This is a genomic window from Mycobacteroides abscessus ATCC 19977, from assembly GCF_000069185.1.
Classification (GTDB): Bacteria; Actinomycetota; Actinomycetes; order Mycobacteriales; family Mycobacteriaceae; genus Mycobacterium; species Mycobacterium abscessus.
On sequence record NC_010397.1, the window covers coordinates 1 to 56,102 of the forward strand.

Here is a 56,102-nt window from a genome sequence, read left to right on the forward strand (position 1 = left end):
TTGACTGACGAACTGAATTCCCAGTTCACGGCGGTATGGAATACCGTCGTCGCAGAGCTCAACGGTGACGACAATCAATATCTGTCGAGCTTCCCGCCGCTGACCCCGCAACAGCGCGCCTGGCTTACCCTCGTCAAACCACTCACCATGGCCGAGGGTTTTGCGCTGCTTTCGGTCCCCTCGAGCTTCGTGCAGAACGAGATCGAACGGCATCTGCGGGGTCCTATCGTCGAGGCACTTTCCCGCAGGCTCGGCGAGAATGTCGAGTTGGGTGTACGCATCGCGGCGCCGGCCCCTGGCGAAGATTCGGAAGTCGCCGGAGCGGCCCCAGAAGTCGAGCTCGACGAGGTCGATGAGACCACCGAGGCGCTTGCTAGCGCACATGAATCCTGGCCGTCCTACTTCATCAATCGCCCGGGCGGCGCCGACAAGGCCGAGACACCCGATACGAGCCTCAACGCGCGCTACACCTTCGAATCCTTTGTTATCGGAGCATCCAACCGGTTCTCCCACGCCGCCGCCGTGGCCGTGTCCGAGGCCCCCGCTCGGGCCTACAACCCGCTGTTCATTTGGGGCGAATCCGGGCTCGGCAAGACACACCTGCTACACGCCGCCGGGAACTATGCGCAGCGTCTCTTTCCGGGCATGCGGGTCAAGTACGTCTCTACCGAAGAATTCACCAACGACTTCATCAACTCTTTGCGCGATGACCGCCGGGTCGCGTTCAAACGCAGCTACCGCGACATCGACGTTCTCCTCGTCGACGACATCCAGTTCATCGAAGGCAAGGAAGGTATCCAGGAAGAGTTCTTCCACACCTTCAACACCTTGCACAACGCGAACAAGCAGATCGTGATCTCCTCCGACCGGCCACCGAAGGGTCTGGCCACCCTCGAGGACCGGTTGCGTACCCGCTTCGAATGGGGCCTGATCACCGACGTGCAGCCCCCCGAGCTGGAAACCCGCATCGCGATCCTGCGCAAGAAGGCGCAGATGGATCGCCTCGATGTGCCCGATGACGTGCTGGAGCTCATCGCGAGCCGCATCGAACGTAATATCCGCGAGCTTGAGGGCGCCTTGATCCGGGTGACCGCCTTCGCGTCACTGAACAAGTCTCCTATCGAGCTGTCGCTGGCCGAGATCGTGCTGCGCGACCTCATCCCGGATGCCAACGCCATTCAGATCAGCGCTGCCACGATCATGGCGGTCACCGCGGAGTACTTCGACACCACCGTCGAGGAACTTCGTGGGCCCGGTAAGACCCGCGCGCTGGCTCAGGCACGTCAGATCGCGATGTACCTGTGCCGCGAACTGACCGATCTCTCGCTGCCCAAGATCGGCCAGACATTTGGGCGCGACCACACCACGGTCATGTACGCGGACAAGAAGGTTCGTGGCGAAATGGCGCAGCGGCGTGAGGTTTTCGATCACGTCAAGGAACTCACCGCACGGATCCGACAGCGTTCCCGGCACTGACCCAAACCGTCCTCACCCGGCCCCCGCGGCCGGGTTTTTTTATCGCGCCGCGCCGCCGCGCCGTCTCAATACACGGCTATTTCAAGAGTTTTCGAGATTTTTCTCGACGAATTTTTGTCACCTCGTGTGGCTCACACGTCACATCCACCACAGCTGCCGGTTGTGCACAGGACTGTGGACTGCTGTTGACCAAACCCACGATCGCTTGGGGGTTGCTGAACGAATCGCGTCCCTTCCACATCCACCGAATGTCAGTCACATCCGAATCCACAAATTCCTGACAGCCTCGCCGGGCCCCTGGGGTGCGATAACACTTGTCTGTCCACAGATTCCACAGCACCTACTAATACTGCTCAAATCTCTATCTAGTCTTTCTCTTTAAAAGCAGCTGTGTGGATGGACGCGTCAACATGGCCCATCCAACCGGTAACCCGGCGATGGACGACAGGGGTCTTGCAAGAAACCGATCCGCTTTCCCGACGCGCCGAAAGCATCTACGGTTGTGCTTCGGAAGTCGCATGGCCTGACGACTTCCCACTCCGAGCGACAGGACCTGTGCACGGTGCCCCGGTGAACACCGGACGGCTGCCCGATGCGCTGTCAGTCTTGTCACCCGGACGTGCCACGATGGCCATCACGGATTTTTGTGTGAACACCGTCCGACCTGGACAACGAGGAAGCGAAGGGTATTCATGGATCTCGCGAGCCCCACTGCCGCAGACACCAGCCTGAAGTTCAGGGTCGCGCGGGACGATTTCGCCGATTCGGTGGCCTGGGTCGCACGCAGCTTGCCCTCCCGGCCGACGGTTCCGGTGTTGGCCGGCGTGCTGCTGACCGCGCACGACACGGGTTTGACACTGTCGGGTTTCGACTACGAGGTGTCCGCGCAGGTAAAGGTCCCGGCGGAGGTAGCCGCGGCAGGCAATGCGCTGGTATCCGGCCGGTTGCTTTCCGATATCACCCGGTCGCTGCCCAACAAGCCCGTCGATGTGGCGCTGGAGGGCACTCGACTGCTCATCAGTTGTGGGAGCGCCAAGTTCTCGCTGCCGAGCATGCCGGTTGAGGATTACCCGGCTCTGCCCTCGCTGCCGGAAGAAACGGGTGCGCTGGGTGCCGATGTGTTTTCTGAGGCCATCGGGCAGGTCGCCGTGGCTGCCGGCAAAGACGACACACTGCCGATGTTGACCGGTATTCGTGTCGAAATAAACGGTGACACAGTGGTTTTGGCTGCGACTGACCGCTTCCGCTTGGCGGTCCGTGAGCTGAATTGGACATCGGGGTCCGGTGAAACGAGCGCTGCGGTGCTGGTACCGGCGAAGACGTTGTCGGAAGCCGCAAAGTCGGCATCCAGTGGGTCGGACGTGCAACTGGCGCTGGGCGCCGGGTCGGCGATCGGATCTGAGGGCCTGCTCGGTATCGTCAGCGATGGCAAGCGCAGCACTACCCGCCTGCTTGACGCTGAGTTCCCCAAGTTCCGTCAGTTGTTGCCGACCGAGCACACGGCCTTGGCGACGATTGCCATCTCGGAGCTGGTTGAGGCCATCAAGCGTGTGGCGTTGGTCGCCGATCGTGGCGCACAGATCCGGTTGGAGTTTGAGCCGGGGTTGCTGCGGCTGTCGGCGGGTGCGGACGATGTGGGCCGTGCGGAGGAAGAACTCGAGGTTGAGTTCGTCGGAGAGCCGCTCACGATCGCCTTCAATCCGACGTATCTGACCGACGGGCTGGGGTCGCTGCACTCGAACCGGGTGACCTTCGGGTTCACCACACCCAGTCGCCCGGCGGTGTTACGTCCCGCTGATGACGATCAAAGCTCGCCGGAAGGCTCCGGGCCGTTTACGGCGGCGCAAACTGACTATGTCTATCTATTGATGCCGGTGCGTCTGCCCGGCTAGGGCTTGCGCTCCTAACAGCATCACGGACTGGTCATCGGAGGTTATGGGTCATGCAGCTGGGTTTGGTCGGGCTAGGCAAGATGGGTTTCAACATGCGCGACCGGTTGCGTGCCGGCGGCCATGAGGTGATCGGATACGACCCTCGGCCCGAGGTCACCGACGTGCCGTCACTGAAAGGGCTGGCCGAGGCGCTCGACGCGCCGCGCGTCGTTTGGGTGATGGTGCCATCGGGCCCGATCACCCAGCAGACAATCGCCGAGCTATCGGAGGAATTGTCCGAGGGCGACCTCGTCATAGACGGCGGTAACTCACGGTTCACCGAGGACAAGCCGAACGCAGATCTACTGGCGGCCAAGGGTATTGGTTATATCGACGCCGGAGTCTCCGGTGGGGTGTGGGGCAAAGAAAACGGCTACGGGCTCATGGTCGGCGGCAGTGACGAGGATGTGGCGCGGGCGATGCCGATCTTCGACACACTGCGTCCCGAGGGTGAGCGCGCCGACGGCTTTGTCCACGCGGGCCCTGTGGGAGCCGGCCACTACGCAAAGATGATCCATAACGGCATCGAGTACGGGCTCATGCACGCCTATGCGGAGGGTTATGAGTTGCTGGCCGCCGAGCCACTCATCACCGACGTGCAGGCGGTGCTGCAGGCGTGGACCAAGGGCACCGTGGTGCGGTCTTGGCTGCTAGACCTGCTGGCCAAGGCCTTGAAGGAAGACCCCGGCTTCGATGCTATTTCGGGGTACACGGAAGATTCCGGTGAGGGCCGCTGGACCGTGGAAGAAGCAATTAATCATCGGGTTCCGGCGCCGGTCATCGCGGCCTCGCTATTCGCGAGATTCGCGTCACGGCAAGAGGACTCACCGGCAATGAAGGCTGTCTCGGCATTGCGCAACCAGTTTGGTGGCCACGCGGTCAAGCGCGTGGGCCTTTCCGGCTGAGGGAGGCGCGCGGACCGAGGTGTATGTACGACAGCTGGGATTACGGGACTTCCGGTCATGGGAGCGTGTCAACCTGGAACTCGAGCCCGGCCGCACGGTGTTCGTCGGACCGAACGGCTACGGCAAGACGAATCTTGTTGAGGCACTCTGGTATTCATCGACGTTGGGTTCGCACCGGGTAGCCACGGACGCGCCCTTGATTCGTACTGGAGCCGAGCGCGCCGTGGTATCGACCATTGTGGTCAATGATGGTCGTGAGTTGGCGATCGATCTGGAGATTGCCGCGGGGCGTGCCAATAAGGCCAGGGTCAACCGATCTCCGGTGCGCAGTCCCCGCGAGGTTTTGGGGATTTTGCACGCGGTGCTCTTCGCGCCCGAAGATTTGTCCTTGGTGCGTGGAGATCCCGCGGATCGTCGCCGATTCCTGGACGATCTGCTGATTCAACGGCGTCCGCGGATGGCCGGGGTGCGTGCCGACTACGACAAGGTGCTGCGGCAGCGGACCGCGCTGCTGAAGACCGCCATGGCGGCATTGCGGCAACGTCATGATCAAAGTGTGCTGGACACGTTGGACGTGTGGGATGGGCATCTGGTGGCACACGGCGCCGAATTGCTTTCGGCGCGTATCGAATTGGTGGGCGAGCTGCACCCGCTGGTGGAAAAGTCGTATCAGCTCCTGGCTCCGGCGTCACGCCCCGCGGATATCGCGTACCGCAGCAGTGTCGAGGGCGTCGAGGCAGGGCTGTCTGTGGAGCATCTGGCGGATGCGTTGCAGGCCGGATTGGTGGCGAAACGCTCGGCGGAAATAGAACGTGGCGTCTGTCTGGTCGGTCCGCACCGCGACGACCTGGAATTGCGGCTGGGAGACGGGCCTGCGAAGGGATTCGCCAGTCACGGTGAATCGTGGTCCTTTGCGTTGGCACTGCGGCTGGCGGCATTCGACCTGCTGCGTGCCGACGGCACGGATCCGGTGTTAATGCTTGATGACGTTTTCGCCGAGCTCGACGGTGCCCGGCGAAGGTCCTTGGCCACGGTGGCCGCAGATGCCGAGCAAGTTTTGGTGACGGCGGCGGTCCCGGACGACGTTCCTGAGGAATTGTCGGCACGCACGGTTACCGTTGAGGTGCAGGAAGGCCCCGCGGGACGAAAGTCGGTGGCACATGAGTGAGGAAGAGGCCTGGCCGCCGGAGCACCTGGCCGGGGTGAAGGGCATGGATTTGGTGCGCCGGGTCTTGGAGGAGGCCCGGGGCGCGGCCAAGCAGCAAGGGAAAGACATCGGGCGTGGTGGACGTTCGCCGGAGCAGCGCCGGCGGGTCGCCGGTGGTCGTCGCACGTGGTCGGGACCGGGCCCGGACGCCCGCGATCCACAGTTGTTGGGAAGGGCCGCAGGTGATTTAGCGAAGCGCCGCGGGTGGTCTTCGCGCGTCTCGGAGGGCGCGGTGTTTGGGCGGTGGGAGGCCGTCGTGGGCGAGCAGATCGCCGCACATGCGACACCGACCGCGTTGAACGAGGGGGTGCTTACGGTGGCCGCGGAGTCCACGGCGTGGGCGACACAGCTCCGATTGGTGCAGGCACAGCTGCTGGCGAAGATCGCCGCGGCCATCGGTGACGGCGTGGTGACGAGTTTAAAGATTTCCGGGCCGACGGCGCCGTCATGGCGGAAGGGGCCACGGCATATCGCCGGACGGGGTCCCCGGGACACGTACGGTTGAGCGCTCATCGCCGCGTCGCGACATGGAACAGGTGTCTAGACCGTCATGACACAGGGCGATCCGAGATACGCGACGGACGGCGTAAATAGAGGGGACGAAACATGCCCTGAAACTAGGTGCCGTGGGTGCAGACCAGTAGGATGGTCATAAGACGGATCGCTGGGCCCCTGTTATGAAGCGGGCCCACCGGAGTCGTTACTTCCAGACAGGAGACAAAGTCGATCGTGGCTGCCCAGAAGAAGAGTGCCAAGAGCGAATACAGTGCTGACTCGATCACCATTCTAGAGGGGCTCGAAGCTGTCCGGAAGCGCCCCGGTATGTATATCGGGTCCACCGGAGAGCGCGGCCTGCACCATCTGATCTGGGAAGTTGTCGACAACTCCGTTGATGAGGCGATGGCTGGTTACGCCACCACCGTCGAGGTGACGATGCTGGCCGACGGCGGAATCCAGGTCAAGGACGATGGCCGCGGTATCCCCGTAGCCATGCACGCCTCGGGTATCCCGACCGTCGATGTCGTCATGACGCAGCTACATGCCGGAGGTAAGTTCGACTCGGATTCGTACGCGGTTTCCGGTGGTCTGCACGGTGTGGGCATCTCGGTGGTGAACGCGCTTTCCACCAAGCTCGAGGTGGAGATCTTGCGCGACGGATTCGAGTGGCAACAGGTCTACACGCGTTCCGAGCCAGGCACCCTGCAGAAGGGCGCAGCGACCAAGAAGACGGGTACCACCGTACGTTTCTGGGCGGACCCGGAGATCTTCGAGACCACCACCTACGACTTCGAGACGGTGGCGCGACGCCTGCAGGAGCAGGCCTTCCTCAACAAGGGCCTCACCATCAAGCTCACCGATGAGCGCGTGAGCGATTCCGAGGTGACCGACGAGGTGGTCAGCGACACCGCCGAGGCGCCCAAGAATGCCGAGGAGCAGGCTGCGGAATCGTCTGCGCCGCACAAGGTTAAGAACCGGGTGTTCCACTACCCGGACGGTCTGGTGGACTTCGTCAAGCACATCAACCGCACCAAGTCAGCCATCCACACCACGATCGTCGATTTCTCCGGCAAGGGCGAAGGCCATGAGGTAGAGATCGCGATGCAGTGGAATGCCGGCTATTCCGAATCGGTGCACACCTTTGCCAACACCATCAACACCCATGAGGGCGGCACTCACGAAGAAGGTTTCCGTGCGGCGCTGACCTCGGTGGTCAACAAATACGCCAAGGAGAAGAAGCTCCTCAAGGAGAAGGATTCGAACCTCACCGGCGATGACATTCGCGAAGGGTTGGCGGCGGTCATCTCGGTGAAGGTCGGTGAGCCACAGTTCGAAGGCCAGACCAAGACCAAGCTCGGCAACACCGAGGTCAAGTCCTTTGTGCAGAAGGTATGCAACGAGCAGTTGCAGCACTGGTTCGACTCGAACCCGGCAGATGCTAAAACGGTTGTGAATAAGGCGGTTTCGTCGGCGCAGGCACGCATCGCCGCGCGTAAGGCACGCGAACTGGTGCGCCGCAAGAGTGCCACCGATATCGGCGGGCTGCCGGGCAAGCTGGCCGACTGCCGTTCGACAGACCCGTCGAAATCGGAACTGTATGTGGTGGAGGGTGACTCGGCCGGCGGCTCGGCCAAGAGTGGTCGCGACTCGATGTTCCAGGCGATCCTGCCGCTGCGCGGCAAGATCATCAACGTCGAAAAGGCCCGCATCGACCGGGTTTTGAAGAACACCGAAGTCCAGGCGATTATCACGGCCCTGGGCACGGGCATCCACGACGAGTTCGACATCGCCAAGCTGCGGTACCACAAGATCGTGTTGATGGCCGACGCCGACGTTGACGGCCAACATATTTCGACGCTGCTGCTTACGCTGTTGTTCCGATTCATGCGTCCGCTGGTTGAACACGGCCACATCTTCTTGGCGCAGCCACCGTTGTACAAGCTCAAGTGGCAGCGCACCCAGCCGGAATTCGCGTATTCGGACCGCGAGCGCGACGGGCTGATGGAAGCCGGGCTCAAGGCCGGCAAGAAGATCAACAAGGACGACGGCATCCAGCGTTACAAGGGTCTGGGCGAGATGGATGCCAAGGAGCTGTGGGAGACCACCATGGATCCGTCCGTGCGCGTACTGCGGCAGGTGACACTCGACGACGCCGCCGCGGCCGACGAGCTGTTCTCGATTCTGATGGGTGAGGACGTCGAGGCACGCCGCAGCTTCATCACCCGAAACGCCAAGGACGTGCGCTTCCTCGACGTATAACCGCGGCGGGGTAACCCGCCCAGGTAGTTCAAGATTCAATTTGGTCTTGAATCTTTTCGTTCCAGCGGAACCGATTCCGGCGTTGTGCCGTCGTACTTACGAGTACATCAACGGCCGGAGGGAAATGCCTAGATGGGTGAGAAGTTCAGTGTTGATATCGAGAAGCTCGCGGGTTTCGGTGGCGGGGTCCAAGACCTAGCGGCCTATGTGGGCAAGGTTCAGGGTTTGGTCGATTCAGACGCCGGCCCGAAGAATGGCTGGGAGGGACTAATGTCCCAGCTCAAAGGCCCATTCGAGCAGACCAAGACGGACACGTCTCAGCGATATGACAAGCGTCAAATTGCCGTGTACATGACGGGCAATGAGTTGATCTCGTTGGCGAACGTCTACAAGGAACAAGAGAATAAGACCGGGGCCAAGATCAGATCCGCTGCGGCCCCGTTGCCCGGACATGACTCTCCGCAGGCTGGCGATGCGACCACGACGGCTGCGCATCTTGCGACCGGCGATCTTCCGGACCTGGCGGCTCCCAAAGAAGAGGAAGCCGATGTACGGGAACTTATCAAGGGCACCATCGGTTGGATTGCCGATGCAGATGAAGGCGTACAGAAGGCCGTTGGGTGGAGCCCGATCAATGACACGTTCGAAAAGGTCATTGGCAACTGGGCCGAACTGACCCGCATCGGCAATGTCTACGAAAAAGCCGGCAAGGGTATGGAGGGCGCCGGCAAATCTTTGGCGACCATGACCACGCAGTCAGGTTCACATTGGGATGGCAAGGCGGCCCAGGCTTTTGATGACTACTCGGCGGATTTGAGCAAGGCCTTGGAGGCAGAGGCTCCGCTGACGAAAGTGATCAAGGACTGCCTAGATGTCCTGGTTGACCAGATCAAGAAACTGGTCAAATCGATTGCCGAGCTGGTCGTCAAGAAATTCGAAGAGTCATACACGATCAAGGATTGGAAGGGAAAGCTCAAGTTCCTTGCGAAGAAGATTCCGTTCGCCGGGACGCTCGCTGAGATTGGCACGTTAGCAAATATTCTCAGGCAAGTCTGGAATGAGGCAACGAAGTTAGTTGACCAGGTCCAAAAGGCCGTGGACCTGGTGAAGTCCGTTATCGAGTTCTTCAAGGATCCGGCGGGATACCTGAAGCAGAAGGGATCCGATGCGCTGAACAAGGCGGTGGACGGTGCCCTGGATAAGGCGGGTATCGAAAGCGACTCAGGCAAGCAGCTGGCCAAGGACCTACCGGCCGCGATTGTGGCAGCCGGTGACTACGCGGGGGCACCTGACGGAGGGCTTCCTGTAGCTGCGGGTAGCACACCCTGGGATGACGGCAACTGATGATTGATATCCCCGATGATCCAGATCTGCGGGCGCTGGTGCTCAAAGTGATGGATGGTGTAGCCGAGATGGAAACCGTTCGGCTCGAGGTTGAACAGTTCGCAGACACCCCGATTGACCCAACCTTGGGCATGGAAGAGGAGAAGCCTCCGCCGTTACTGACACCCAGCGATCTCGAAGAAGACGATTTCTATCAGTTCAACAATCCGTTCGGTCCGAGGAAGTGATATGAACAAGCAAGCAGGGGCACTAGCGCTGGCAGTGCTGGGCCTGGCGATGGGATGCCAGTCGCAAAAGACAGAGCCCTCCGGAGCATCGTCGAGCTCCCCGGAGCCCACAGCCACCACGTCTTCATCCTCATCGGAGGCGAAAACTTCTGGCTTCCAACCATTTACCCCCACGACCGATGCCTGCAGCCTTGTTGCTCCGGAGCAACTGAATTCACAAGGCACCGCGCCGATCACCTCGCGCGCCAGGGAGTCGTCGAACAGGATTGTTCAGTGCTCATATAAGGAAGCTGGCGGCCATGAGGTGTTGAACATCAAGCTGTTCAAGAATTCGGATGGGGCGGCCAACTTCCGGTCGATTCACGTCCGGATTCTCGAATCCGAGGGCGCACAAATTTACGTTATGAAGGATGAGCCGAACGAATGTGAGGCGGGGTTGGTGAACTCCGAGGACAACATCGTGCAGTTCGAATTCGAGCCTGGAGACGCAGCGGTCTCTTCGGCGGCGCTACCTGCTGGCCAAACGTGGTGTGATTTCTCTGCGCCGGTGCTCGCGGAAGCGAACAAGAAGCTGGGCTGGACCAAGTAGAAGTAAAGCCTTTGGGTGACTGCGCTAGTTACCCAAAGGCTTTACTTCTCACTCGAATTCGACGTCCCAGCCGAGTTTCTTGTACCGCCGCTTCTCGCGTTCCTGGGCCTGCTTGTCGGCCTTCTCTTGCTCGCTCCAGTCACCGATGACGGCCGGAGACGCCTTGGGCAGGTCACCCATGAACTCATAGGTGTTATCGAGATTGATCAGGATGGCCGGCGTCTCATGCTCGTCATCATCTTCGCCGTGACCGCCCTTGCCGTGCGCGCCCGCGCCGCCCATCATGCCCATAGGTCCCATGGCGCCCCCGCGCACGCCGGCCGCGCCGATGGCAGCGGGGTTGGCACCTGCGCCGCTGGTGGCCCCGCCCGGAAGTCCTCCGCCGGCGCGCAACGCGCTTGCACCGCCGGCCGTGCCCGAGGCGAGGCCGGTGCCGCCAGCCGATCCGGATGGACCGTAGCCTGCCGCAGTGGTCGACCCCAGCGGGAGGCCGGAACCGCCTGTGCCCGTTCCGGATCCGGAGCCAAACGGTGAACTACCGCCTGCACCCGAACCCGAGCCGGCGCCTTGGCCGCCGCCAGCACCGCTGCCGGATCCGGAGCCAGCCCCTTGCCCTTGCCCGCCTTGTCCGTCTCCATTGGCGAGTTGTGGCTTGGTGTTCTTGTCTGCCAGGCCGTCGGTGCCGCCGCCTGGGGATTGCGGCTTGCTGTCGGAGCCACCGCCAGCGGAGTTTCCGCCACCCCCGCCACCGCTGCCGCCGCCTCCACCCGGCTGCTGGATAGCGCCGGAGCCGGAGTTATCCGAAGCAGCGTCGTCAATCTTGGGACGGGTGACGTCGAGCGGCTCGGTGTACAGACGTTCGGCCTCAGCCCGAACAGCCTCCAGGAGTTTCTGTTTGGCATCCTTGTCGGTGTTGTCGGGAGGCACCGGGTACATCTGCGGCACGCGGCCCGCATTCGTCAGGCAGGCACCGTCCTGTGTGAGAGCGTTCTGCAGCTTCCCGGCCTTGGCCGCGATGCCGTCATCGGCCTGAAGTTCCTGGTACTTGGCTTTAAGTGATTGACGGGCGGCATCCGGTCCGTCGCCGGTCCAGATTCGCTCCATGGTGCTTGCGGCGCGAGTGTACTGTTCGGCGGAGTCTGACACTTTGGAATAGATGTCGCTCCATGACTGGGCCAAATTAAAGGCGTTGTCGGGCTTCAGCTGACTAAGCTTGCCCACGATCTCGGCATGTGACATGCCATCCCAGCCATCACCGGACATGGTTGTTACCTCTCATGTTATTTCGGAAGCTTCGGGACAGTGTCGGTGGCGATCTCGATGGCTTTTGTGCAGGCATCTCCGATCGCTTTCTGCGCGCTTGGTCTGTCAAGGCTGACGAGGGTGGCGACGACGGCGCGTTGGGACGGAATCTGCGCTGAGCAGAAAGCAGTTCCGGATTGTCCCAAGCGATGTGTCGAGCCTTGCAGTCCGGCGATAGCCACGGGCTTGGCGTCGGGATAGTTATTGGTATCCAAGTACTCTGAAATGGAGCGATTGATCACGAGTTGCTGGACGTACCAGCCGTCCCCCTGCCAGCTGCAACCCCGCTGGAGTGTCGTGGTGGCGCCGATGTCCTTAACTGTGGCGGGATCGAGTCCCCATTTGCTCAATTCCGCCGCACTGTAGGCCAAACAGGGATCGAAGGTAGTGCCGTCACTATTTTGGTTAGGGGGCGGGTGCGGTCCGGGGAGCGTGTTAGTGACAGTAGGTGAGGAACTTGTGGCAGTATCGTGTCCGGCGCGCGCAGTATTTGTGGCAGTAATCGCGTCCCCAGACACGGTATTGCCGCCACAGCCAACGACGGTGAGTGCCACCGCCGACATGAGCGCGATGTGATGGAAGATCTTCACTTGTATTCGACCGACAGCTTGTGATCGAAGACGCGGCCCGCGTTGTAGGCGTCCATGTTGTTGTACAGAACTTCCATAGCCAGCACGTGGTCGATCTTGGCCTGGCAATCCTCCTGCAGGGCAGTTAGGTGAGCGACCATGTCAGGAGCCTGTTCGCGGTAGTGAGCCATGGCTTTCTCCCCGGTGTTTAGCTCGCCAAAGCCTTGGACGTTGCCAGCTTGCTGCGCGATATGCAGAGCCTCGGTGATGAGATCCAGCGCCGGGAGCAGTTCCTGGGCCACCGTCTGCCCGGCCTTCTCTTCCATATGCAGCACCTTGCCCGCCGCCTCGGCAGCGCTTCGCTGCGCGTCGGGGTTCATGCCGCCTAGATCAAAGCTGTACGTCTTGTCCGCCATGGTCGCCTCCAGAAACCTGCTCTCATAGGGGTACGACGCCCCTATCCCGCCGTTGGTTCCATATTTCCGGAACTTTTTTGAGCCGGTTGGAGGGTGGCGCACGCCTACGTTCAGACGCATCCGAACAGCGCAGACGTGGGCATAGCCGCTCCGATAGCTTCTAGCCCTTGGCCGAAGGGTCGCCGCCCAGCTTCGACGCGGTTCCGGTTCTGGAGAGCGCGTTACTGGTCATTCGCAGCTTGTCGCGGTAGTCGTCGCAGCGCACACCACCGTGGGCCCGGAGAGACCCACCACGAGTCGAGCAGCTGATCGATGTCCGGCGAGCTCGACGCGATGGTTTCGGTCGTGTGCGGAGGCTACTGCTCGGCCAGCCGCTCCAACAGCAAAGTGGAATCATCCGCGCCCAGCTCGATGCCGAATATTTCTCGGAGCGTGGCCAGCACCTCAGCGGGCGTCAGCTGCCGGGTCTTTCGCCCCACCCCGGGCTGGATTTCGTGGAGTTCCCGGTGGTCCAAGATGTATGCATGGTCCGGGCTGATCTGCTGTACGAAAGCTCTTGTGCTGAAAGGTGAATGAGGGCTTGAGGCAACGAAATAGCTCGCGGCTCGGTAGTCGATCGGGTATTGCGGCTCCAGTACAAAGGTATGCCGGCTGAGCCACCCGGGTTCGGACCCGTCTCCTGCGGCTTCGGAGAGTGTCCATCCGTCGGCACCTGGGGTTACCTCACCGCGCCGCAGTCGGTAGGTCCAGGACTCATCGGCGACGACGGCTTCGTCGACGAGGCGGATCGGCGCCAGGGGGCTGGTGCCAAATCCGACGTCGCACAGCCATTGCTCTGCGGCAAGCCGAACGACGAGCATGCCGTGGGTGGCAGGGCGAATTGTTGTGGCGCCCATCTGCACCCGGCCCTGAATGCCGTAGAAGTCGAAGCCGAGGCGCTGCAGGACGGCTCCAAAGAGGGCGACGTGCTCGTAGCAGTAGCCGCCGCGCGGGCTCCGCAACAGCTTGGCCTGAACGGCCGGGATATCCAGTGCGACATGCTTATGCAGCACCGCATCAAGGTTCTCCCACTTGATGTTCAAGACGTGGCCGCGTTGCAGGCGGCGCAGGGTCTCCAGCGTCGGCGACCGATCGCCGTCGAAGCCGATAAAGGCCAGGTATTCATCGAGCTGAAGCTCATCGCCGTTCCACATGGTGTGGACAACGTACTTGTTACTCGCGGAATGCCCGTAGCGGCGCCAAGCAAATCTGGCAGAAAGACGGAACCAATCGGGAGTTCGTCACGTCGGAGCACAATGAGAGGTGAATTCTGACCAGGATCAGGAGGTGAGAGCTGATGAGTGATGAACAGGAGCTACAACGTGAGCTCGACCTGATTCGTAGTGTCGCAGATCGTAGTGTGATGGATATTGAGGCGGCCGGACGCGAAGCCATCGCCGAGATTGATCGGCGTGCGACGGCGCCGCCGCAGCAAGATGCCCAGGCCCAGGTGAGGCCGCCTGTGCCGCCACCAACGGATCTTGATGAGGACGACTTTTACCAATTCCAGAGGTTCCGCTGACGGAGAGGGGCAACCAATGGGATTGAACATAGATCTTGATCGTGCTCGGCAGGTGGTCCAGGGTCTGAAGGGTCTGGGTGACCATTTAGTCCCCGCCGGCGCACCTGCTGCGGAGAGTGCGGGCCCGGAAAAGTCCGTTGCGGCTGTGTCCGCCGTATCGGCATCCGGTGACCATGTCGCTAAGGAATACGGTGCGCTTCTTCAGGATGCCGCAGCGTTCTTAGGCCGCGCGGTTCAAGCTTTCGAGAGCATGGATCAGAACAACGCGGCCAACATCCATTCCTCCGGCCCACAGAATATGTAGGCCACGCCAATGCCGACGAAATCAGAAATTCTTAACTGGCGGACCGACCACCTTGGGGCTGCGGCCAAGACGTGGGGGGACCAAGCTACGCAGCTCGACACCGCAGTCAACGGTGCGCAGGGGCTGCTGGACGGGCTGCGGGGGTCCGGCCAGTTTGTCGAGGCGTTTCGGACGCGGCTGAAAAGCTATATCGACAAAACTCGGCCAAAGGTAGACAAATTGAAGTCTGCCAAGCAGGTTGCGGAATCTTCCGAACAACAGTTGAAGGGCGCGAAGGACAAGGCCGTCTATGCGGTCCACGATCCCGAGGACGAAGACTTCAACGTGAACGAGGACCTATCAGTCACGGAGCGACGGTCACATTCGGGCTTGGACCGTCTGAAGAGGGCAATACGTCGGAGGTGGCTGCAGGGGATTTTGCACACCCGGGCGCAGGAGCTAGTGGCGACGGATAACGCGATCGCTCGGAAGCTACACGAAATCGCGCAAGATTTAAGCAATTTCCATCTTGAAGGGCCGGATGGCAATACGGACTTCAGTGGAGACCCGAACCACCCGAAGATCATGGGGCCAGCGAAACCACTGGGACCGATCGAGCAGGAAGACTATGACCTCGGCTACACGTTCCTGGATGAAAACGGGAACCCCCTTCCGATGCTGGATGAGAACGGGAACGTGGTGATTGACCCGAAAACCGGTAGGCCGGTTCCGGATTCCGTGTGGGGGGACCCGGCGGACAACAATGCGGATGGGTCTCCACGAGTGCCGCACCCACCCCGAGACCACCACTTTGCGGATATGGACGCCAACGACCCATATCGAACGCTTCCGACCGGGACGACGGTAGGTCCGAATGGCGAGAGGATAGCTCTTGTAAGTAGGCCTCCGGATGATCCTGCGTGGGCAGAAAATCAAACCAAAAACGGAAAGAGCGTGTATGTCACTCAAACTGAGGCATACGACGTTACGAGGCAGCCGCCCCAAAGTCTGGGCAAGTTGCAGGGTGTGGATGGCAGCAAGGTCTACCAGGGAAGCATCGTTTACGACAAGGCATCGGGAAGAATGTATGTCGTTGGAAACCATGGTGATGGGAGCGGCGACACGGCCCGGGGTATGTGGCGGTCGGATCCGGTCGATCCCAATCATCCGAACGATTGGGTGAAAACACTGCGGTATCAAGGCGACGTTCCGAGTCTGCCGGGATCGCGTGAGAGCAGTCTGGTCGCGTTGCCGCATGGCGGCGTTGCGCTGTTTGGAGCCGACGACTATGCCCCAGCGGAAGGCCGCAATATGGCAGTCGGTGCAATTAGCGCGGCAACTCCCGAGGGTCTGCTGCAGGCCAGGCCAGTTACCGACCTACTGCCTGCTGGGAAGACTCCGTGGCCCGGAGGCGCGCCTTACGCAGCTCTTCCGACCGGGGTTCACTGGGATCCAGCGCTGCGCGCCGATGTCGTAGACACCCGTGTCAGTATTTGGCGAGATGTCCCGGGTGTCCGGGGTGCATACCCTCCTGTTACGTATCAAACGTCGGTGCCGATATTTCAACCGAATTCCTAGGAGAAGTCATGATGACGATCGGGCGACTGACGGCGGGCATCGTCATTGCAGCGGCTGCAATCGCATGCCAAGCGATTCCGGCGCCGGAAGCCGCGGGCCAACCGCCGCAGGGGTTTCCGGATCTCAGTGGATTCAGGGCTGTCGACCCGGCGCCCTTTCGGCATCAGTCCCGAGGCGGTCTGTATTCAAGCTTTGTTACGGCCGACGGATTGATCAGCTGCACTATGGCCAGTGGTTCTAGTTCGGGGTGCAGAGGGGACCTTCCAGGTGCTCCAAGATCGGAGGGCGGAAATGGGGCGGGATGCACCGTGGTGAGCGGCTGGGATCAGTACAGTTTTTCAAGTACAACTGTCCAGTGCCCGCCGTACGCTGACGAAAAGCTGAATAGGAACGAAAAGCTGATAGACGGTGACATGGTTTGCGCTGTCGGCGGTGATCGCCTCGTTGCGTGTATCAACACTCGGGGAAACCACGGCTTCGTCCTCCGCCCAGAAGGCAGTTGGACCTTCTAAGCAGTGTCACCGCACACCCATAGAGTGACCACATGGCCGCCGATCGCCCCACCATCTACTTTGCCTCCCAACGGGACTGGGAAGCATGGCTGGAACAGAACCACGAGGACTCCCCCGGCGTCTGGATCAAGATGGCCAAGAAGGCCAGCGGCATTGCCAGCCTCAACCACAAGGAAGCCTTGGAAGAAGCGTTGTGCTTCGGGTGGATCGATGGCCAGGCCAGGTCACTCGACGAGCAGTACACCTTGCGCATGTTCACTCCGCGGCGTCCCCGCAGCACCTGGTCGAAGATCAACGTCGGCCACATCGAGCGACTCGCCACAGAGGGCCGCATCAGACCCGCAGGTCAACGCGAAGTCGACGCCGCCAAGGCCGATGGTCGTTGGGACGCCGCCTATAGTTCACAAGCCACCATCGAGGTGCCCGGGGACTTCGCGCGCGCCCTCGAATCCGAGCCCGGAGCCTTGGCGTTCTTCGACTCCCTGAACAAGACGGCGCGGTGGCCGTTCCTGTTTCGGCTCACCACCATCAAGAAGCCGGAGACCCGCGCCCGGCGTATCGCGCAGTATGTCGAGTTACTGGCCGAGGGAAAGACGTTGCACTGAGGCGATCTACGCCTTGTGTGCCACCGCCACGATGTAGTCCGAGTGCAACGAGAACAACCGCATACCCACCGAGTTGAACTGGGCCCGCAGCAACGGATTGACGTGTTTCATATCCGGTTGCCGCAGCCGCTTACCGAGGAACTTGGACAGCGGCGGATAGACATCATTGGCAATCGACCATGTCTCGGAGCGCGCAAAGCCCATGTCCAGCAACAAGTCACGGTATCCTTGTACGTCGACCGCCCATGGCACCGCGTTCGCCGGGGCTCCCTGCCAACCGCGCCGCGCCACCTGGCTGCGCGCGAACGCGGTGAGTGCGGTGCGGCGCGGAACGATGTCCGCCGTCACCATACGCCCGCCGGGTTTGAGCACCCGCAACGCCTCACGGAAAAAGTCGATGCGCGACGGGAAATGGAACGCTGATTCCAGCGCCACCACCTTGGTGCAGGACTCGTTCTCAAACGGCAGGTCGGTCGCCGAGGCCTTGACATAGGAGATGGTGTCGGACAGGCCCGCCTCGGCCACGCGCTCGGTGGAGATCGCGATCTGCTCCTCGGCGATGTTGACCCCGGTGATCTTCTTCACCTTGAACTCGTTGGCCCACAGAATGTCCTGATCGCCGTAGCCACACCCGCAGTCGACCACGACATCCGAAGCGGTGAACCCGGCGCTGGAGGCAACCAGGCGGGCGAGATCGCGGCTGGCCTCATCCAGGGTCGTCGGATGGTCGCGCCAGTACCCAAAGTTGATAAAGAGCGATTCCTCGCCGAACAGGTTCTGGGGCCCGACGATGTCGTACACCATCCCGGTCTTGGGACCGTCGGCGCTGGATACCGCGACGGCCGCCATGCGCCGCCACTCGTCGGCCCAGCGCCGCAGGCGCTCGCCAGTTGACTCATCGGTGAAATCGGACGTCAGAGTGGTCATGATCGGCAGCTCCCATTCGGTTCTGGCCGCCCCGTTGCGGCGCACACATCCGTAACAAACAGTACCGGATACTTCGGATATGGGCATCTAAAGCCGCTGAGAACGACGCACGGGGCCGCATCCGGGAAAGCCGCCGGCCAAGTGACTAGGCTGGTGAGGTTGCCCGGCTTTCTCCGGGCGGAGCATGAACGAGGAGCACATGACTGACACAACGCTGCCCCCCGGCGGTGATGACGCCGTCGACCGCATCGAACCGGTAGACATCCAGCAGGAGATGCAGCGCAGCTACATCGATTACGCCATGAGTGTGATCGTGGGCCGCGCCCTCCCCGAGGTCCGCGATGGCCTCAAGCCAGTGCACCGCCGCGTCCTGTACGCGATGTATGACTCCGGCTTCCGCCCCGACCGCAGCCATGCCAAGTCGGCGCGCTCGGTTGCCGAGACCATGGGTAACTATCACCCCCACGGTGACGCGTCCATCTACGACACCCTCGTGCGTATGGCCCAGCCTTGGTCGCTGCGCTACCCGCTGGTGGACGGACAGGGCAACTTCGGCTCACCGGGTAACGACCCGGCGGCCGCCATGCGTTACACCGAGGCTCGGCTCACGCCGCTGGCCATGGAGATGTTGCGTGAAATCGATGAGGAAACAGTCGATTTCATTCCGAACTACGACGGCCGCGTCATGGAGCCGACGGTGTTGCCGAGCCGGTTTCCGAACCTGCTGGCCAACGGTTCGGGCGGTATCGCCGTCGGTATGGCCACCAACATGCCGCCGCACAACCTGCGTGAGTTGGCCGAAGCCGTCTACTGGGCGTTGGACAACCACGAGGCGGACGAGGAGACCACTCTCAAGGCGGTCTGCGAAAAGATCACCGGTCCCGACTTCCCGACGTCGGGATTGATCGTTGGGACGCAGGGTATTCACGACGCCTACACCACGGGCCGTGGCTCCATCCGGATGCGGGGTGTGGCCGAGATCGAGGAAGACTCCAAGGGCAGAACGTCTTTGGTGATCACCGAGCTGCCGTACCAGGTCAACCACGACAACTTCATCACCTCCATCGCCGAGCAGGTGCGCGACGGCAAGATTGCGGGCATCTCCAACATCGAGGACCAGAGCTCCGATCGTGTCGGCCTGCGAATCGTGGTGGTACTCAAGCGCGATGCCGTGGCCAAGGTGGTGCTGAACAACCTCTACAAGCACACCCAGCTGCAGACCAGCTTTGGTGCGAACATGCTGTCGATCGTCGACGGCGTGCCGCGCACGCTGCGTCTGGACCAGTTGATCCGGCTCTACGTCAATCACCAGTTGGACGTCATCATTCGGCGCACCCGGTACCGGTTGCGCAAGGCGAACGAGCGCGCGCACATCTTGCGCGGTTTGGTCAAAGCCCTTGACGCCCTTGATGAAGTGATCGCGTTGATTCGGGCGTCGCAGACGGTGGACATCGCCCGCACGGGCCTGATCGAGTTGCTGGACGTCGATGAGATCCAGGCCCAGGCCATCCTCGACATGCAGCTGCGTCGCCTGGCGGCCCTGGAGCGGCAGAAGATCATCGACGACCTCGCCAAGATCGAGGCCGAGATCGCCGACCTCGAGGACATCCTGGCCAAGCCGGAACGTCAGCGCGCCATCGTCAAGGACGAACTCGCCGAGATCACCGAGAAGTACGGCGACGACCGCCGGACCCGCATCATCTCGGCGGACGGGGACGTCGCCGACGAGGACCTCATCGCGCGTGAGGACGTCGTCGTCACCATCACCGAAACCGGGTACGCCAAGCGCACCAAGACCGACCTGTACCGCAGCCAGAAGCGCGGTGGCAAGGGCGTGCAGGGTGCCGGCCTGAAGCAGGATGACATCGTCAAGCACTTCTTTGTGTGCTCGACGCATGACTGGATCCTGTTCTTCACCACCAAGGGCCGCGTCTATCGCGCCAAGGCGTATGACTTGCCCGAGGCTGCCCGCACCGCGCGCGGCCAGCACGTCGCCAATCTGCTGGCCTTCCAGCCGGAAGAGCGCATCGCGCAGGTCATCCAGATCAAGAGCTACGAGGACGCGCCATACCTGGTGCTCGCCACCAAGAACGGCTTGGTCAAGAAGTCCAAACTCACCGAGTTCGACTCCAACCGCAGCGGTGGCCTGGTGGCCGTCAACCTGCGTGACGGCGACGAGTTGGTGGGTGCGGTGCTGTGCTCGGCCGAGGACGATCTGCTGCTGGTCTCGGCCCATGGGCAGTCCATCCGATTCAGTGCCACCGACGAGGCGTTGCGGCCGATGGGCCGCGCCACTTCCGGTGTGCAGGGCATGCGCTTCAACGGCGAGGACGACTTGTTGTCGCTCAACGTCGTCCGTGAGGGCACCTACCTGCTGGTGGCCACTTCGGGCGGTTACTCCAAGCGCACCGCCATCGAGGAGTACCCAGTACAGGGACGTGGCGGTAAGGGTGTGCTGACGGTTCAGTACGACCCGCGCCGTGGCTCCCTGGTGGGTGCGCTCGTCGTGGACGAGGAATCCGAGCTGTACGCCATCACCTCCGGCGGAGGCGTCATCCGCACCATCGCGAAGCAGGTCCGCAAGGCCGGCCGCCAAACCAAGGGCGTGCGGCTGATGAACCTCGGCGAGGGCGACACCCTTTTGGCGATCGCGCATAATGCCGATGAGGGAGATGCTGACCCCGATGAGGATGCAGCCGGCACGACCGCAGGCGAGTAAGGAGCTGTAGGTGAGTTCACCGAACGATCCGGGGGAGTCTGGCGCAAACGAACGCCCCGTGGACCAGGCGGACTTGCCTCCCTGGCAGCGGGCGGAGCGGCGGCGTGGTTCACACGCCGCCGCTACCGGCCCGCAGCGGATTCCCGACCGCGAGCCGCGCCCCGGTGGCGCACCGACCGAGATCATCCCGATTGTGGACGACGCTTCGGCCCCTCCTACGGCGCCGACATCGGCCCCGCGCCCCAGTGGCCGTCCGTCCGCAGGACTGGATGCCCGGCTCAGCAGATTCATCTCCGGAACGGCCGCACCGGCCGGATTCACCACCCCGCCTGCGCGGGCTGAGGCGGATCCGGAGCCCGAACCGTACGACGAGGTGCCGGAGCGCCCCGAAAGATCCGAGAGGGCCGATCGGCCCGAGCCGCCCCGCGCGGGCACTCCGTGGGGCGAGTCCGGCGCGCAAGAGCCGGTGCGCGCCTCCAAGAGCGCTCTCAAGAACGAAGACCTGCCGGATCTGTCCGGGCCGGTCCCCCGTCCGCCCCGCAGAAGTGATGCGGCACAAGGCGGTTCGGCAGTTACCGTGGGCCCGTCGCGGCGGGGTCCGCTGCGTGCGGCCATGCAGATCCGGCGCATCGATCCGTGGGCGACGCTCAAGGTGTCGCTGGTGCTGTCGGTGGTGTTCTTCTTCGTCTGGATGATCGCCGTCGCCATGCTGTATCTGGTGCTCGGCGCGATGGGTGTGTGGTCGAAGCTCAACGAGAACGTGGGTGAGCTCATCACCAACAGCGGCGGCGGTGAGCTGGTGTCCAGCGGCACCATCTTCGGTACCGCGCTGCTGATCGGTTTGGTGAATATCGTCCTGATGACCGCGGCCGCGACCATTGGTGCGTTCATCTACAACTTGACCACCGATCTTGTCGGAGGCATCGAGATCACATTGGCCGATCGTGACTAACGGTTTGGGATGCAACCCATCCGTGGGGTAATCTCTGCGTTCGGCTCAGGGGCTATAGCTCAGGCGGTTAGAGCGCTTCGCTGATAACGAAGAGGTCGGAGGTTCGAGTCCTCCTAGCCCCACCACACTTGTTGGGAGGTCCACCACGTGAGAGTGCTGCTGCTGGTACTCGCTTTGTTGGGCGTGGCCTACGCGGCAGCACTCGCCGTGGCCCGCAACAACATGGAAGTGTGGCATACAGCAGCAGGTGAGGGGCCTTAGCTCAGTTGGTAGAGCGCTACCTTTGCAAGGTAGATGTCAGGAGTTCGATTCTCCTAGGCTCCACAAATTCTTGTCCTGCGAGCAGACGCTCAGTGCTCCTATTGCTTGGCTTGATTCGCGTGGCCGTAGTGCCGCAGTCAGGAGTTGGAGGAGCGCGAACCCCGCTCCGACAGTGCAAACCCCCGTCCATCCCCATCTACTGCCAGCGACCGAGACCGCAGCGGAGCCGAGCGCCCCGCCTGCGAAGTATGCGGTCATGTACGCCGAGGTGATGCGTGAACGCGCGTCGCCGGGGAGTGCGTATATCTGACTCTGGTTCGTGACGTGCATCGCCTGGACACCGAAGTCGAGTAGGAGGATCCCCAGCACAAGTGCGATGAGGTCGTCTCCTCCGAAGAGGAGTGCGGGCCACGAGACGAGCATCGTGATCGCGGCGCCCAGTGTGGTCGTCGCTGACCGCCCGCTGTCCGCGAGCTTCCCGGCGAATCGTGCACCCAGTGCGCCGGCTGCGCCGATGACGCCGAACAACCCGATCACGCCTTCGGAATAGCCGTAAGGCTCCCCAGAGAGCAGGCTTGTGAGTGCCGTCCACAAGACGCTGAATTGTGCGAAGGCGATCGCGCCGAAGAGCATGCGCGTCCGCAGTACTTTCTGTTGGTAGACGAGGTCCAGCACGGAGCCCAGCAGACGAATGTAGTTCCTGGTGGTACCGGCGGATTCCTCCGATGGCAGTCGTCGGGCAAGCGCGGCGGCAACGGCTAGCATGCTCGTCGCGGCCGTGACATAGACGGCGCGCCAGCCCGCAAGGTCGGCAATGAGTCCGGCTGCTGTTCGTGCGAGCAGGATTCCGATGAGGAGACCACTCATCACGGTTCCGACGACCCTGCCTCGTTGCTCGGCGGGCGCGAGTGTGGCAGTAAGTGCGACAAGTAGCTGGGCGACCACGGCCATCGCGCCGACAAGCGGCGAAAGCCACAGAACCCAGGTGCCGGTTGGCGCGAGTGCGGTGAGTCCGAGCACAAGAGCGGAGAGGACGCTCAGACCGACGATGAGCCGCCGACGATTGAGCATGTCGCCGAGCGGGAGAATGAGGAACAGGCTCGCCGCGAACCCGAGTTGCGTGAGTGTCACAATCAGCGGAGCGACTGTGGCTGGGATACCGAGATCGGTCCCGATCGCATCGAGCAAGGGCTGGCTGTAATAGGCGACGGCGACGGAAGTCGCGGTTGCGATGGCGAGCAGAGCGACGACGGACCGAGGCAGCGTACGTGCCGAACCGCTCGCGGGCCCCTGTGCTGAATTCTTCACGGCTTCAACTCTGCGCGTCCGCAGGCCACGGGTCGAAGACCCATCCGGAGCGAACTCGATACCTTGAAGGTATGGAGATCGAGTTGCGTTGGCTGCGTTACGTGGTGGCAGTAGCAGATCACGGTGGCATGCAGCGGGCTGCGGACGCGCTCCACATGACTCAGCCTCCGCTTAGTCGACAGATCCGTGAACTCGAGCGGCGACTAGGGACATCGCTGTTCACCCGCCGCCCGGTCTCCCTCACCGCGGCGGGTGCCGTATTCGTCGAACACGCGCGGGAGGTTCTCTCGTCTGTCGACAACCTTGTCACGGCGACGCGCAGTACCGCGACGGGAGAGGCGGGCGAACTCGCGGTCGGGTACATCCTGTCCGGGGCCTACGATACGATTCCGCGCCTGCGCGAAGCATCAACAGCCGCATACCCCGGGCTGCGGCTCGACTCCAGGGAACTCTGGCCCGCCCAGCTCGACGCAGGATTACTCGACGGTGAGCTGGACCTCGTGATCGCGCACACCATGCCTGTCCGACCGGAATTTCGTCGTGAACGACTACGCACTGACCCCTTGGTTGCCGTCACCCGACCCAAGAATCCCGCGGCGTCGGGAGCTGGCCCAGTGCGACTCGGCGAAGCCTTCGACGGGCAGACATTCGTGTTCTACGACCCAAAGTACGCACCCGAGCACTACGCCGTCCTCACCAAGGCGCTCGATGCGGGCGGCGGATCCCATGCTGTCCGCCTCGACATGACACCAGGCTTACGTAACATCGTCCTCCCCGACGACTACAGCTTTACGCTGATCCCCGAGTCCATGAAACCCTTTCTGCCCCGCACTGTCCGCGAGGTTCCGCTAGACACCAGCGCGCTTCCCGCTCTAGAGGTCGAACTCGTGTGGCATCGAGAACGCGAATCACCGGGCCTGCTGCGATTCCTTGCTATTGCTCGAGAGGTGAGTGCCGGGCGCGACTGGTTGACCGCTTCATATACCTGACCCGGTGCGGGAGTGTCGCCTTACGGTTGCGGTTGCGGATCCACGCTCGGTGCCAGCGGTGACGGCTCGGGTTGCCCAGAGCGCCGCAGCACGCTGAACGCCACAGCGCCAGCGCCCAGCAGCCCTACGACGGCAAGGCCGGTCAGTGCGCGGGGCAGCTTGCGCTTGCGGGCGCCGCTGACCACCTCAGGGAGGGTGTCGACAACGTCGGCGACGGCGTCCTGCACCTCTGATGAGACGGCCTTGCCCCGACGGAGCAGCCGGCCCGCGGCGCTGGTCGCCGATTTGGCCAGGCCGAAGCTGAGCCCGGCGGTACCGCGTGACACGTCGATCGGTGCCAGGGCCGCTTCCTTGAGCCCCCGGGCCAGACGCTGACCGGAGGTCAGCTTGACGGCGGGTTCTTCGGACTTGGTCAGCAGGCTCATCGTCAGCGGGTCCCTTCGTTGGGGTTGTTCAAGACTGGTACTTCAGATTGCCATCTTTGCGCACCGACAGCCATGCCTCGCGGGAAAAGAACCGCGTGCCGGATGGCTGTTGCGAAACATCCGCATGAATGTCTTTTCCGCGCGGATAAGGTGGTCGTCGTGACTTCACCTACTTCACCGATCCAGACAGCCACCGCAACCCTGCACACCAACCGCGGCGACGTCGTCATCGCGCTCTTCGGTAACCACGCCCCGAAGACCGTCGCCAACTTCGTCGGCCTGGCCGACGGCAGCAAGGAGTACTCCACCAAGAACGCCAAGGGCGAGGCCGCTGGCCCGTTCTACGACGGCGCCATCTTCCACCGGGTCATCGACGGATTCATGATCCAGGGCGGTGACCCCACCGGCACCGGACGCGGCGGCCCGGGATATCAGTTCGCCGACGAGTTCCACCCCGAGCTGCAGTTCGACAAGCCCTACCTGCTGGCCATGGCCAACGCCGGACCGGGCACCAACGGCTCGCAGTTCTTCATCACCGTGGGCAAGACCCCGCACCTGAACCGCCGCCACACCATCTTCGGCGAAGTGGTGGACCCCGCCTCACAGCAGGTCGTCGACTCCATCGCCTCCACCGCCGTCGATCGCGGCGACCGTCCCACCGAGGATGTCGTGATCAACTCGATCACCATCAGCTAGGTCTCGATGGCTCATCCCGGTCAGGTCCCGGTCTACGGGTGCGCTTGGCACCCGGACCGGGCCACCGCGGTGCGCTGCGTGCGGTGCGGGCGCCCCGTGTGTCCGGCCTGCATGCGGTCGGCGCCCGTGGGGCAGCAGTGTGTCGAATGCGTCCAGCAGGGCGCCAAGTCGGTGCGCCAGGTCAAGCCGCTGCAGCAGGTGCGAGCCTGGATCACCTGGGCGCTGATTGCCGTCAACGTCCTGGTGTACACGGCGACGGTGTCCGATGGCGTGGGCGGCGATGTCACGGGCAGCCAGCTATTCCGGGAGCTGGTGTTGTACCTGCCCTGGGTGGCCCAGGGTGAACTGTGGCGGACCGTCACGACGGGCTTCTTGCATCTGGGTCTGATGCATATCGCCGTCAACATGCTGTCGCTGGCCATGATCGGACCGGGCCTTGAGCGGGCGTTCGGCGGCCAGCGGTATGCGGCGATCTATGGCACCGCATTGCTCGGCAGTAGCGCCGCGGCCATGTGGCTCAGCCCAAACGCCGTGGTAGCAGGAGCATCGGGCGCCATCTATGGCCTGCTGGGTGCGGCGCTCGTGTTGTCTCTGCGCGAGCGGCTGAACCCGCAGACCATCATCATCGTGCTGCTGCTCAACATCGGCCTGAGCATCTCGCTGCCGGGCATCTCGCTGGCCGGGCACATGGGTGGGCTGCTGTTCGGCGTGCTCAGCGCGGGCGCGCTGCTGTACTACCGCGAGGTGTGCCGGGGCATAGGCATGCCCGACCTCGCGCGCAAGGCGTCGACACCGTGGGTGCTGGCGGCCGTGGTGGCCGCGCTCTCGGTCGCCCTGATCATGGCGAAGGTGCTGGCCTACGCGGGTTGAGTCACGGCAGAACAAGCCGCACCGTGCAGGCTCATAACGGGTGAGCTCGAGGCCTGTTATCGGGTAGCGGTGATGAAGTAGGCGTCGGACCACAGCGAGGTGACGTCGCTGTGCTCACTGGGGGCAGGCCTGCCATAGGCGGCGGCCTGCTCAAGCCGGTTGGCGGTGTCGACCTGCCAGCCATGCTCGCGCAGCCACTCGATGGGGTCCTGGCGCTCATCGTCGTAGATGAGGGAGCCGATGCTGATGTCCTTGATGAATTCCGGCTTGAGTTTGTTCACGGCGTCCTGCCATTGACCAGCGGTCGCTTGCCGCCTGCGCCATTCGGTGGCAAGGAAGCTGCCGGGTGCGGAGTGCGCGGTGATGTTCTCGAACAGCGCGTCCTGGGCGGCCCCGGGCAGATATGCCAGCAGACCCTCGGCGAGCCAGGCAGTGGGTTTAGTGGCGTCGAAGCCCGCCGTCCGCAGGGCCGCGATCCAGTCATCCCGAAGGTCCACGGCGACCTCGCGCCGCTCGGCCAGCGGTACCGCGTGCTCTTCGCGCAGCACGTGATCCTTGAATTCGAGGACTTTCGGCTGATCGAGCTCGTACACGACGGTGCCGTCGGGCCAGGGCAGCCGGTAGACCCGGGAATCCAGGCCGGCGGCCAGGATCACTACCTGTTGGATGCCGGAACCTGTTGCAGCCGCGAAGAATTCGTCGAAATACTTGGTACGCACGGCGAGATGGTTGACCAGGTAGACGGTGGCGGTGTCCCACTCGGACTCGGGCGTGCCCGCGGCCAGCGCCTCGGTGAGACGAGGTTCGCCGGAGGCCTCAACGAAGGCACGGGCGTACTCGTCGCGGATCAGCGGTTCGGTCCGGGTGGTCTCAAGCGCCCGGAACGAGGACACCATCAGGGCCGTGAAACCGACGCTGCTGACAATGTCCCATTGATCGCCGTCGGTCCGTGTCATGTGCCCGCCTCTTACCTAGGAGTAATTACCTAAGGCAACGATACGCGCGTTGTTGAGATCACGCCGGATAGCGCGCTGCGCGCAGTGCTTCGTGCACGTCGCGAGGATCGGTACCCAGATCCCACCGGTTCAGCACGATCAGCCTGTCCCCCGATTCGATCTCCAACAGCCGGGTGCGCCGTCCCAGACGGCGGAACTCGGTGACTTTTACCGAATCGACGGCAGTGCGCGGCAGCAACGTGTGGCGGGTCAAGCCCTGCATCTGCAGGCCGTCGTCGGCGAGACGCAGTTTCGGGCGGCAGCGCCAGGACACCGCCGCGAAGATCAGCAGACCAAGAGCCGCCAGCGCGGCCAGCAGACGTCCCGGTGCATCGGTCACAAACAACGCCGAGGCAACACCGAGGGCGATGCCGAGGAGCGCCACGGCGAGGATGCCGGCAGGTTTCGGGCCCCATTCAACGGGAGGCGGCGTCGAGTTATCCACAGGCGTTATCCACAGTGGGGATAAATCACATCGTTGTGATTGGGTGTCTGATGGGTGGACTCGATGGAAACGCGTGCCAACCAGATCGATGAGCCGCTTGCGCGAAGAGCGTTCCACAGCGCCGACGACAGCATGGGAGCAACCACGCCGCTTGTCAGCGCCACCGCATGGTCAGCAGCAGCCCGGTGATCATGAAGGCAAACGCGATGGCGTAGTTCCACGGCCCCAGGTCGAGCATCCACGTGATGTGCTGTGCCGCGAGCTGGAACACCATGAGCCAGGCCAGACCGATGAGCATGAGGGTGAGGAAGAACGCGACGAACCAGACGCTCGACGGACCGGCCTTCACCTTGACGGGGGTACGGCTAACGGTGGTCGCGTTGAACGCTGACTTCTTACGGACCTTGGACTTGGGCATCGACTACCTCGGAAGCATCTCGGATATGGCGGCACGGCGAGTGATCGTCGCGGCCGAGTAGTAATGGGTTCTTACGCAGGTTACAGCGCGGTGCTGCGACAATGCTCTGGTGACCGCCGATGAGCCGCTTGCGCGAAGAGGTTCAGGGCCCGATGAGCCGCTTGCGCGAAGAGGTTCAGGGCCCGATGAGCCGCTTGCGCGAAGAGGTTCAGGGCCCGATGAGCCGCTTGCGCGAAGAGGTTCAGGGCCCGATGAGCCGCTTGCGCGAAGAGGTTCAGGGCCCGATGAGCCGCTTGCGCGAAGAGGTGCAAGCCTGATCTGGCGGTTCGGCGTGCCTTTGGTGTGTGCCCTCGCCGGCTTTCTCCTGGCCGCGACGCACACGGTCTCGGGCGGCAGCGAGATCCGCCGCGGTGACTCCCCGTCGCCTCGTCTGGTGGACCTGGTCCGCGAGACGCAAAAGTCGGTCGACAAGCTCAGCGGTACACGCGACGGCCTGGCCAATGAGATGGCCGCCGCGCGTGAGCAGTCTGCGGGAGGCGACAGCCAGGTGGCGGCTGCGCTCGCCGAGACCGCCGAGGTGGCCGATGCTGCCGGCGTGCGGCCCGTTACCGGGCCTGGCCTTGTCGTGACGCTCACCGACGCCAAACGGGACGCATACGGCCGGTTCCCGCGGGATGCGTCGCCCGACGACCTGGTGGTGCATCAGCAGGATGTCGAGGGCGTACTGAACGCCTTGTGGAGCGCCGGCGCGGAGGCCATTCAGATGCAGGACGATCAGCGCCTGGTGGCGAGTTCGGTGCCCAGGTGCGTGGGCAACACACTGCTGCTGCACGGCCGCACCTACAGCCCGCCCTATGTGATCACGGCGATCGGCGATGCGGATGCCATGCAGGCGGCTCTTGACGCGGCCCCGCTGGTGACCTTGTATCGGCAGTACGTCGCCAGATTCGGCTTGGGCTACACGGTGACTCGCGGCCATCATCTCGAGGTCGCCGGCTACCGCGATGCGGTGGGCCCCGGGCGTGCCGTCCCGTTACAGGGCCACTGAAGCTCCCGCTGGTCAACCGGCTGGGAAACGGCTGGCGCGGGTCCGTACCCTTGACCTGTGCGCATCCTGGTCGTCGATAACTACGACAGCTTCGTGTTCAACCTGGTCCAGTATCTGGGCCAGCTCGGCGTGGACGCGACGGTGTGGCGCAACGACGACCCGCGGCTGGCAGACACCGACGCGGTGGCCGCCGATTTCGACGGTGTGCTGATCAGCCCAGGACCGGGTACACCCGAGAGCGCGGGCGCGTCGATCGCGATGGTGCATTCCTGCGCGAAGACGGGTACCCCGCTGCTGGGGGTCTGCCTAGGTCATCAGGCGATCGGGGTGGCGTTCGGCGGCACCGTCGACCGTGCACCGGAGCTGTTGCATGGCAAGACCAGCACCGTCGAGCACGAGGACGCCGGGGTGCTGCGCGGCCTGCCAAACCCGTTCACCGCCACCAGGTATCACTCACTGACCATCCTCCCGGACACGGTGCCCGAGGGTCTGCGGGTGATCGCGCGCACCGCCAGCGGAGTGATCATGGGCGTCATGCACACCGAGCATCCGATTCACGGGGTGCAGTTCCATCCCGAGTCGATCCTCACCGAAGGCGGGCACCGGATGCTCGCCAACTGGCTCACCTATTGCGGGGCACCCCTTGATGAGCCGCTGGTGCGCTCGCTGGAAGCCGAGGTGGCTGCCGCGCTGAACGGAGTGACCGGACGCGTCGCCGCGCTGGGCGGCTAGAACCGTCTAGCCCGCGCCGAAGCGCAGCTTGATCGGGCCGTTGTACCCAACCCCGGCGCCGGCGGGTGGATCCTGGAACACCACGCGGGCCCGATTGTTGCCGTCGGACGGCACATCCTCGGTGCTCAAGCCGCCGCCCTGCCACCCGGCCTGGTACAGCATGGGCTCAGCATCGGTCCAGAACTTGCCCATGATGTTCGGCATGCGGAACTGCCCGCCATTGGACACCCGGATCTCGATGACCCCGTCTTCCGGGAACATGGTGTTCGCGGGCGGATTCGTGCTCAGGATCTGCCCCTTCGATTCGGGGCTGGGCACCGGGATCACCGTGGGGGGCGCGGTAAACCCGTAGGTCGGCAGGTTCTTGATAGCGACGTCGATGTTCTGGCCGCCCAGATCGGGTACGGGCTTCTCCCCCGGGCCCTTGCCCACCACGATGGTGATGTTGTTGGTGACGGCCGAGTATTGACCGGCCGGCGGATTGGTCGCCATGACGCGGCCCTTGTCCTCAGGCAGGGACTTGGTCTCGCTCTGCGTGAAGGTGCCCTTGAAGCCGGCGGCCTGCAGTTTCTTCACGGCGTCGCCGAAGCTCAGGCCGTGGCAATCGGGCACCTGCTGATTCTCCGGCCCGATAGACACATTCACCGTCACCTCGGCCCCGGCGGACACTGTCGAGCCCTTGGCCGGGTCGGTGTCGATGACCTTCTCGGGTGCCACCTTCGAGCTGGTGTTCTTTTGGACCTTGGTCTTGAATCCCAGGTTTTGCAGCGCGGCGACGGCATCGGACTGCGACTTGCCGGTGACATCGGGAACCTGGACATCGCGTGATGGCCCGTTGCCCAAGATGATGGCGAAGGTGACGATGATGGTGAGTACCACCAGCGCCGCCAGGCCGACCAGCCAGCGGCTCAGCGGATTGCGGCGCGGCTCCTCGTACTGGCTTGGCAGCGGGCCGGTCTGTGGTCCCGAGGCGGGAAAGGCCCGCGTGTTCGCAGGTGTGCTGAGCATCGTGCTGCGTTCGGCGTCGGTCAGCACCTTGGGCGCTTCCGGCTGCTCGCCCTGGTACACCCGCATCAGGTCTGCGCGCATCTCGGCGGCGTTCTGGTAGCGGTTGTCGGGATTCTTGGAAAGCGCTTTGAGCACAACGGAATCCAGGCCAGGTGGAATCTCGGGGTTGTGCTTGGACGGGGCCACGGGATCTTCCCGCACATGCTGGTAGGCCACCGCGACGGGTGAATCGCCCACGAAAGGTGGCTCGCCGGTAACCAATTCGTAAAGGACGCAGCCCAGCGAGTAAACATCGGAGCGGGCGTCGACTGTCTCGCCGCGCGCCTGTTCCGGCGAAAGGTACTGTGCGGTACCGATAACCGCTGCGGTCTGCGTGACGCTGTTGCCGGCGTCGGAGACCGCCCGCGCGATGCCGAAGTCCATCACCTTCACCGCGCCGGTCTTGCTGATCATGATGTTGGCGGGCTTGACGTCGCGATGGATGATGCCGTGCTGGTGGCTGAAGTTGAGTGCCTGGCACGAGTCCGCGATGACTTCGATCGCCCGGCGGATCGGCATGGGGCCGTCGTCCTTGACGATGTCACGCAGGGTGATGCCGTCGACGTACTCCATCACGATGTAGGGCAACGGCCCGGTCGCGGTCTCGGCCTCGCCGGTGTCGTAGACGGCGACGATCGCGGGGTGATTCAGGGCGGCGGCGTTCTGGGCCTCCCTACGGAAACGGAGATAGAAGCTGGGGTCCCGGGCCAGATCGGCGCGCAGCACCTTGATCGCGACGTCGCGGTTCAGCCGCAGGTCGCGTGCCAGGTGGACCTCGGACATGCCGCCATAGCCGAGGATCTCCCCCAGTTCATAGCGGTCCGAGAGGTGCTGCGGAGTGGTCATTACGGTGATTTCGTCCCAGGGATCGGGTCCGGCTCGGCGTCCGGAAGCAGAGCCACGATATTAGCTGGCGCGAGCGCTCCTGGCGAAGCTGAACCTGGGCTTGAGGGTGTCTCACTACCGGAAACCGTTGCCGGGATGCTCGGTGTCTGGTTCTTCTTCTCACTCGCCTGCAACAGGATGAGCGCCGCGATGATGATGGCGAAGATGCCCAGCACGGCGGCCGCCCACATGAGGGCCTTCTGGCCCGGTGAGAAGGTGCCGCGTCGGGGCGGTGGTGGCCGGTGCGAGCCCGTCGGCTGACGGGTACGTGAGGTGGGCGGGGCCACCCGGCTCGGTGCGCCCACGGCGGGCCGTACCTGAGTGGCGGGGGGGATGGCAGCCGGCGTCGCCCGGCTGATGGTGGGCGCCTGGTTGGGTCGCGGAGGACGGCGTCCGGCACGCACCGCAGCCACGGCGTCGGCGAATGGGCCGCCGCTGGTGTACCGGTTCTGCGGGTTCTTCACGAGGGTGATCTCGATGAGCTCGCGCACGTTCGGCGGGAGATCGGCGGGCAGCGGCGACGGCGTTTCCTTGATGTGTTTCATCGCGACGGTCAGTGCACCGTCACCGGAGAACGGCCGCTTACCCGAAACCGCTTCGTAGCCAACCACTCCCAGTGAGTAGACGTCGCTGGCGGGGGTCGCGTCATGGCCCAGCGCCTGTTCGGGGGCAATGTACTGCGCGGTACCCATCACCATGCCGGTTTGCGTGACCGGGGCGGCATCGACAGCCTTGGCGATGCCGAAGTCGGTGAGTTTCACTTGGCCGGTGGGCGTGATGAGGATGTTGCCCGGTTTGACGTCGCGGTGCACCAGACCCGCCGCGTGTGCGACCTGAAGCGCACGGCCGGTCTGCTCCAGCATGTCCAGGGAGTGGCGCAGCGAGAGGCGGCCGGTGCGTTTGAGTACCGAGTTCAGCGGTTCTCCGTGAATCAGCTCCATGACCAGATAGGCCGTGCGGCCCTCGCTGTCGATATCGGTCTCGCCGTAGTCGTAGACGCTGGCGATCCCGGGATGGTTCAGCATCGCGACGGTGCGGGCCTCGGCGCGGAACCGCTCGATGAATTCGGGGTCCGAGGAGAACTCGGCCTTGAGCACCTTCACGGCCACCTTGCGGCCCAGCCGGCTGTCGGTACCCTCCCAGACCTGGCCCATACCGCCGGTCGCGATGAGTCGTTGCAACCGGTAACGGCCTGAGAGCGTTTCTCCCACACGAACGGTCATGAGGCCCCCTGTAGTGCTGCGGCAATGACCTGCCGCCCAATGGGTGCGGCGACGGAGCCGCCGGTGGCCGCCAGGGCACGGTCTCCGCCATCTTCGACGAGGACGGCGATGGCCACCTTGGGAGTGACCGCCGTGGCCTGAGGATCGGTTGTCGTGCCCTGAGCCGGCGCGAAGGCGATGTACCACGCGTGCGGCGGGGTGTTGCGCGGATCGGTGCCGTGCTCGGCGGTGCCGGTCTTGGAAGCGATCTGTACGCCGGGGAGGGCACCGGTCTGTGCGGTGCGCTGTTCTGAGGCAATCATCAGTTCGGTCAATGTGTTCGCGATAGCGGGTGTCACGGCTTGGCCGATGTCATCCGGGGTGGTGGTGGACAGATTCGAAAGGTCTGGGCCCTTAAGGCTATCGACCAGGTGCGGCTGCATCAGCACGCCCTTGTTGGCGACGGCCGCGGCAACCATCGCGTTCTGCAGCGGGGTCATGGCGACATCCTTTTGCCCGATGCTCGACATGGCGACGGCGGCGTCGTCGGACATCGGTCCGACGGTGGAGGTAGCCACTTGGAGCGGAATGGAGTCGAGCTCGCGGTCGAGACCGAACGCCTGTGCGGCTTTGACCAGCTTGTCGCGCTTGAGTTGTTCAGCGCCCAACTTGGCGAAGGCGGTGTTGCAGGAACGTGCGAACGCCTCCTTCAAGGAGGTGGTATCACCGCCGCCGCAGGAGGCCCGGTTGTAGTTCTCCAAGGTTGCGTTGCTGCCCGGCAGGAAGATCGTCGGCGACGCGGTCACCTCGGTGTTGACCGTCTTGCCGTCGGCTAGCGCGGCGGCGGTGGTGATCACCTTGAAGGTGGACCCGGGTGGGTAGGTCTGCGCGATGGCGCGGTTCAGCATCGGCTGCGCCGGGTCTTCCGTCAGCCGCTTCCAGGCAGCGTTCTCCTTCTCGGGATCCTGACTGGCGAGCAGGTTCGGGTCGTAGGAGGGAGTGGAGACCATCGCGAGAATCTTTCCGGTGGAGGGCTCCAGTGCCACCACAGCCCCGCGGCAGCCGTCCTTGCAGCCGCGGTGCATGGCGTCATAGGCGGCTTGCTGCACATCGGGCCGGATGGTGGTCACCACGCTGCCGCCACGTGGGTCCCGGCCGGTGAAGAAGTCCGCGAGCCGGCGCCCGAAGAGGCGCGGATCGGACCCGTTGAGCATGGTGTCCTCGGCGCGTTCCAGTCCGGTGCTCGAGTAATTGAGTGAATAGAACCCGGTGACCGGCGCGTACACCTCGGGGTCGGCGTACTGCCGGAGAAAGCGGAAACGGCTGTCGGTGGCCACCGAGGATGCCAGCAGCTGCCCACTCGCCGAAATCTGCCCCCGCTGGCGCGAATACTCGTCGAGCAGGATCCGCTGGTTGCGGGGATCGGCGCGTAGGCCCGGCGCCGTAAACACCTGGGTGATGGTGGCATTGGCCAGCAGCAGTACGACCAGTCCCATGACAGCCAGCGATACCCGGCGGATCGACGTGTTCATACGCGGTCGATCAGTTCCGTGCGGGCCTCCGCGAGCGGGGCGGCGGGCGATGAGGAAGCGTGTGGACTCAGTGGCCGGCGTGCGATATGTGAAATGCGCAGCAGGATGGCGAGCAGCACGTAGTTGGCGATGAGCGAGGAACCGCCGTACGACATCCACGGGGTGGTCAGACCGGTCTGTGGGATCAGCTTGGTGACGCCGCCGACCACGATGAACAGCTGCATGGCCAGCGCGGCGGACAGTCCCACCGCCAGTAGCTTGCCGAAGCTGTCGCGCACCGCGAGCGCGGTACGGAACCCGCGGATGATCACGATCGTGTACAGCATGAGCACCCCGGCCAGGCCCACCAAACCGAGTTCCTCACCCACCGCGGCGATGATGAAATCGGTTGAGGCCGCAGGCACCGTGCCCGGTTGGCCGTTGCCCAGCCCGGTGCCGAAAATGCCGCCGGTGGCGAAGCTGAACAGCGATTGGACCATCTGATAGCCGGCGCCGTCGGGATCGGTGAACGGATCCCACCAGTTCTGCACGCGCACCTGAACGTGACCGAACAAGAAGTAGGCGATCACACTGCCGGCGGCGAAGAGCGCCAAACCGATGAGCACCCAACTGATTCGGGCGGTGGCGACGTAGAGGACGATGAGAAACGACGAGTAGAAGAGCAGTGAGGCTCCGAGGTCTTTCTCGAAGACCATGACGCCCACCGAGATTCCCCAGATGGCGAGCAACGGGCCCAGGTCGCGTGGCCGCGGCAGCTCGATGCCCAGATAGTTGCGGCCGGCGGTGCGGAACAACGTGCGTTTGGTCATCAGGAATGCGGCGAAGAAGATCAGCAGGAGGATCTTGGCGGCCTCCGCGGGCTGAATCGACAAGAATGGCAACTCAATCCAGATCTTGGCACCGTATTGCTCGGACATGGATGTGGGCAGCAGGGCGGGGATGGCCAGCAGCACGCAGCCGACGATCCCGAATGTATAGCCGTAACGGGCCAGCACCCGGTGGTCCTTCAAGGTGGCCAGCACGGCAGCGAGTGCGATCAGGCCGACCGTGGTCCACAGCATCTGCTGCGTAGCGTTGTTGTCACCGACCTGATCGGCATCGCCGTCGTTGTACGAGTGCACGAGATCCAGCCGATGGATCATCACCAGGCCGAGTCCGTTGAGCAGCGCGACGCACGGCAGCAGCAGCGGATCGGCATACGGAGCCCAGCGACGGACCGCCATGTGCGCCAAGACGAAAAGCACGAGGTAGGCGAAGCCGTATCCCAGCAGATCCCAGGACAACCCACGCTCAAGGTTGGCCTCGACGAGAACTAGGGCCACCGTGGTGATGGCGGCGGCGAAGCCGAGGAGCCCCAGCTCCGCGCTACGTCGTGTTGATTGAGTGGGCGGCGCCGAAACGGCTCCGCTGCCCCTTCCACTGGGTCCTACCGCGGTTTGGGGCGCCGTCGTCATGACACGGTCCGGCAGGTAACACCCGGCTCTTGTGGCGGCGCGGGCAGCGGGGCCGGCGCGGGAGTGGATGTTGTGGTTGGCGTGGTGCTGGCGCCGGGGCCGGCCGAAGTCGTGGGAGACGGCTTCGACGGTGTGGTCGTCGGGGTGCCCGATGTCGTGGTCGGGGTCCGGCCGGCGGCGGTTGGCGCGGGCGGCGGCGGGGTCTTGGGAGCCGGCGGCGGGCATGGCGGCAGCGCGTTCTTGCTCAGCTGGCGCAGCTGCCCGATCGCTTCATCGAGAGTGCCACCAGGTAGCCCGGTTTCAACCTGCTGGCGTTCGGACGGTCGCAGGTCCGACACCTTCAGGTACTTGCAAGAAAGGTTGGACGCCGCTTCGCCGTAACTCACCAGGGACATGTCGCCGCGGCTGTCGAGGCACCCGACCAGGTCGGGCCGCTGCAGCCGGTAACCCAGCAGCGAGCCCTGCACGCCCTGCATGATCGAGACATTGCCCTCGTGTGCGCTCACGTAATAGTTGTTGAGCACCACCCGGCGTGCGATGGCCAGTCCGGCCAGCGCGATGAGCACCACGAGAACGGCGGCGATCAGCCAGCGCAGCCGCCGCTTCTTTGGCTTCGAATTCTCTGAGTCGGTTGTCTCGCTGTCGGATTCGTCCTCGGCAGGCTCCGGCTCTTTCAACGCGCGCTGAATCGCGGCGGCGCGGCCGGCAGCAGTGTTCGGCGGCGGGGTGTCGGTGTCGGCATCGGTGGACACCGCGCCCGCGACGATCGGCCGGGTCTGTCCGTAATCCAGCTCCACCACATCGGCGACGACGACGGTGACGTTGTCGGGTCCGCCGCTGCGTAGCGCCAGTTCGATGAGCCGATCGGCTGCGGCGGAGACGTCCGGAATCTCCAGCGCTTCGGCGATGGTCTCGTGGCTTACCGGATCGGACAATCCGTCCGAACAGAGCAGGTATCTATCCCCGGCGTGTGCCTCACGCATGATGAGGGTGGGTTCGACGGGTGCACCGGTCAGCGCACGCATGATGAGTGAGCGCTGCGGATGGTTGTGCGCCTGTTCCGGGGTGATGCGGCCCTCGTCGACGAGCGTCTGGACGAAGGTGTCGTCCTTGGAGATCTGCGTCAGCTCCCCGTCGCGCATCAGATAGGCGCGTGAATCACCGATGTGCACCATGCCCAGCCGTTTTCCTGCGAACAGGAAGGCTGTCAGGGTGGTGCCCATACCGTCCAGCTCGGGTTCGGCGCGCACGTGATCGGCGATCGCACCGTTTCCGGCATGCACGGCGTCGGCCAGGGCATCGAGCAGATCGCCGCCGGGCTCGTCGTCGTCGAGTGGTGCCAGCGCGGCGATGACCAGCTGAGAGGCCACCTCACCGGCGGCATGACCGCCCATTCCGTCGGCCAATGCTAAAAGACGGGCCCCGGCATAGACGGAGTCCTCGTTGTTCGACCGCACTAGTCCGCGGTCGCTACGCGCGGCGTAGCGAAGCACCAGTGTCACGAGCGCAGCTCGATCACTGTCTTACCGATCCGTACCGGCGTCCCCTGGGGAACCCGCAGCGCCGTCGTCACCTTCTCCCTATCCAGATATGTGCCGTTGGTCGATCCTAGATCCTCGACGTACCAATCCGACCCCCGCGGCGATAGCCGCGCGTGCCGCGTCGATGAGTAATCGTCGGTGAGGACCAGTGTGGAGTCGTCCGCCCGCCCGATCAAAATGGGCTGCGTACCGAGCGTGATGCGGGTGCCCGCCAGGGCACCCTCGGTTACCAGCAAGTACTGCATCTGCCGCCGGTTCGTCTTCGCGGGCCGGATGGATCGCAGGTTCAGACCGCGGTTGGCCATCAGCTGACCGGTCGGAGCGTAGATATCCGTACGCAGAATACGCAGCACCGACCAGATGAACACCCACAGCAGCAACAGGAACCCACCGCGGGTGAGCTGGAGCACCAGTCCCTGCATCCGGTTGTCGTTCCTCTCGCTGGTCCATCGCGCCTCGGCGAGGGTGTCCGGCTGACCGGACATATTCGGCAGGGCAACGATACTTGTCAGATTCACCGGTCGGGGGCCGATACATGCGGCCGGTGTCGAACGCGGTGTCGCTGATGCGGTCGCTGTTCCTCGGTTTCCCTACTGGACCCGAACGATGATCTCGGAGTGTCCCAGCCGGATGATGTCGCCATCGGCCAACTGCCACTCGGTGACCGGCGCGTTGTTGACAGTGGTGCCGTTGGTCGAATTCAGATCCGACAGCAGCGCGGCGTGTCCGTCAAAGCGCACCTCGAGGTGACGGCGGGAAACACCGGTGTCCGGCAGGCGGAACTGTGCATCCTGGCCACGGCCGATCACATTGGTGCCCTCACGCAGCTGATAGGTGCGGCCACTGCCGTCGTCCAGCTGCAACGTGACGGTGGTGCGGCCGCCGCCGGGACCACCGGCGGGGGCGCCGTAATCGGGGCTGCTCTGGTAGCCGCCCTGCTCGTAGTCGCCGTACTCCGGTGAGCCATAGCCACCCTGCTGCGGCGGGGCGCCGTAACCGCCCTGCTGCGGGTAGGCCGGGGGACGCCCGTAGTCCTGGCCGGGAGGGGGGCCCTGCTGGCCGCCGTACTGGCCGCCGCCATAGCCGCCACCCTGCTCGTACTCGCCGTAGTTGGGGCGCGGAGGCTCGCCGTAGCCGCCCTGCTGCGGCGGGGCGCCGTATCCGCCACCCTGCTGCGGCGGGGCGGGCGGACGTCCGTAGTCGCCACCGCCCTGCGGTGCTTGCGGCGGAGCACCGTAGCCGCCCTGGTCGTAGCCGCCTTGCTGGGGGGGACGCTGCTGGTAGCCGCCTTGGTCGTAGCCAGCTGGGGGGCGTCCATAGTCCTGGCCGTACGGCTGGCCCTGTCCGTAGCCGCCGCCCTCATAGCCACCCTGGCGCGGGGGGTATCCCTGGCCGCCCTGCGGCTGCTGACCGCGCGGATCCTGATCGGGACGCCCATAACGGTCGTCCTCTCGGCCGTACTCTTCGCCGGGGCGGCCCTGCTGGGGACCTGGATTGTCAGTCATGGGTGCTCCTGGTTGTGGATCCGGGGTCGGAGGGGCAGTCGTCACGGCGCCGTGCGGACGGTCCCGCTTGCTATCGGGATTGACCACACCGCGCGTACGAAACTGGCCGGTGTGCAAGTTCGGTGATTGTTCGAATCGGACAACAACCTCACCATACGTTTGCCACCCCTGATCGCGAATATATTCGCGCAGGAGTTCGGCGAACGTGTCTGGGTTGAGATCGCGGTCGTCGGCCGCTTTCTCGTGATCTGCGGTGCTGAGCAGAACAAAGAACTCGTTGGGAGCCAGTAGCCGCCCCTGGCCCGCTGACCGGACTCCGTCGGCGGCTTCCCGGCGCAGCGACGCCTGCACTTCCTGCGGGACGATGCTGCCGCCGAATACGCGGGCGAAGGCATCGCCGACCACGTCTTCAAGCTTGCGCTCAAAGCGCTGGACAATTCCCATGCCTTCCTCCTTTCGGCGATCGCGCGGAGGGTGCTGCGCGCATGACACAGCGCACCGCCGCGAGCGGATCTCGAATAGATGGTATCGGTTTGATGATCGGCAGCATCCACTCCTCTATTACGAGACAACATCGTCTTGGCACCAAGTGGCCTTCTATGCATGCTGTTTATGGTGATCCGCAGGTATTCGGGTGGCTGTGCCGACCGATCGCGGTTCGGAGGTGGGGTTCTGATCGTGATAAGCTGCCGCGGTCGTTGGGGCGAGTGGCGGAATGGCAGACGCGCTGGCTTCAGGTGCCAGTGTCCTTCGGGACGTGGGGGTTCAAGTCCCCCTTCGCCCACAAGCTGTGTGGGCTGGGAAGCCCAACGACAAAGGCCGGAGACCCTATGGGGTTTCCGGCCTTTTCTCCTTTGGCCGGGTTTTAGAAACGCATCAAGGTACGCAAGGTACGCAAGGTAGTAGTAGTACGGCCCGTCTTCGGGGTCGTGCACCGAGTTGACCGCTTCGGTCAGTCCATCGGCCACGTGCGCGTTCCTGAACGACGCGCGGTGCCGCTTGTGACCGCAGTCGATGGCACCGAGAAGGCCTGCGGTGATCAGCACGAAACCACTGCCGCGCCTATTGTCTGCGGCCAGCCGTAATCACCGAGAAAGATCAGGGGGACACCGCCGAGCAGACCGAGTCCAGCCAGTACGAGGCAGGCGATCCCGCCGGTCGGGCAACGGGAACCTGCGCGTGGGCTGTCGGGCGGCGGTGCGAAAGGTAATGCGCGGTTACTGCTGTACGGTCATCTCGAGTGTGTTTTTGATGACTCGGGCAAAGGGGGGAAGAAATGCCCGACCCTCTCTTAGACGGTCCCGACGCGGGTCGGCCTGATGCACCACCAGGGCGGGGTGCCCTGCGGTGGCAAGAGCCCGGCATCACGCTGCCACGGCCGCCCACCGTCGCCGAGGCGCGGGCCAGAGACAAAGCGCGACGGACCCGGGAGGCCGCGCAGAAGCTGGCCGAGGTGCAGGCCGAGAAGGCCGAGGAAAGGCGCCGGACCCGCAAGAAAGTTCTGATGGGTTCCGCGGTGGTGGCGGGTATCGCCGCGGTGGTGGCGGTGGGCTACGCCGTGATTGATCGAGATGACGATGTCGAGGCAACCTGCGTACAGCAAGGTTCCAACGTCGTAGCCCCCGAGGAGTACTGCGAGCGTGGTACCCCGTCCTCGGGTGGCACGTTCATCTACGCGGGCTCCCCGTACCAGTACTACTACGGTGGGCAGAACCGCGGTATCGGCACGGTCGCTACGGGTGGAAGTCTGGAGCTGCCGCGCGGCACAACCGCGAGGACCAGCTCGGGCACCCGGATCTCCAAATCCGATGGTTCCGGGAGTGTTTCACGCTCCCCGTCCGTTTCACGCGGCGGCTTCGGATCCAGTAGTTCGGGAAGTTCGGGAAGCTGATGCGCCGCGAACGTGGCCGGCCCCGCCCCGGCTGGGAGCAGACCGTCGTCTCGCAAGGCATGTGCTACGGCACGCCGGCCCGGATGGCGGACGGGAGCGACCGTCCGTACTGGGACGAGTCGGTCCACTATGTGTTCGATATGGACGAGGTGCTGTCGCTCGAGGCGACCGTCGAAGTGCTGCACTCCATGTGTTTGGAGGCCGTTGAACAGGTGGTTCTCCTGGGTCGCTACCACGATTTCGGTCTGCCCGAATGGACGTGGGAACATATCGAGAAATCTTGGCGCAGAAGCGATCCGCATCTATATGGTCGCTTTGATCTCCGGTACGACGGGCAGCGGCCGCCTGTTCTGCTGGAGTACAACGCCGACACCCCCACTTCGCTGCTGGAAGCCGCTATCTTGCAATGGCATTGGAAGACGGATGTATTTCCCGACGATGATCAATGGAATTCACTGCATGAGCAACTCGTGGCGCGCTGGAAGCATATCGGTGGTCAACTGCCTGGGGCGGAAACGCATTTCACCTGGTCGTCGGCGGACCAGACGGGCGAAGACCATGTGACCCTGGCCTATCTGCAGGAGTGCGCGGCCGAGGCTGGCCTCAACACCGTGGGTCTGCCTATTGAGCAAATCGGCTGGGACCATGACCTCAACCGATTGGTGGATCTGGAAGAGGCGCCGATCGAATCGATCTTCAAGCTGTATCCGTGGGAATGGATGATCGATGACGATTTCGGGAGCCACGCCGTGGATCTGCTGCCGGAGACCCTATGGATCGAGCCGCTGTGGAAGACGCTCCTGAGCAATAAGGCGATTCTGGCGATCCTGTGGGAGATGTACCCAGGCCATCCGAATCTGTTGCCTGCCTACCTGGACAGTCCCCGGGAGCTGACCGAGTACGTGCGTAAGCCGAAGCTGGGCCGGGAAGGCGCCAATATCACGGTGGTGGGTGCGGGATTCGAGACGGCGACCGGCGGTGTCTATGGCGAGGAGGGCTTCGTCTATCAGCTGTTGGATCCGTTACCTCGGTTCGACGGTATGCGGCCGGTCCTGGGAGCGTGGATAGTCGGTGACGAATCGGCGGGCTTGGGGATACGCGAGACAGCCGGGCTGATCACCGACGACGGCGCCGCGTTCGTTCCTCATCGAATACCACTTTTGTAGTCACACACTGGGTTCCACACGAGACGGGATGGAGAGCCATGAACACAGCGGGATACTGGTCGATCGTCGCTCATGGGGCCGCGGCGATCTGGCTTTATGCGGCGGTGGGATTCGTCTTGATGACCCTAGGGTTCTTTGTGCTGGACTGGACCACACCGGGCCCCTTGCGGCAGATGGTTCGCGCGGGCCTACCCAATGCCGCAGTGATTGCCGCGGCGGGCCTGTTGTCGCAGGCATTCGTGATCGTGCTGGCCATTTACACCGCTTCGGGCAATATCGCCGAAGGCTTGATGCGTACCTTAGTTTTTGGGCTTATCGGTATTGCGGCTCAAACGATCTGCATCAGGCTGATCGAGTGGGTGATGGGCATCGATGTCGGCGAGCTACTGGCGCACCAGCGGTTCGCACCGGCGGCATTGGTGGTGGCCGCGGCCTACCTCGCGGTGGGTCTGGTTATCGCCACCGCGATTCTGTAGCCCCCGACATATGACGCCTATGCGGTCAATCCCTTTGCGGGGAAGATTGCGAGTGCGGCGCGGCGGGCGGGGGTGCCAGGAAGAACACTCCGCTACCGTCATATGGGTGCAACCGGTCCGTACTGGCAGTAAGGGAATGCCTCGTCAGGAACGGGAGCAATGGATCTTGACCGCCGCAGCCGCGGAGTTCGGGGAATCGACCTTCGCCGGATCGAGTATGAATGGGATCGCTGCGCGCGCCGAGGTGTCCAAGGCCTTGGTGCTGGCATATTTCGGCTCCAAAGAAGACCTCTACGTCGCGTGCGTGGAGCGCGCCGGTGAGCGCATGGCCGCCGCCATTGGCGGTGCGCTGTCTGGAGAGACCGCACGTGCCGAAGTGGCGGAGGCGGTGTTGACGGCGATCTTCACCGCACTTGAAGACCGCCCCAGCGACTGGCCGGTGCTCTACGACAGGACGGTGCCCGACGGACGGGCCCGAGATGCGGCTCGCCGTCAGCGGACCGCCCTGCGAGCACAGGCTGTTGCCGCCGTGACCAGAACGCTTGGGGCCGTTGGTCTCAGCGACGACGATGATCTTTCGGCGGCGACGCTCGTTTGGGAGAGCATGGTCTCAGCACTCGTGGATTGGTGGCGGCACCACCCGGAACGCTCTGCGGATGAGATGGCTGGGCGCGCGCGGCGGGTGCTCACCGCATTGTCGGATCGCGCCACCGACGGCCGCTGATCCCCCTCCGACCTCAGTGTTGCTGGTGACCTGCGCCACAGTTGTGCGATGTCCTGGGTGAGGTGAATCGACCGCACACTGAACAGACTTCTCTGGAGACTAGTCCGATAAAGCCCTGGTCAGGCTCTGCGTCTCATCGGCCGTGGCACCACCGGCCATATGCAGCAATCTATATACCTTGGTTAAAGACAGCTCAAGAGCTATGTATCAATTTTAGGCGAACTCTCGACACTCGTATTAGGTGATGCTAACTTCCCTGCATGCGGTCGCCGATTCCCAAGGCGCGATGGTCACCAGTGGCTATTTCAGCTACTCATCAGTGCCAGCCGGGGCAGGTGCGCGTCTGCCCCGATTCAGTGGGATCGGGCGCGACCGCGTATTCGCTCGTCGGCGAGCATGCTGCTCAGGGAAGGGAGTACCCACGATGAATCTCAACGTCGTTCCGGAAGGTCTGACCGCCACCAGTGCGGCAGTGGAGGCGCTCACCGCGCGTCTGGCCGCCGCCCACGCCGCGGCCGCACCGGTGATCGGTGCCGTCGTGCCCCCGGCGGCCGATCCGGTGTCGCTGGAGACCGCGGCGGGCTTTAGCGCCCGTGGCATCGAGCACAGCGGTGTGGCTGCCCAGGCTGTCGAGGAGCTGGGCCGGGCCGGACTCGGTGTGTCGGAGTCCGCGGCCAGCTACACCACCGGGGACATGCAGGCCGCCGCGGCGTACATGATCGCGCGGGGTTAACACCGGTGTCGGCTCCGATTTGGATGGCTTCTCCCCCCGAGGTCCATTCGGCGCTGCTGAGCGCCGGACCCGGGCCGGGCGCACTGCTGGCCGCTGCCGCGCAATGGCAGGCGTTGTCCACGCAATATGCCACTGCCGCAACAGAACTTACCGAGCTGCTGGGCAGTACCGTCGCGGGTTCGTGGCAGGGCCCCAGTGCTATGCAATACGCGGCCAGTCACGCCCCTTACCTGGCCTGGCTGACCCAGCAGAGTGCGATGAGCGCCACCAACGCCGTGCTGCACGAAACCAGCGCCGCTGCCTACACCACCGCCCTGGCGGCCATGCCCACCCTGGCCGAGCTGGCCGCCAACCACATGATCCACGGAGTGCTGCTGGCCACCAACTTCTTTGGTATCAACACCATTCCCATCGCGCTGAACGAGGCCGACTACATCCGGATGTGGATTCAGGCCGCCACCACCATGGGCGTGTATCAAGGTGTTTCGAGTGCGGCCCTGGCGGCCACAACACCTACGCAGCCATCGCCGATGATCATGGCACCCGGCGGCGAAATGTCCCGTATGTCGGCCGACATGATGTCAATGGCCGCACAGCCGCAAGCCGCCGAATCCGGCAGCGCGCTCGATAGCAGCAACAACATCATGGATCAGCTGATGCGGTTCATGACCAATCCGCTTGGCACGCTTCAGGACATGATCGAAGACTTCATGAGGAACCCGGTAGCCGCGTTCTTTGCGTGGTTCCCGCTCTTGTTCTTCATCGCGTACGAGGCCTTCTTCATTCCCTTCGGGTTCACCTTCTGGGGCGTGCTGCTTTCGGCGCCGGCCTGGCTGCCGATCGTGCTGGGGCTCGCGCTATCGGCGCTGGTGCCTCCCGCAGGGATCGAGGAGCCGGGCCAGGAGGACGAGCCGGGCAGAGAGCCGACCCGCATTGAGCGAAGGAGTCCGCAACAGGATTTGCAACTGGCTCATGTCCCTTCGGGCTCACCGACACCGGGTGGCTCGACAACCACCACGGTGACGTCCGGCGGCTCGGCACCACCGGCACCGGCTCCGGCCACGGCTACTCCGGCTTACATGGTGTACGCGGTGCAGGAGGATCCACCGGCGGCAAGGTTTGGGCCGACGCTCAATGAGGGCAGCGGCGCCAAGGCGCCGGCGGCCGGAATCTCTGCCGCCGCCGCGGCTGCCGCCTCGGCACGCTCACGCGCGCGCCGCAAGCGCGCGGCGCGGATCAAGGATCCGGCTCCGCAGTTCATGGACATGAACTCGTCGGTGGCTCCGGACTTTTCGGAGTCCGCGGCGCGGCAGACCACGGGCGTCGGGGCGTCGGCGCGAGGTGCGGGCCGACTCGGTTTTGCCGGCACCGCTCCGGCAGCGGCCGGGACGACGGCGGCTGCCGGGCTGGTGGAACGGGACAGCGGTACGGCCGAAGCATTGGACGGCGCACGTACCGTACCGATGCTTCCCACCAGCTGGGGCACCGATTCCGAACACGGCCCAGACAGGCCCGCCGAAGGGGGGTCCAGCACCTGACCGGCCCGCCCGAGCTCCATCGACCATCTGGATTACCGACAACACAACATGATTGAGGAGATGTTATGAGTTTGCTTGATGCGCATATTCCGGCTTTGGTGGCCGCGGAGGGCACTTTTGGTGCCAAGACGGCGTTGATGCGTTCGACGATTTCGCCGGCGGAGTCGGCGGCGTTGTCGGCGCAGGCGTTTCATGTGGGTGAGTCCTCGGTGGCGTTCCAGGCTGCGCATGCCCGGTTCGTGGAGGTAGCGGCCAAGGTCAACGCGCTGCTGGATATCGCGCAGGTCAACCTCGGTGATGCCGCGGCCACCTATGTGGCCGAGGACGCCGCCGCCGCCAGCCGTTACGTCGGCGTCTAACCCCAACAGACAGGACAGAGAAATGTCGCAGATTACTTTCAACTACCCCGCGATGCTGGCCCACGCCGGTGAGATGAACACCTACTCGGGTGTGCTGACCGCACTGGGTGCTGACCTGGCCGCCCAGCAGGCCTCCCTGCAGGCGGTCTGGCACGGTGATACCTCGATGAGCCAGGCCGCCTGGCAGGCCCAGTGGAACACCGCCATGGAAGAACTCATCCGCGCCTACCGCGCCATGGGCTCCACCCACGAAACCAACACCTTGTCGATGAACGCCCGCGACATGGCCGAAGGAGCCAAGTGGGGCGCATAGCCAGCGACTGACGATTCCTACATAAGGACCAGAGACATGAAACAGTCTCTGGTCCTTATGTATTGGCTAGTCGCGGTCATGCGGCAGTCCAGCGGGAGGGAAGGGAGGGCGGCCACTGCCGCGCAGGCGGTATCGCCCCCACAGATCGATCTCGTCAATGATGACAGCGGCCTGCCCGTGGGCCGTGCGGATAGCACCCGATGCTCTGTCTCTGCCGAACCGAGCCAGTGAACTTGTCCCAGAATCGGTTCGGCCGTGCCAGCGGTAGGTGCCGTCGATCGGCTGGAAGAGGCCGCGCAACCGCACGCGGGTCTCGAACTCTTCGCCCTCGATCACTAGGGTCGCCGGACCGCAGTAGTCCACCCCGTCGTCCATGTGCGCGGAATCGTCGATCAGCCGCATGCCCACCCCTTTCACACACGTTGAGTAACGGGTCTTGCTTCCTGAGCGGGAAGGAGTAACGTCCAACTATACCGAACAGTATATACCCGGTACTTATAGTAACAACAGATCGCGACGGTGTGTTCGCCGCGGGATGGGAGTGGGTAATGGGTGTTGAAGTCACGAGCCAACGAGGCCAGGTTCGCACACGTCCGGATGCGGATCCGCAGCGCGCGCTGGAGCGACGGCTCAAGGCCTCGGCCGAGAAGTACTACGACCCGGAGATCGACATCGACTGGGAAGCCCCGATTGATCCCGCCCGGCCTTGGCTGAGCCCACATCGAGTGGGTCTGGAGGGCACCGAGCTCTGGGAGAGTCTCACTCGGGAGCAGCGGCTCGAGTTCGGAAGGCAACAGCTGGGCTCGATTCTGATCCTCGGTATCTGGTTTGAGACCGCGCTGGCCGTTTTTCTGTATCACGATCTGATGGTCAGCCCCGTGACGGGCGGCCGGAGCAGATATCTCCTCACCGAAATCGGTGAGGAAACAAGGCATTCCACAATGTTTGCCCGTCTGGTAGAGAAGATGGGTGAAGACGCCACGGCGGTGGAGTTCCGTGTGCCGCGTTTCGCGCGTGGCGCGGTCCCGTTCTTCAGTGCGTTGGTGCCGGTCGGTCCCGCGATGTACACCGCCGTCTTGATGGCAGAAGAGATATTGGATCGCCTGCAGCGTGAAGGAATGAACGATCCTGCGTTGCAGCCGCATGCGCGTGCCGCCATGCGGATTCACGTGATCGAGGAAGCACGGCATGTCTCGTTTGCGAAGGACGAGATCGTGCGTGGTTACCGTGATGCGGGGCCTGCCGGCCGCTTTCTTACGCGTGTTGCAGCGGGCGGAGCCGCACTGCTCTTTCCGGCACTGGGGTTGGCCAATCCGCGGATGTACCGGGCGATAGGGGTCAATCCGGCGGCGGGCATGCTCACGGGCTTCTTGGCACGACGCTACGGTGAGAACGCACGGTTCCTTTTCGGTCCGATGGCGCGTTTCTTCTATGACGCAGGAATCATCAAAGGCATTCCCGCAACGATCCTTTGGCGCCTCTCCCGGGCCCTGCCGGAGGATGTGAAGGCGCAGCTGGGGCGAGACGGCGGCCTCCGTGGCCGCCGAGCTCACCTATCGCTGGTGCGTCCGGCGTCGAATGTGCACCAAGCATGACCCGCGCGCGTACCCCCGACTGGGTGTTGGGAGCGGGAGCCCGGGCCATGGAAACCAGCCATCGGTTGCTCCTCGCGGCAACGGGAGGGCGGCTGGGGCAGCGATTCGGGAGCAACCACACCGTTGAATTGCATGTCGCCGGGCGGAAAACGGGTCGCCGCATCTCGACGCTGCTGACCTCGCCCGTCTATGCGCCCGATCGGTTGGTGCTGGTTGCCTCAAAAGGTGGATCGTCGGATCACCCCGACTGGTACAAGAATCTCGTGGCCAACCCGACCGTCGAGATCACGGCGGACGGCGCCACTCGGCAGTATCACACGCGTACCGCCTCTGCGCAGGAGAAAGCCAGGTTATGGCCGAGCATCGTCAAGTCGTTCCCCGGTTACGACGGATACCAGCGCAATACCGATAGGCAAATCCCGGTCGTGATTTGTGAATTGACGACCGGCTGACGGCAGTGCGCGGTATCGGCGTCAGGTGGCGGTGGGTGCTCCGGCGACGTGGCGATTGCCGCCGTTGCGTTCCTGCCATAGCCGGTAGACGTCGACGGCGTCGTCGCGGGCCTGATAGTGCATGGGCAGCCGCCGCCGGTCCCAGGGTTTGGCGAACTCGCCATAGAAGGTGTTGAACTCGAAGTACTTTCGATCGTCGACATAGTGCGGTTGATAGGCCTCGCGGGTGGTCAAGAAGACGACCTCGTCAGGCGAGCAGTAGTAGAGCGCACCCAGGCACATGGGGCACGGTAGGGCCAGGATGAATATGGTGCTGCCGGCCAGATGCTCGGTGCCCAGCCTGGTGCAGGCCTCACGGATGGCCAGGATCTCGGCATGTGCGGTGGGATCGTTGGTCTGGGCAACTCTGTTGGGGCTCTCGGCGAGTACAGCGCCGTCCTTGACGATGATGGTGGCAAAGGGTCGACCGCCCTCCTCGACGTTACGTCGTGCGAGGTCGATGGTTCGTTGTGCGAAGTCCATGGGATTCCTTATGTGGGACTCGAAGATTGGTGACCGATCAGAAGGGCACCGTTGGCAGGTACTTACCATCGAGGGTGACGACCGCGCGATACCCGCCGTCGGGGTCGGGCACCTTCCGTACGTCCAGTTTGAAGTTGATCGCACTGATGATGCCGTCTCCGAACTGCTCATGGATCAGTGCCTTCAACGTGGTCCCGTACACCTGGAGCATCTCGTAGAAGCGGTAGATCGTCGGATCGGTCGGCACCCCAGCGGGAATCGATCCGCGTGTCGGGATGGTCTGCAGCAGTAAGGCCGCGTCGTCCCCAAGGCCCAATAGGCCAGCGACGGTGTCGGCGGCCCGCGGGGGCAGCGGGTGCTGGCCGAGCACGGCCGCGGTGACGAACGCGGGTGAGTATCCCGCCGCGTCGGCGATCTGTTGCCAACTCAGGTCTTTGGCGATCTTGGCCTCCACGGCCGCGATGGCCAGCTCTTCGCGACTGGTGGGATCGAATTGCGCGTGCACCACGGTGTCTGTTCCTCTCCGGAGACGGGCTAGGGGTGAGTCCAGGTGGATGCCGGTACCCGTCGCTGAGTCCAGAGTGGGCTAGCTGGTGCTATAGAGTCCAATACTTGTATTCAATGACTTCTATTGGTCCAACGAATAGCTGATGAGGCTCAGCGCCCTCGGGCGCCCGCATGGACCATCTCCGTGAACGCGCGCGCCGCGGCCGAGTGATAAGCGCTGCTGCGGCGCAACAACTCCACGGTGCGGATGGGTAATGGCGGCGACAGCGGCACCAGGTGCAGGTCGGAATGCTCATGTGCGATCGCGTCGGGAAGCACGGTCGCCAGCGATCCTCGCTTGACGAACTCCAGCAGGGCACTGATCGAGTTGGCTTCGACGGCAATGTGCGGGGCGACCCCGAGGCCGGCGAAATAGGCGTCGATGTCCTGCCGCGTCGCGAAATCCGGGCTGAGTAGGCCCAGCGCCTCACGGGAGAGTTGAGCCACCGGCAGCGAACGGTGTCGCATCGCCAGCCGGTGTCCGGTGCCCACCACCAGGCGCAGAGTCTCGGTGAATAGCGCACAGTGGTCGATGCCCGCGGGATGTGGTCCCGCGAAGGCGATACCCAGATCCAGGCGGTCGGCCAGCAGATCGGCCTCGATGCGGTCCTGCGTTGTCTCACGCACCGTGAGGGTGATACCTGGATGCGCGCTGTGGAACCGATGTACCAGTGGCCCAATGAAATAGGCGGTAAACGTGGGCGTCATGGCGATGCGGAGATGCCCGCGCGACAGATCGTGCATATCGTGCACGGCGCGTTCTCCGGCATCCAGATCGCGCAGGGCCAGGCGTGCGTGCTGGGCGTATGCCTCGCCGGCATCGGTCAATCGAACGGCGCGACCCGAACGATCGAGCAGGATCACTCCAAGCGTGCGTTCGAGCTGCTTGATCTGCTGGGACAGCGTCGGTTGCGAGATGTGCAATGACTCGGCCGCGCGGGTGAAATTGGCGTGATCGGCTACTGCGAGGAGATACCGGATATGACGCAGTTCCATCGATGTCACTATAGATCGCTATAGACGACATCAATCGTCATGATCAGATGCATGTCTTGGACACCATAGATTTTCGTGGTCGCCGGAGCTCGCGCACGGCCCGGGTGTGTCAGCGAGCCGCGTTGATGGCCTTGAGGATTCGCTGCTCGCTTACGGCCCGCGCGGTACCGAGCTGTTGGGCCCACAGGCTCACGCGCAGCTCTTCGATAAACCATGCGATATCCCGGATGTCGGGATCGTCGGCACGGCCGGCGGGCAGATCGCGCAGCAGGTCGTCATAGGCGTCTTCAACGGCATGCACGCGGTGCATCCGCTCGCGGTCCGCTTCCACTCCTTGAGGTAGCCGCTCCAGCCGTTTGCCGATAGCGTTGACGTAGCGGGCCAAGTCGGTCAAGCGCGCCGCTCCGGTCGCCGCGACAAACCCCGCATCCAGCAGCCTGTCGAGCTGGTCGCGCATGTCGGCAATCGCCTCGGATTGCGCCGCAGGCGCTTTGGTGGGCAGTGCTACCTGCAGCTCACTCCAGGCCTGCACCACCTTCTCGACGCGTCGCACGATGTCGAGGGTGGTCGCCGCCAGACTCTGTGCGGCGCGGTCCCGTAGCGCGGTGAACTCCGCGCGCGTCCACACCGGCACCGGCGCCAGCAGATCCGTGGCGGCGTCCGCGCAGTCGTCCAGCAGCGCCGACAGCGGACCATCCGGATTGGACGAGAGCAGCAGTCGGGAACGCGGATCGAGGCCTCGCTCCACAGTTTTCATGGGCGATGGAATCGACAGCCGCAACAGGCGGCGGGCACCAGTGGCCATGGCCGCCCGTTGCTCGGATTCGGTGGCGAACACGTGAATGTCCACCGAGGTGCCGGCGTCGACCAGCGCGGGATATCCGCGTACGGTGTGTCCGCCGCTGACTTGTTCGACGGTGTGGGGCAATTCAGGCAGATCGCCGGGCCACGCGCGCAGACCGCTGCGCTCCCACTGCCCCGCTACCGCCGTAGCAACGGCTTGACGCGTGGAATCCGCGAGCCGCTGTTGCAGGGCACTCAGATTCTTGTCGCGGGCCACCTCGGCGCCATCGGCGGATTCGACGACAAAGGTCACCCGGAGATGCGGCGGAACCTTATCCAGGTCGAATGCGTCGGTGGGCACTCGAATGCCGCTGAGTCGATGCAGTTCGCGTGCTAACGCGTAGACCAATGGTTCGGATCCGGGGTCGAGATTCTGCAGCACCGCGCGCGCCGTGTCGGGGGCGGGAACGAAGTTGCGGCGCAGGTCTTTCGGTAGCGACTTGATGAGTGCGGTGACCAGTTCTTCACGTAAAGCCGGTACATGCCAGGCAAATTCATCGCCCCCGAGGCGCGCGAGGACTTCCACCGGTATGTGTACCGACACGCCGTCGTCGGCAGCGCCGGGCTCGAACCGATACGTCACGGGGAGCGCGACATCGCCCGCACGCCAGGTGTCGGGCATATCGGCTCCCGCATCCGCGGTGCGTAGCAGTTCGTCGCGCGTGAAGGTGAGCAGGTTCGGCGTCTTATGGCGCTGCTTGCGCCACCACGCGTCAAAGTGCCTCGCCGACACCGCATCCGCGGGGATGCGTGCCGCATAGAGCGCGTAGATCTCGTCGTCACCCACCAGTAGGTCGCGCCGGCGGGCCTTGTCCTCCAGTTCGGACAGCTCGCGCAGTAGCCGCGCGTTGTCCCGCAGAAAGTGATGCTTGCTCTGCCAGTCACCCTCCACCAGCGCGTGCCTGATGAACAACTCGCGGGCCAGCTCGGGATCGACCTGTGCATAGCCGACGCGGCGGCGTGGCACTAGGGGCAGACCGTAGAGGGTCACCCGTTCAAAGGCCATCACGGCTCCGCGCTCGGCATCCCAGTGCGGCTCGCTGTAGGTCTTGTGGACCAGATCCCCGGCGAGCCTTTCCACGGCCTGCGGTTCGACACGTGCGGCGATGCGACCGAACAAACGACTGGTCTCCACCAAATCGGCCACTACCACCCAGCGTGGCGGCTTTTTGGTCAGCACCGAGCCGGGAGCGAGCACGAACTTGGTGTTGCGCGCGCCGGAATAGTCGCGGGTATCGCCCTCACGCAGACCGATGTGTGAGAGCAGCCCGGCGATCAGGGCGGCATGGACCAGTCCCGGGTCGGCGCGCTCACCCGACTCCCGGATACCGAGATCGCGGGCGATACTGCGCAATTGCCCCACCAGATCCTGCCATTCACGGATGCGCAGGTAGTGCAGGAACTCGTTGCGGCACATGCGGCGAAACGCGCTGCCGGACAGTTGGCTGCGCTGATCCTGGAGATATCGCCAGAGGTTCAGATAGGCGATGAAATCCGAATGGTCATCGGCGAACCTGGCATGCTTCTGCCGCGCGGCCTCCTCACGGTCCGCTGGGCGTTCCCGCGGATCGGGAATCGATAGCGCCGCGGCGAGCACCAGAATCTCTTCGACGCATCCCTCGGCGTCGGCCTGCAGGATCATCCGGCCGATCCGCGGGTCGAGGGGAAGCCGCGCCAGGCGTCTGCCCAGTTCGGTGATGGTGCCGTCGGCGCTGAACGCGCCCAGCTCCTGTAGCAGCTGTACGCCGTCGCGGATGCTGCGCTTGTCGGGCGGATCCAGGAATGGGAAGTTCTCGATATCGCCGAGCTGCAGCGCCGCCATCTGCAGAATCACGGCGGCAAGGTTGGTGCGCAGAATCTCCGGATCGGTGTAGCGGGGCCGCGCCTCGAAATCCTGCTCGGAGTACAGCCGGATGCAGATGCCCGGTGCGGTCCGTCCGGACCGCCCTGATCGCTGCGCGGCGGACGCCTGGGAGATGGGCTCGATGGGCAGGCGCTGCACCTTGGTGCGACGGCTGTAGCGGGAGATGCGTGCGGTCCCGGGGTCGATGACGTACCGGATGCCCGGCACCGTGAGCGAGGTCTCGGCGACATTGGTGGCCAGCACCACGCGCCTGCCGGTGTGCGATGCAAAGACCTTGTGCTGCTCGGCAGTTGGTAGCCGGGCGTACAGCGGCAGCACTTCGGTGCCGGCGCGGACAATGTCCCTCAACGCTTCTGACGTATCGCGAATCTCGCGTTCGCCGGACAGGAACACCAGAACGTCGCCGGGCGGCTCGTTCTGCAGCTCGCGTACCGCATCGGCGATGGCCTCGGTCTGGTCGCGTAGCTCGGTACGGACTATCTCGTGATCGGGGTCATCGGGTTCGTCCTCCGCCTTCGCCCCGGAGGTGCCGTGCACCGGCACTTCCAGCGGCCGATACCGGATTTCCACCGGGTAGGTCCGCCCCGAGACCTCGACAATGGGAGCGTTGCCAAAATGTGCCGAAAAACGTTGTGGCTCAATGGTGGCTGACGTGACGATGATCTTCAGGTCGGGCCGCCTCGGTAACAGCTCGCGCAGGTAGCCGAGTAGAAAGTCGATATTGAGGCTGCGCTCATGTGCCTCATCCAGGATGAGCGTGTCGTAGCGGAGCAGCCGGCGGTCGCGCTGGATCTCGGCCAGTAGGATGCCGTCGGTCATGAGCTTGACCAGGGTGCGATCGCTAGCCTGATCGGTGAATCTAACTGTGTAGCCGACGGTTTCACCGAGCTGGGTGCCCAGCTCTTCGGCGATGCGTTCGGCGACGGTGCGTGCGGCGAGTCTGCGTGGCTGGGTATGGCCGATGGTGCCGCGGATTCCGCGTCCCAATTCCAGGCAGATCTTGGGCAGCTGCGTGGTCTTTCCCGATCCTGTCGCACCCGCGACAACCACCACCTGATGGGCGGAGATCGCGTGGGCGAGCTCTTCGCGATGCGCGCTGACGGGCAGATCGGGATACGTGATGACCGGAACCGCCGCGGCACGGGTGGCGATCAGCGCCTCGGCGGCGGTGATCTGCTCGGCGAGCTTCGTCAGCGCGTCCGGGTTTGTGTCACGCTGATTCTTCAGGCGGCGTCCCAGGCGGGACGCGTCGCGAAAGGTCACACCGTCGAGGCGCGCGCGCAACTCAGTACGGGACAATTCGGACACTCCAGCAAGGATAGGCGGTCGGGTAGCTTCGCCCACGTGACAGGGTTCTTGTCCGGCACCGCGTTCGCCGACCGCACCGTCGTGCTCATCGGCGGGGGCACCGGCATTGGTTTGAGCGTGGCCCGATTGGTGACCGCGGCCGGCGGTGACGTGGTGCTCGGCGGGCGTACACCGGCAACCCTGGCGGTGGCCGCAGAGGAGCTGGGCGGCAAGGCGCGTTGGCATCTGGTGGACACCGCACACCAGGCGAGCATCGACGCCTTCTTCGACCAGATCGAGGTGTTGCACGGGTTGTTCACCACGGCCGCGACCTACGTGACCGGTTCGATCGCCGCGCTGTCCGTGGAACAGGCCGCCACGCCGTTCGAGTCGAAGTTCTGGGGCCAGTACCGCGTGGTGAAGTCCGCGCTCCCCAAGCTGTCCTCCGATGCCTCGGTGGTGCTGATGTCGGGTGCTGCCAGCGTCCGGCCTGCCGGAAGCGCTCCGGCCTATGTCGCCGCGAACGCGGCCATCGAAGGCCTGGCGCGCGGGTTGGCCCACGAGCTGGCGCCCATCCGGGTCAACGCGCTCTCCCCTGGCACCGTGGACGGGCACCTCTGGAATCAGCGCCCGCCCGAGATACGTCGACAGGCTTTCGAGCACATCGCCGCAGCCGCCACCCTGCGCCGACCGGTCACGGAAGGTGAAGTCGCCCAGGCCGCGGTGTATCTACTGCTGAACTCCGCGACAACCGGCTCGACGCTGTACACCGACGGCGGTTACGCGCTGCGTTAGACGCTCCAGGCGCTGGCCAGTCCCGCGGAGACGGAGGCCGCTGCCGTCAACAACCCGTGCCAGGTCTCCGGCTGCAGCTGTTGAATATCCAACGGGCCCGCGGTCGCGATGTGCGGGTCATACGGCACGGCCACGATGTGGTTGGGCGAGATCCAGCGATGGAACCGGGCCACCATCGCCGCCACCAGGCGTTCGGAGTTCCTGCGATCTTCGCGATTGTCGTAGCCACGAACGTGGTTGATCACCACCACCATCCGGGGGATCAGGTGCTCATAGCCCTCGGCGATCAGCCATTCGATCGCGCGCACCGCGCCCTCGGCGCCCACCGGCGTGGCGGCCGCCACCAGCACCACGCCGTTGGCGCAGCGCAGCACACCCGGCATCACCGGATGCCAGAAGTCCACACCGGTGTCGGTGATCAGCAGGCTGTAGAGCCGTTGCAGCCGATGGTGGGCCTGGGTGTAGATCTCCGCGTTCAGTTCTCCGCGTGGGCGCACCGAATGTGAATTGGCGGCAAGCACATCCAGGCCTGTTTCGGAGTTCTGACCGACGAAGAAGCGCAGATCGAAATTGCGTTCCGGCTCGTGCTGCGCCAGCACGTCGGCGAAGGTGGATGAGGCCGACGGGTCGATCCATGAGGCCAGGTTGGCCGACTGGCCGGGGTCGGCGTCCGTGGCCAGCACCATGTCCTTGCGGCGCAGCTCGGAAAGCACCGATCCGAGCGCGGCGGTGATCATCGTCTTGCCGACGCCGCCGTTACCGCCCAACACGGCCAGGGAGTGGATACCA

56 protein-coding genes and 3 tRNA genes (1 of these 59 running past the window's edge) are annotated in these 56,102 nt (G+C 64.0%); 35 read left to right on the top strand and 24 right to left on the bottom strand.

Annotation, left to right across the window (positions count from 1 at the left end):
• Positions 1 to 1,476: a chromosomal replication initiator protein DnaA gene (dnaA, locus tag MAB_RS00150; protein WP_005079124.1), complete on the top strand. Its 1,476-nt coding sequence runs from the start codon at positions 1 to 3 to the stop codon at positions 1,474 to 1,476.
• 76 nt (positions 1,477 to 1,552) lie between these two features.
• Here dnaA and MAB_RS00155 read toward each other — a convergent pair whose 3' ends face one another.
• Positions 1,553 to 1,747 carry a hypothetical protein gene (locus MAB_RS00155; protein ID WP_005095934.1) on the bottom strand — a complete coding sequence of 65 codons (195 nt, stop codon included), beginning with the start codon at positions 1,745 to 1,747 and terminating at the stop codon, positions 1,553 to 1,555.
• Positions 1,748 to 2,168: 421 nt separating this feature from the next.
• On the opposite strand from MAB_RS00155, the gene dnaN reads away from it, so the two are divergent.
• From dnaN to MAB_RS00195, 8 genes are all read left to right on the top strand, one after another.
• A complete protein-coding gene (gene dnaN / locus MAB_RS00160; protein WP_005064525.1) occupies positions 2,169 to 3,368 on the top strand; it encodes a DNA polymerase III subunit beta in 1,200 nt (399 codons plus the stop codon).
• Positions 3,369 to 3,418: 50 nt separating this feature from the next.
• Entirely contained in the window at positions 3,419 to 4,312 is an 894-nt protein-coding gene (gene gnd / locus MAB_RS00165) for a phosphogluconate dehydrogenase (NAD(+)-dependent, decarboxylating) (protein WP_005079128.1), read from the top strand.
• Positions 4,313 to 4,331: 19 nt separating this feature from the next.
• The gene (gene recF / locus MAB_RS00170; RefSeq protein WP_005112812.1) at positions 4,332 to 5,480 is read left to right on the top strand and encodes a DNA replication/repair protein RecF; all 1,149 of its coding nucleotides are present in this window, start codon (positions 4,332 to 4,334) and stop codon (positions 5,478 to 5,480) included.
• The gene (locus MAB_RS00175) at positions 5,473 to 6,024 is read left to right on the top strand and encodes a DUF721 family protein (RefSeq protein ID WP_005087667.1); all 552 of its coding nucleotides are present in this window, start codon (positions 5,473 to 5,475) and stop codon (positions 6,022 to 6,024) included. Before recF ends, MAB_RS00175 begins: the two co-directional genes overlap by 8 nt.
• A gap of 224 nt (positions 6,025 to 6,248) precedes the next feature.
• The gene (gene gyrB, locus MAB_RS00180; protein ID WP_005082841.1) at positions 6,249 to 8,276 is read left to right on the top strand and encodes a DNA topoisomerase (ATP-hydrolyzing) subunit B; all 2,028 of its coding nucleotides are present in this window, start codon (positions 6,249 to 6,251) and stop codon (positions 8,274 to 8,276) included.
• 132 nt (positions 8,277 to 8,408) lie between these two features.
• A complete protein-coding gene (locus MAB_RS00185) occupies positions 8,409 to 9,620 on the top strand; it encodes a hypothetical protein (RefSeq protein WP_005095944.1) in 1,212 nt (403 codons plus the stop codon).
• Complete coding sequence (locus MAB_RS00190; RefSeq protein ID WP_005079136.1) at positions 9,620 to 9,847, top strand: hypothetical protein; 228 nt, start codon at positions 9,620 to 9,622, stop codon at positions 9,845 to 9,847. Before MAB_RS00185 ends, MAB_RS00190 begins: the two co-directional genes overlap by 1 nt.
• 49 nt (positions 9,848 to 9,896) lie before the next feature.
• Positions 9,897 to 10,436, top strand: a complete 540-nt coding sequence (locus tag MAB_RS00195) for a DUF3558 family protein (protein WP_071997864.1) — start codon at positions 9,897 to 9,899, stop codon at positions 10,434 to 10,436.
• Positions 10,437 to 10,484: 48 nt separating this feature from the next.
• Here the strand turns inward: MAB_RS00195 and MAB_RS00200 are convergent, their stop codons facing one another.
• The 4 genes from MAB_RS00200 to MAB_RS00215 all read right to left on the bottom strand — a co-directional run bounded on the left by MAB_RS00200 (position 10,485) and on the right by MAB_RS00215 (position 13,916).
• Positions 10,485 to 11,699: a hypothetical protein gene (locus MAB_RS00200; protein WP_005095950.1), complete on the bottom strand. Its 1,215-nt coding sequence runs from the start codon at positions 11,697 to 11,699 to the stop codon at positions 10,485 to 10,487.
• A 17-nt stretch (positions 11,700 to 11,716) separates the two neighbouring features.
• Positions 11,717 to 12,328 (bottom strand): DUF3558 family protein, encoded by a 612-nt coding sequence (locus MAB_RS00205; RefSeq protein ID WP_005112814.1) that lies wholly within the window; start codon positions 12,326 to 12,328, stop codon positions 11,717 to 11,719.
• Positions 12,325 to 12,723 carry a hypothetical protein gene (locus MAB_RS00210; protein ID WP_005095955.1) on the bottom strand — a complete coding sequence of 133 codons (399 nt, stop codon included), beginning with the start codon at positions 12,721 to 12,723 and terminating at the stop codon, positions 12,325 to 12,327. Before MAB_RS00210 ends, MAB_RS00205 begins: the two co-directional genes overlap by 4 nt.
• A 356-nt stretch (positions 12,724 to 13,079) precedes the next feature.
• Positions 13,080 to 13,916 (bottom strand): arylamine N-acetyltransferase family protein, encoded by an 837-nt coding sequence (locus MAB_RS00215; protein WP_005082846.1) that lies wholly within the window; start codon positions 13,914 to 13,916, stop codon positions 13,080 to 13,082.
• 143 nt (positions 13,917 to 14,059) lie between these two features.
• Here MAB_RS00215 and MAB_RS00220 point away from each other — a divergent pair, with 143 nt between their 5' ends.
• From MAB_RS00220 to MAB_RS00235, 4 genes are all read left to right on the top strand, one after another.
• Entirely contained in the window at positions 14,060 to 14,284 is a 225-nt protein-coding gene (locus tag MAB_RS00220; protein WP_005082847.1) for a hypothetical protein, read from the top strand.
• Between the two features lie 16 nt (positions 14,285 to 14,300).
• Complete coding sequence (locus tag MAB_RS00225) at positions 14,301 to 14,588, top strand: hypothetical protein (RefSeq protein ID WP_005087673.1); 288 nt, start codon at positions 14,301 to 14,303, stop codon at positions 14,586 to 14,588.
• A gap of 9 nt (positions 14,589 to 14,597) precedes the next feature.
• Positions 14,598 to 16,145 (top strand): hypothetical protein, encoded by a 1,548-nt coding sequence (locus MAB_RS00230; protein ID WP_005082849.1) that lies wholly within the window; start codon positions 14,598 to 14,600, stop codon positions 16,143 to 16,145.
• A 544-nt stretch (positions 16,146 to 16,689) separates the two neighbouring features.
• A complete protein-coding gene (locus MAB_RS00235) occupies positions 16,690 to 17,262 on the top strand; it encodes a YdeI/OmpD-associated family protein (RefSeq protein ID WP_005082850.1) in 573 nt (190 codons plus the stop codon).
• 6 nt (positions 17,263 to 17,268) lie between these two features.
• Here the strand turns inward: MAB_RS00235 and MAB_RS00240 are convergent, their stop codons facing one another.
• Positions 17,269 to 18,234 (bottom strand): SAM-dependent methyltransferase, encoded by a 966-nt coding sequence (locus MAB_RS00240; protein WP_005095959.1) that lies wholly within the window; start codon positions 18,232 to 18,234, stop codon positions 17,269 to 17,271.
• Between the two features lie 154 nt (positions 18,235 to 18,388).
• On the opposite strand from MAB_RS00240, the gene gyrA reads away from it, so the two are divergent.
• From gyrA to MAB_RS00260, 4 genes are all read left to right on the top strand, one after another.
• Positions 18,389 to 20,908 carry a DNA gyrase subunit A gene (gene gyrA, locus MAB_RS00245; protein ID WP_005064494.1) on the top strand — a complete coding sequence of 840 codons (2,520 nt, stop codon included), beginning with the start codon at positions 18,389 to 18,391 and terminating at the stop codon, positions 20,906 to 20,908.
• A gap of 10 nt (positions 20,909 to 20,918) precedes the next feature.
• Positions 20,919 to 21,860, top strand: a complete 942-nt coding sequence (locus MAB_RS00250) for a DUF3566 domain-containing protein (RefSeq protein ID WP_005098607.1) — start codon at positions 20,919 to 20,921, stop codon at positions 21,858 to 21,860.
• Between the two features lie 48 nt (positions 21,861 to 21,908).
• A tRNA-Ile gene (locus MAB_RS00255) sits at positions 21,909 to 21,985 on the top strand.
• Between the two features lie 126 nt (positions 21,986 to 22,111).
• Positions 22,112 to 22,184: transfer RNA gene (locus MAB_RS00260), tRNA-Ala, on the top strand.
• Here MAB_RS00260 and MAB_RS00265 read toward each other — a convergent pair.
• A complete protein-coding gene (locus MAB_RS00265) occupies positions 22,158 to 23,429 on the bottom strand; it encodes an MFS transporter (protein WP_012296261.1) in 1,272 nt (423 codons plus the stop codon). The two genes, MAB_RS00260 and MAB_RS00265, sit on opposite strands and share 27 nt — an antisense overlap.
• Before the next feature lie 71 nt (positions 23,430 to 23,500).
• Between MAB_RS00265 and MAB_RS00270 the strand changes: the two genes are divergently transcribed.
• A complete protein-coding gene (locus MAB_RS00270) occupies positions 23,501 to 24,418 on the top strand; it encodes a LysR family transcriptional regulator (protein ID WP_005112815.1) in 918 nt (305 codons plus the stop codon).
• A 20-nt stretch (positions 24,419 to 24,438) separates the two neighbouring features.
• On the opposite strand, the gene cwsA is transcribed toward MAB_RS00270, so the two are convergent.
• The gene (gene cwsA, locus MAB_RS00275) at positions 24,439 to 24,843 is read right to left on the bottom strand and encodes a cell wall synthesis protein CwsA (RefSeq protein WP_005072151.1); all 405 of its coding nucleotides are present in this window, start codon (positions 24,841 to 24,843) and stop codon (positions 24,439 to 24,441) included.
• A gap of 159 nt (positions 24,844 to 25,002) precedes the next feature.
• Here cwsA and MAB_RS00280 point away from each other — a divergent pair, with 159 nt between their 5' ends.
• Complete coding sequence (locus tag MAB_RS00280) at positions 25,003 to 25,539, top strand: peptidylprolyl isomerase (protein ID WP_005116126.1); 537 nt, start codon at positions 25,003 to 25,005, stop codon at positions 25,537 to 25,539.
• Between the two features lie 126 nt (positions 25,540 to 25,665).
• Complete coding sequence (locus tag MAB_RS00285) at positions 25,666 to 26,409, top strand: rhomboid family intramembrane serine protease (RefSeq protein ID WP_005112817.1); 744 nt, start codon at positions 25,666 to 25,668, stop codon at positions 26,407 to 26,409.
• Between the two features lie 56 nt (positions 26,410 to 26,465).
• Here MAB_RS00285 and MAB_RS00290 read toward each other — a convergent pair whose 3' ends face one another.
• The 3 genes from MAB_RS00290 to crgA all read right to left on the bottom strand — a co-directional run bounded on the left by MAB_RS00290 (position 26,466) and on the right by crgA (position 28,267).
• The gene (locus MAB_RS00290) at positions 26,466 to 27,365 is read right to left on the bottom strand and encodes a class I SAM-dependent methyltransferase (protein ID WP_005082857.1); all 900 of its coding nucleotides are present in this window, start codon (positions 27,363 to 27,365) and stop codon (positions 26,466 to 26,468) included.
• 58 nt (positions 27,366 to 27,423) lie between these two features.
• The gene (locus MAB_RS00295) at positions 27,424 to 27,849 is read right to left on the bottom strand and encodes a PH domain-containing protein (protein WP_005112818.1); all 426 of its coding nucleotides are present in this window, start codon (positions 27,847 to 27,849) and stop codon (positions 27,424 to 27,426) included.
• Positions 27,850 to 28,003: 154 nt separating this feature from the next.
• Positions 28,004 to 28,267 (bottom strand): cell division protein CrgA, encoded by a 264-nt coding sequence (gene crgA, locus MAB_RS00300; RefSeq protein WP_005082859.1) that lies wholly within the window; start codon positions 28,265 to 28,267, stop codon positions 28,004 to 28,006.
• A 119-nt stretch (positions 28,268 to 28,386) separates the two neighbouring features.
• Between crgA and MAB_RS00305 the strand changes: the two genes are divergently transcribed.
• From MAB_RS00305 to MAB_RS00315, 3 genes are read left to right on the top strand one after another with little or no spacing between them, the layout of a single operon-like run.
• Positions 28,387 to 28,584, top strand: a complete 198-nt coding sequence (locus MAB_RS00305; RefSeq protein ID WP_012296263.1) for a hypothetical protein — start codon at positions 28,387 to 28,389, stop codon at positions 28,582 to 28,584.
• Positions 28,585 to 28,598: 14 nt separating this feature from the next.
• Positions 28,599 to 29,315: a DUF881 domain-containing protein gene (locus MAB_RS00310; RefSeq protein WP_005064465.1), complete on the top strand. Its 717-nt coding sequence runs from the start codon at positions 28,599 to 28,601 to the stop codon at positions 29,313 to 29,315.
• A 57-nt stretch (positions 29,316 to 29,372) separates the two neighbouring features.
• Positions 29,373 to 30,047, top strand: coding sequence for an aminodeoxychorismate/anthranilate synthase component II (locus MAB_RS00315; protein ID WP_005064460.1), 675 nt, complete (start codon positions 29,373 to 29,375; stop codon positions 30,045 to 30,047).
• A 6-nt stretch (positions 30,048 to 30,053) separates the two neighbouring features.
• Here MAB_RS00315 and pknB read toward each other — a convergent pair whose 3' ends face one another.
• From pknB to MAB_RS00350, 7 genes are all read right to left on the bottom strand, one after another.
• The gene (gene pknB, locus MAB_RS00320) at positions 30,054 to 31,940 is read right to left on the bottom strand and encodes a Stk1 family PASTA domain-containing Ser/Thr kinase (protein WP_005112820.1); all 1,887 of its coding nucleotides are present in this window, start codon (positions 31,938 to 31,940) and stop codon (positions 30,054 to 30,056) included.
• Entirely contained in the window at positions 31,940 to 33,202 is a 1,263-nt protein-coding gene (locus MAB_RS00325; protein ID WP_005064448.1) for a serine/threonine-protein kinase, read from the bottom strand. Before MAB_RS00325 ends, pknB begins: the two co-directional genes overlap by 1 nt.
• On the bottom strand, positions 33,199 to 34,713 hold the full coding sequence (pbpA, locus tag MAB_RS00330) for a D,D-transpeptidase PbpA (protein WP_005082861.1): 1,515 nt from the start codon (positions 34,711 to 34,713) through the stop codon (positions 33,199 to 33,201). Before pbpA ends, MAB_RS00325 begins: the two co-directional genes overlap by 4 nt.
• Complete coding sequence (locus MAB_RS00335) at positions 34,710 to 36,167, bottom strand: FtsW/RodA/SpoVE family cell cycle protein (RefSeq protein WP_005087681.1); 1,458 nt, start codon at positions 36,165 to 36,167, stop codon at positions 34,710 to 34,712. The genes pbpA and MAB_RS00335 overlap by 4 nt, the downstream gene beginning before the upstream one ends.
• A complete protein-coding gene (locus tag MAB_RS00340; protein ID WP_005082863.1) occupies positions 36,164 to 37,669 on the bottom strand; it encodes a PP2C family protein-serine/threonine phosphatase in 1,506 nt (501 codons plus the stop codon). Before MAB_RS00340 ends, MAB_RS00335 begins: the two co-directional genes overlap by 4 nt.
• On the bottom strand, positions 37,666 to 38,130 hold the full coding sequence (locus MAB_RS00345; RefSeq protein ID WP_005064443.1) for an FHA domain-containing protein FhaB/FipA: 465 nt from the start codon (positions 38,128 to 38,130) through the stop codon (positions 37,666 to 37,668). The genes MAB_RS00340 and MAB_RS00345 overlap by 4 nt, the downstream gene beginning before the upstream one ends.
• A gap of 168 nt (positions 38,131 to 38,298) precedes the next feature.
• The gene (locus MAB_RS00350) at positions 38,299 to 39,657 is read right to left on the bottom strand and encodes a DUF3662 and FHA domain-containing protein (RefSeq protein WP_005082864.1); all 1,359 of its coding nucleotides are present in this window, start codon (positions 39,655 to 39,657) and stop codon (positions 38,299 to 38,301) included.
• 257 nt (positions 39,658 to 39,914) lie between these two features.
• Between MAB_RS00350 and MAB_RS00355 the strand changes: the two genes are divergently transcribed.
• The 9 genes from MAB_RS00355 (at position 39,915) to MAB_RS00395 (ending at position 46,413) form a co-directional block, all read left to right on the top strand.
• Positions 39,915 to 39,997, top strand: a tRNA-Leu gene (locus MAB_RS00355).
• 492 nt (positions 39,998 to 40,489) lie between these two features.
• The gene (locus tag MAB_RS00360) at positions 40,490 to 41,104 is read left to right on the top strand and encodes a hypothetical protein (protein WP_005114868.1); all 615 of its coding nucleotides are present in this window, start codon (positions 40,490 to 40,492) and stop codon (positions 41,102 to 41,104) included.
• A complete protein-coding gene (locus MAB_RS00365) occupies positions 41,104 to 42,270 on the top strand; it encodes a glutathionylspermidine synthase family protein (protein ID WP_005112824.1) in 1,167 nt (388 codons plus the stop codon). Before MAB_RS00360 ends, MAB_RS00365 begins: the two co-directional genes overlap by 1 nt.
• A gap of 38 nt (positions 42,271 to 42,308) precedes the next feature.
• Complete coding sequence (locus MAB_RS00370; protein ID WP_005082867.1) at positions 42,309 to 42,746, top strand: DUF350 domain-containing protein; 438 nt, start codon at positions 42,309 to 42,311, stop codon at positions 42,744 to 42,746.
• Between the two features lie 136 nt (positions 42,747 to 42,882).
• Positions 42,883 to 43,470, top strand: coding sequence for a TetR/AcrR family transcriptional regulator (locus MAB_RS00375; RefSeq protein ID WP_005082868.1), 588 nt, complete (start codon positions 42,883 to 42,885; stop codon positions 43,468 to 43,470).
• 424 nt (positions 43,471 to 43,894) lie between these two features.
• Positions 43,895 to 44,203 (top strand): PE family protein, encoded by a 309-nt coding sequence (locus MAB_RS00380; protein WP_005091736.1) that lies wholly within the window; start codon positions 43,895 to 43,897, stop codon positions 44,201 to 44,203.
• Between the two features lie 5 nt (positions 44,204 to 44,208).
• Positions 44,209 to 45,741 carry a PPE family protein gene (locus MAB_RS00385; RefSeq protein ID WP_005098619.1) on the top strand — a complete coding sequence of 511 codons (1,533 nt, stop codon included), beginning with the start codon at positions 44,209 to 44,211 and terminating at the stop codon, positions 45,739 to 45,741.
• 65 nt (positions 45,742 to 45,806) lie between these two features.
• A complete protein-coding gene (locus MAB_RS00390; protein WP_012296264.1) occupies positions 45,807 to 46,100 on the top strand; it encodes a type VII secretion system protein EsxS in 294 nt (97 codons plus the stop codon).
• Positions 46,101 to 46,122: 22 nt separating this feature from the next.
• A complete protein-coding gene (locus MAB_RS00395; RefSeq protein WP_005112827.1) occupies positions 46,123 to 46,413 on the top strand; it encodes a WXG100 family type VII secretion target in 291 nt (96 codons plus the stop codon).
• 66 nt (positions 46,414 to 46,479) lie between these two features.
• Here the strand turns inward: MAB_RS00395 and MAB_RS00400 are convergent, their stop codons facing one another.
• Complete coding sequence (locus MAB_RS00400) at positions 46,480 to 46,815, bottom strand: DUF4873 domain-containing protein (RefSeq protein ID WP_005086104.1); 336 nt, start codon at positions 46,813 to 46,815, stop codon at positions 46,480 to 46,482.
• Positions 46,816 to 46,961: 146 nt separating this feature from the next.
• Here MAB_RS00400 and MAB_RS00405 point away from each other — a divergent pair, with 146 nt between their 5' ends.
• Together MAB_RS00405 and MAB_RS00410 are read left to right on the top strand one after the other, a co-directional pair.
• Complete coding sequence (locus MAB_RS00405) at positions 46,962 to 48,008, top strand: AurF N-oxygenase family protein (RefSeq protein ID WP_005086106.1); 1,047 nt, start codon at positions 46,962 to 46,964, stop codon at positions 48,006 to 48,008.
• On the top strand, positions 48,005 to 48,460 hold the full coding sequence (locus MAB_RS00410; protein ID WP_005086108.1) for a nitroreductase/quinone reductase family protein: 456 nt from the start codon (positions 48,005 to 48,007) through the stop codon (positions 48,458 to 48,460). The genes MAB_RS00405 and MAB_RS00410 overlap by 4 nt, the downstream gene beginning before the upstream one ends.
• Before the next feature lie 21 nt (positions 48,461 to 48,481).
• Here the strand turns inward: MAB_RS00410 and MAB_RS00415 are convergent, their stop codons facing one another.
• The 4 genes from MAB_RS00415 to hrpA all read right to left on the bottom strand — a co-directional run bounded on the left by MAB_RS00415 (position 48,482) and on the right by hrpA (position 54,539).
• A complete protein-coding gene (locus MAB_RS00415; protein WP_005112830.1) occupies positions 48,482 to 48,982 on the bottom strand; it encodes a nucleoside deaminase in 501 nt (166 codons plus the stop codon).
• 37 nt (positions 48,983 to 49,019) lie between these two features.
• Complete coding sequence (gene cynS, locus MAB_RS00420) at positions 49,020 to 49,490, bottom strand: cyanase (RefSeq protein ID WP_005072180.1); 471 nt, start codon at positions 49,488 to 49,490, stop codon at positions 49,020 to 49,022.
• A 149-nt stretch (positions 49,491 to 49,639) separates the two neighbouring features.
• Positions 49,640 to 50,524 carry a transcriptional regulator CynR gene (gene cynR / locus MAB_RS00425; RefSeq protein ID WP_005112831.1) on the bottom strand — a complete coding sequence of 295 codons (885 nt, stop codon included), beginning with the start codon at positions 50,522 to 50,524 and terminating at the stop codon, positions 49,640 to 49,642.
• Between the two features lie 109 nt (positions 50,525 to 50,633).
• Positions 50,634 to 54,539, bottom strand: a complete 3,906-nt coding sequence (gene hrpA / locus MAB_RS00430; RefSeq protein ID WP_005134001.1) for an ATP-dependent RNA helicase HrpA — start codon at positions 54,537 to 54,539, stop codon at positions 50,634 to 50,636.
• Positions 54,540 to 54,575: 36 nt separating this feature from the next.
• Between hrpA and MAB_RS00435 the strand changes: the two genes are divergently transcribed.
• Positions 54,576 to 55,313 (top strand): SDR family oxidoreductase, encoded by a 738-nt coding sequence (locus MAB_RS00435; protein WP_005086116.1) that lies wholly within the window; start codon positions 54,576 to 54,578, stop codon positions 55,311 to 55,313.
• On the opposite strand, the gene MAB_RS00440 is transcribed toward MAB_RS00435, so the two are convergent.
• Positions 55,310 to 56,102, bottom strand: partial view of a MinD/ParA family ATP-binding protein gene (locus MAB_RS00440; RefSeq protein ID WP_005072184.1) — the 3' portion only. Its footprint extends 437 nt past the window's final position; the window shows 793 of its 1,230 coding nt (coding positions 438–1,230); its start codon lies off the right edge, out of view; its stop codon occupies positions 55,310 to 55,312. The two genes, MAB_RS00435 and MAB_RS00440, sit on opposite strands and share 4 nt — an antisense overlap.

Bases quoted from the DNA above. Each gene is read 5' to 3' on its own strand.
- cwsA (WP_005072151.1), bottom strand. From the start codon at position 24,843: ATGAGCCTGCTGACCAAGTCCGAAGAACCCGCCGTCAAGCTGACCTCC.
- MAB_RS00345 (WP_005064443.1), bottom strand. From the start codon at position 38,130: ATGCAGGGACTGGTGCTCCAGCTCACCCGCGGTGGGTTCCTGTTGCTG.
- MAB_RS00410 (WP_005086108.1), top strand. From the start codon at position 48,005: ATGACCCGCGCGCGTACCCCCGACTGGGTGTTGGGAGCGGGAGCCCGG.
- MAB_RS00380 (WP_005091736.1), top strand. From the start codon at position 43,895: ATGAATCTCAACGTCGTTCCGGAAGGTCTGACCGCCACCAGTGCGGCA.
- dnaN (WP_005064525.1), top strand. From the start codon at position 2,169: ATGGATCTCGCGAGCCCCACTGCCGCAGACACCAGCCTGAAGTTCAGG.
- MAB_RS00235 (WP_005082850.1), top strand. From the start codon at position 16,690: ATGGCCGCCGATCGCCCCACCATCTACTTTGCCTCCCAACGGGACTGG.
- MAB_RS00350 (WP_005082864.1), bottom strand. From the start codon at position 39,657: ATGGGAATTGTCCAGCGCTTTGAGCGCAAGCTTGAAGACGTGGTCGGC.
- MAB_RS00375 (WP_005082868.1), top strand. From the start codon at position 42,883: ATGCCTCGTCAGGAACGGGAGCAATGGATCTTGACCGCCGCAGCCGCG.
- MAB_RS00220 (WP_005082847.1), top strand. From the start codon at position 14,060: ATGAGTGATGAACAGGAGCTACAACGTGAGCTCGACCTGATTCGTAGT.
- MAB_RS00290 (WP_005082857.1), bottom strand. From the start codon at position 27,365: ATGACACGGACCGACGGCGATCAATGGGACATTGTCAGCAGCGTCGGT.
- MAB_RS00270 (WP_005112815.1), top strand. From the start codon at position 23,501: ATGGAGATCGAGTTGCGTTGGCTGCGTTACGTGGTGGCAGTAGCAGAT.
- MAB_RS00225 (WP_005087673.1), top strand. From the start codon at position 14,301: ATGGGATTGAACATAGATCTTGATCGTGCTCGGCAGGTGGTCCAGGGT.
- MAB_RS00200 (WP_005095950.1), bottom strand. From the start codon at position 11,699: ATGTCCGGTGATGGCTGGGATGGCATGTCACATGCCGAGATCGTGGGC.
- MAB_RS00190 (WP_005079136.1), top strand. From the start codon at position 9,620: ATGATTGATATCCCCGATGATCCAGATCTGCGGGCGCTGGTGCTCAAA.
- pbpA (WP_005082861.1), bottom strand. From the start codon at position 34,713: ATGAACACGTCGATCCGCCGGGTATCGCTGGCTGTCATGGGACTGGTC.
- MAB_RS00405 (WP_005086106.1), top strand. From the start codon at position 46,962: ATGGGTGTTGAAGTCACGAGCCAACGAGGCCAGGTTCGCACACGTCCG.
- MAB_RS00360 (WP_005114868.1), top strand. From the start codon at position 40,490: ATGCCCGACCCTCTCTTAGACGGTCCCGACGCGGGTCGGCCTGATGCA.
- MAB_RS00230 (WP_005082849.1), top strand. From the start codon at position 14,598: ATGCCGACGAAATCAGAAATTCTTAACTGGCGGACCGACCACCTTGGG.
- MAB_RS00305 (WP_012296263.1), top strand. From the start codon at position 28,387: ATGAGCCGCTTGCGCGAAGAGGTTCAGGGCCCGATGAGCCGCTTGCGC.
- MAB_RS00390 (WP_012296264.1), top strand. From the start codon at position 45,807: ATGAGTTTGCTTGATGCGCATATTCCGGCTTTGGTGGCCGCGGAGGGC.
- MAB_RS00175 (WP_005087667.1), top strand. From the start codon at position 5,473: ATGAGTGAGGAAGAGGCCTGGCCGCCGGAGCACCTGGCCGGGGTGAAG.
- MAB_RS00325 (WP_005064448.1), bottom strand. From the start codon at position 33,202: ATGACCGTTCGTGTGGGAGAAACGCTCTCAGGCCGTTACCGGTTGCAA.
- MAB_RS00210 (WP_005095955.1), bottom strand. From the start codon at position 12,723: ATGGCGGACAAGACGTACAGCTTTGATCTAGGCGGCATGAACCCCGAC.
- pknB (WP_005112820.1), bottom strand. From the start codon at position 31,940: ATGACCACTCCGCAGCACCTCTCGGACCGCTATGAACTGGGGGAGATC.
- MAB_RS00415 (WP_005112830.1), bottom strand. From the start codon at position 48,982: ATGGACTTCGCACAACGAACCATCGACCTCGCACGACGTAACGTCGAG.
- MAB_RS00195 (WP_071997864.1), top strand. From the start codon at position 9,897: ATGGGATGCCAGTCGCAAAAGACAGAGCCCTCCGGAGCATCGTCGAGC.
- MAB_RS00400 (WP_005086104.1), bottom strand. From the start codon at position 46,815: ATGCGGCTGATCGACGATTCCGCGCACATGGACGACGGGGTGGACTAC.
- cynR (WP_005112831.1), bottom strand. From the start codon at position 50,524: ATGGAACTGCGTCATATCCGGTATCTCCTCGCAGTAGCCGATCACGCC.
- gyrA (WP_005064494.1), top strand. From the start codon at position 18,389: ATGACTGACACAACGCTGCCCCCCGGCGGTGATGACGCCGTCGACCGC.
- MAB_RS00215 (WP_005082846.1), bottom strand. From the start codon at position 13,916: ATGTGGAACGGCGATGAGCTTCAGCTCGATGAATACCTGGCCTTTATC.
- MAB_RS00185 (WP_005095944.1), top strand. From the start codon at position 8,409: ATGGGTGAGAAGTTCAGTGTTGATATCGAGAAGCTCGCGGGTTTCGGT.
- MAB_RS00335 (WP_005087681.1), bottom strand. From the start codon at position 36,167: ATGACGACGGCGCCCCAAACCGCGGTAGGACCCAGTGGAAGGGGCAGC.
- MAB_RS00370 (WP_005082867.1), top strand. From the start codon at position 42,309: ATGAACACAGCGGGATACTGGTCGATCGTCGCTCATGGGGCCGCGGCG.
- MAB_RS00395 (WP_005112827.1), top strand. From the start codon at position 46,123: ATGTCGCAGATTACTTTCAACTACCCCGCGATGCTGGCCCACGCCGGT.
- gnd (WP_005079128.1), top strand. From the start codon at position 3,419: ATGCAGCTGGGTTTGGTCGGGCTAGGCAAGATGGGTTTCAACATGCGC.
- MAB_RS00365 (WP_005112824.1), top strand. From the start codon at position 41,104: ATGCGCCGCGAACGTGGCCGGCCCCGCCCCGGCTGGGAGCAGACCGTC.
- crgA (WP_005082859.1), bottom strand. From the start codon at position 28,267: ATGCCCAAGTCCAAGGTCCGTAAGAAGTCAGCGTTCAACGCGACCACC.